This is a genomic window from Parabacteroides sp. AF18-52, from assembly GCF_003479145.1.
Lineage (GTDB): Bacteria > Bacteroidota > Bacteroidia > Bacteroidales > Tannerellaceae > Parabacteroides > Parabacteroides faecis.
Map to the genome: position 1 here is coordinate 1 of NZ_QUGR01000007.1, position 57,671 is coordinate 57,671.

Sequence of the window (57,671 nt, forward strand, 5' to 3'; positions counted from 1 at the left end):
CCCCGACCGATGAGCTTGAAAGAAAAACAGCGCATGACACAGTTTATTTTACGCCCCCCGTTTGGAGTGGTAATTATTCTGTAGATGAAGTAAAGACATCGAAAGGAAAGTCTTTTCATTTAATTAAGGTAACTATATACCACTTTACATTAAATACTCTAAAATAAAACCCTCAATACAGTAATATTCTGAATTGAGGGTTACTTTTTAAACTTTGGATCTCTAGGATCTTTAGATGGGTCATACATTAGAGCCTTTTTTATTTTCTTTTGAAAATCGGCCATAAGTTCTCTATCCTCTTCTAAGACTTCTATCTTTTTACGAGGCTCTTTATTTTTGTCTGTCATAAATTTATCAGTTTCTAATTAGCTCTTGATATGTCAATCTATTTTCCATATGCTGCAAAAATAGAGCAAATCTTTCACTTTCGGAAATCTTTCTTGTGTTATATCTAAATACAAATTCATCAACATATCTTTGTAGATGTTTATTTGATACGTTATGATAGATACCTAGAATACCTCGTTTGAGTAATCCCCAAAAGCCTTCCATTGTGTTTGTATGTGCTCTATTACTTACATATTGTCCTTCCCCATGATAAACAACTTCGTGTTTGTAGTTTATATTCAATTGTAAATAGGCTTGCCATTCATCTGTATAAATGAATGAATCCTTTTTTACCCAGTTGTTCACATTAGGCATTAGGGTTGATGCTTTTGTGTCAGCTACAACCTTTGCTACTAATACACCGCTTCTTTGAACCATACCAAAGACGGGGGTCTTATCTTTAACACTTCGTCCTTGCGAGTTTTTCACCTTTTTATTTTGGTGTCGGTTCTTATTCTTACCTCCGATATATGTTTCATCTGCTTCTACTTCATTTTCTAAACATTCAATACATTCTATATTAAAACAGTTTCTAATACGTTGGAGCATAAACCATGCTGTCTTTTGAGTAATACCCAAATCTCTTGATAACTGTAAAGAAGAAATACCCTTCTTATGTGCTGTTGCCATATAAATGGCATAAAACCAATTTCTTAATGAAACTTTTGAATTTTCAAAAAGAGAACCAGTCTTTACATTAAAATACTTTCCAGTATTCGCACACCTATAACGACCATGACTACATCTGTATACCTTTGAGGACTCGTCAAATGGAGATATAACATCCCCACCCCAGCGCATTTCTTCTAGGTAATCTATACAGGTTTGCTCATCTGGAAAGTATTTCATTAACTCAAATACTGATCTAAAATTCCAAATATCCATGCTTAACTTTCTTTATTGGATAATAAAGATACAAAAATTTCTACACATAACCAACTGAAGATCAATTAATTTAGTTGAATATCGGATTCTACAGGATTTTTCTGTTGTTGTATTTCTGAATTGTTATACTGTTATTGCCTAAATAGAACAAAAGTCTCATCACTTCTTTTGTTAATGAGTATCAGTTTGTTTTCTGATAACTTCACAGTGAAAACTCTATATCCTATAAAAATTTCTTCATGTCCTACATACTCATAGTCAGCTATGTCAGTAGTCATTTCCATCTTGTCTCTATCAAAACTGTATGTGAAAGAACTTGTGTGACTACTTTCTTGTTCTAGGAAATAGATAGCTGTATTATCATCAAAAAAAGTAAAAACAAATGTTTCATATTTATCAGGTTTCTCACTCCAAGTACCAATTAACAGATCATTATCGTTTTCGCTGTCATCTTTGTTGCAACTTGCGAATAAAGAAATGACTGTTACAATCAATAGTATATTAATAAGCTGCCTCATAATAGTTTCTATTTTTTTCTTACACATCTTACAGTAATGTCATCACTCGCCTTACCTTCATTTTCATAGTTCTTCACCATTGCTTCAACGTACGTTTTTTCACCACATATGGGTATTATATCAGGGGTAGCCCAATTTTTGTACGTTATAGTACATTCATAACACATATTACTATCGTCATCATCTTTACTACAAGATAGACACACAACGCATATACATGCAACGATAAACACTTTTGTTATTAGTTTCATAATACTAATGTTTGCCCTTGCTGTCTCCTTAGCTTGGAGTTTGTAAAAAAAAAGAAGCGTGGAGACTATTGGATACTACTGCATTGAGGTCTTGGACTACCCTTCGCACAATAGTAAACAATAGCCCCACGCCTTATGTCAGTGTACTATTATCCCTCTTGTATATTCAGAATGGGTATACAACAACATAGGCGCAGAAACTGTATGTCTATTATCCTGTGCGAATGAAAGTGTCCAAGTTTCAATGCAAGATAATATCTTAACGCTTCTACGTCTTTATTCTAATACGTGAGGGCAAAGATAGAAATATGTAAAATTAAAAACAATTTAATTTGTATTAATTTGTTTCAAAATGACAAATCTCGGTTTGATTATTGTATAGCTTTTTGAAGTTTGTCATAGAGATGGCAATAGTAATGTGGCTTGCAATAGCTACAAAAAAAAGAGGAGGCTTTGTATATGAGCTGTTACTCAGAAAAGATTCTGGACCTTATCTTTAGCAAAGGTTCTATAGTTAGAGGTATGAACTCTAAGCTATATCGAAAAGATTGTTTTGGCAATCTTATGTATCGATATTCTTATGGAAAATACTCTCCTATGGGATGGAATGTTGATCATTCCAAACCTATCGCTAAAGGTGGAACAAATAGCATACGCAATTTACACCCCATGAATTGCTTTGCTAATTGTTCTAAAGGAGCCAGATATTAAGCTTTCGGCAGTATGTCCATTCTGACATACTGCCACCTCCTCTCTTTATTTTTTTTATAACAATCCAGTATCTAATGAAGTTGGTGGATCAAGTGAATTGATTCGAAAAGGTGGGGGTGGTGTAAAGTGGTATATAGTTACCTTAATTAATATTCCTTTTTATTATGTGGGTTCACTGGAGATCATATTATCTAAACATATAAAATCTTCAGCAAACTAGTATACAAAGAAAAAAGTTGTACTTTTGTGTGCTACATTAATTATGAATAAGAATAATGGCTAATGATGAATTGAAACAAGCCTGGAAAATACCTGAGCCAACGCTTCGGAGACTACCTTGGTATCTTGCTTTTCTGAAACTGATGAAAGGCAAGGGAGAGACGTTTGTATCATCTACCCAGATTGCTAAAGAAATTAATGTAGATCCCAGCCAGGTGGCGAAGGATCTTTCGTTTGTCAATATTTCGGGGAAGACCAGGGTCGGCTATGATATCTGTGCCCTTGTAGATGTGTTGGAAGATTTTTTGGGTTTTACTGCGCAGCATAAAGCTTTTTTATTCGGTGTCGGTAGCCTGGGCGCTGCCTTGTTGCAGGATACCGGGTTAAATCAGTATGGACTGGAGATTGTTGCCGGGTTTGATGTCCGCAAAGAACTGGCCGGTACGGTCGTGAATGGTATACCTGTTTTTCATCTGGACGATTTTCCAGCCAAGCAGAAAGAGTTCGGAGCGACGATCGGTGTTATCACGGTACCCGTAGATAAGGCACAGGAGGTAACGGAGCAGATCATTGCCGGAGGTATCAAGGCCTTGTGGAACTTTACCCCGTTCCGTATCCGTGTTCCTGAACATATTGTGGTACAGAACACTTCCATGTATGCCCATCTGGCTGTCATGTTTAATCGTTTGAACTCAATTAATCACTGAAATGAAGATTATAGCAGTAGGAATGAATTATGCAGAACACAATAAAGAGCTGCATCATTCGTTAGAGTTATCGGAGCCTACTATCTTTATGAAATCCGATTCCTCCCTGTTGAAAGATGGGAAACCGTTTTTTATTCCCGATTTTTCTTCGGAGATACATTACGAAACGGAGATCGTTGTAAAGATAGATCGGCTGGGTAAGAACATCGCCGAACGTTTTGCACATCGTTACTATAATGAAGTAACTGTCGGTATTGATTTTACGGCCCGTGATCTGCAAAGAGAACTGCGTGCGAAAGGATTACCCTGGGAGATCAGTAAAGCTTTTGATAATTCGGCTGTTATCGGGACGTTTGTGTCTTTGGACAGAGTAGGGGATATCAACCGTATTCCGTTCCATCTGGATATAAACGGTCGGAAGGTGCAGGAGGGAAATACCTCGGATATGCTTTTCCCGGTCGACAAGATTATCGCTTATGTGAGCCGTTTTTTTACTCTGAAGATAGGAGATTTGATTTTTACAGGAACACCGGTCGGTGTAGGGCCTGTTAAGATCGATAATCATCTGCAGGGATATATCGGTGAGCAGAAGTTACTTGATTTCCACGTTAAATAGTTGACAGTTGACAAGTGACAGTTGATAGTTATTTGTCCTTGATTTTATCTGTCAACTGTCACTTATCAACTATCAACTGAAAAAAGATATGTTACGATTATTATATACATTCATAATAAGTATCTGCTTTTTCTCTTTCGCCTGGGCGGATGGTAGCAAGTATGCAACCAGCTCTGCATTGGCATCCGGGAAATGGGTAAAGATACAGATTGAAGACAGAGGAATTTATAAACTGACATATGCCGACCTGCAGGGGATGGGATTTTCTGACCCGGCGAAGGTTTCCGTACATGGTTACGGCGGTTGTATGCTGGACGAAGATTTCTCAAATCCTTATATAGACGATATACCTGCCGTTCCGGTCTGGCGCGGCGACGACTACCTTTTATTTTATGGCTGCGGAGTTATCAACTGGACGTATGACAAGAGTACGGAAAGTTTTGTCCATACCAATAATCCTTACTCCAATTACGGTTATTATTTCCTGACGGATGCTACTGGCACGAAAGAGATGGAATCGGTGGCTTCTGCTGCCGGTGCTTCTTTGAAAGTGACGACCTTTGATGATTATCGTTTGCATGAGAAGGATCTTGTATCCGTGAATAATTCGGGACGGGAGCTTTTTGGCGAAGCGATGGATATGACCCTTTCAAGAGATTTCTCATTTACCGGAATAACCGGCATTACCAATGATGACGGTAAAATTGCGTTACGCTTTATCGCCAAACCGACTACCGGTAACGGAAGCGTGAGTATGAGTGTGGATGGCGAGAAGTTATTGGAAAAAACGATTGCTCAAAGTGGTTCGAGTGGTAGTGAAACGTATACTATGGCGCGTTTGGTCTATGAGGTCGTGGACTGGAAAGGGGATAAAGGTACGAATGTAAAAGTAAATGTAAGATACGGACAGTTGGGACATAAGAATGTCCATCTGGATTATATCCGTTTGCAGATGAAGCGGGAGCTACAACCGTATGGCGTCTGTACGTTTTTCCGTAGTTTGGCCTCTGTTGGAAATGCCTCCCGGTTTGTCATCCAGAATGCCAATACGAACACAATGGTTTTTGATGTGACGGATAAGTTAAATCCGAAACAGATGGAAACGGAACTGAGCGGAAATGAATTGTCTTTCTCTATCCCGGCAGGGACGTTGAGAGAGTTTGCATTAGTGCAAAGAAATCAAGCGTTCCCTTCTCCGGAAGTCGTAGGTGATGTAACGAACCAGGATTTACATGCTTTGCCGCAGACCGATATGATCATTATAGCCCAACCCGGGCTGACTGCACAGGCAGAACGACTGGCCGAGGCACATCGTACCCGTGACGGCCTGACGGTTCAGGTGGTCACTCCGGATGCTATTTATAACGAGTTTTCGAGCGGTACTCCGGATGCTACGGCTTACCGTCGTTTTATGAAGATGTTTTACGATCGTCAGACTTCGGAAGAGGATGCTCCCAAGTATCTGCTTCTTTTTGGTGACGGAGCGTTTGATAACCGTTTTATTACGTCCGGCTGGCAGAATGTGACGACAAGTAATATGCTGTTGACCTACCAGACGGAAGAATCATTGAATGAACGATCGTTTGTTATAGACGATTATTTCGGTTTTCTGGATGATAGCAATAATGGAAAAGAACTGATGTCTGCCAGAGTCGATATCGGAATAGGCCGTTTCCCAGTCAGAACACTGGCTGAGGCAACCAATATGGTGAATAAGGTCATCGGTTATATGGATAATAAAGATACCGGATCATGGAAAAACAATGTCTGTTTTGTGGCGGATGACGGGAGCAGTGCGGACGGCTATATGATAAATCATGCAGACCAGGCTGACCGGTTGGGTGAATATATCAATACAAGCCATCCCGAATTTTTGGTGAATAAGATTTATTTTGATGCTTATAAGAAAGATGTTTCAGGAGGTCTGGCTACTTATCCTGATGTAAAAACGAATATTCAGAAGCAACTCAAAAACGGATTGTTGCTGATAAATTATACCGGACATGGGAGCACTACAGCCTGGAGTGATGAAAGGGTGTTGACTGAAAGTGATATAACTCAATCGACTTATACACGTTTGCCTATCTGGATTACGGCAACTTGTGATTTTTGCCGTTTCGATGCTTCGGTCACTTCCGCCGGCGAGCAGGTTTTCCTTAATAAGGTGAGTGGCGGTATTGGTTTGTTCACGACGACCCGCGTGGCCTATTCCACTCCGAACTTCGAAATCAATGACAATCTGATCCGTAATCTGTTCGAGAAAAAGAACGGACGTCGTCTGACATTGGGGGAAGTTATGAAAGCAACGAAGAGGGCATTAGGTTCGAGCCGGTATAAACTGGGATTTGCCCTGATCGGTGACCCGGCATTGAAGTTGGCTTATCCGGAATATCGTATGCAGGTAACGGCCGTAAACGGGAACCCGGTGACGGATGAGCCGGTAGATTTCAAAGCGTTGCAAAAAATAACAGTAGAAGGGGAAGTGTTGAATGCAGATGGGAATGTAGCAACGGACTTTTCCGGTTTGTTGAACCCGACTGTCTTGGATAGCCGTGTCTCTTATGAAACGCTGGATAATAACAAGACCGGCAATACATTTAAGTATACTGATTATTCGAATATACTTTTTATTGGTAACGATTCGGTCCGTGCCGGAAAATTCAGTTTTACCTTTACCGTACCGAAAGATATATCCTATTCAAACGAATTCGGAAAGATGAATCTATACGCTTCGGATGAAACGAATAATCTGGAAGCACAGGGTGCTTACCTGAATTATCGTGTCGGAGGAACGGATGATAATGCGGAAGACGATCATGACGGTCCGGAGATTCGTGTCCTGTATATGAACGATTCTACATTTGTCAATGGTGGTCAGGTCAATATGACACCGTTCTTTGTGGCACGTCTTTGGGATAAGAGTGGTGTGAATATCACCGGTAGCAGTATCGGGCATGATATGATGCTAATCATTGATGGCGATCCGTCACTCAGTTTCAACCTGAACAGTTATTATGAATTGATCCCGGGAAAAGATGGGGAAGGTATTGTGAAGTATTTACTTCCGGCGTTGACTCCGGGAATCCATACCGCTGAGTTTAAAGTTTGGGATATACAGAATAATTCGACTACGTATGAATTTGAGTTTGAAGTGGTGGAAGGGTTGAAGCCTTATCTGCTGGAACTGACCGCAACACCTAGTCCGGCACGCGAGCAGGTAGAATTCCACTTGTTCCACAACCGTCCGGAAAGCCAGTTGACGGTTGGTATTATGGTATATGATATGATGGGGCGCCTGCAATGGAAACATCAGGAAACCGGAGCATCCGAGCTATTCAAATCGTATACGGTAACCTGGGATCTGACGAATAACAGAGGCGGACGTCTCCGTCCCGGCATATATATATATCGTGCGGCAATCAGTTCCGGAGGCTCTAAGGAGGCTACGGATGCAAAGAAATTAATAATCCTCGCACAATAAAGTAAAGTAAAATCAGTTTATATGTTCGTAAGGTAAATTTTTATTTACCACGTTTTTAACAGATATAGTATGATAAAAGAATTAAGAATCAGTACACTTATAGTTGCAATCAGCCTTTTGGCTACTTTCACGGCGTTGCACGCCGAGGGTGATAAGGCTAAATTTGCTCCGGTTAATACGGCGGTACCTTCACTGTCTATTGCTCCTGATGCCCGTGGCGGTGCAATGGGTGACAACGGAGCTTCAACTACTCCCGATATAAACTCTCAATATTGGAATCCGGCAAAGTATGCGTTTATGTATAGTAAAGCGGGTGTTTCTTTGTCATATACTCCCTGGTTGCGTAAATTGGTAAATGATGTGGCTTTGGCGAATTTGGCTGGTTATTACAAGATCGGTGATAGTGATTTACAGGCGGTCGGTGCTTCCCTGCGTTATTTTTCGTTAGGAGATGTGCCTTATAATCCTATTAACGGGGAATCGACCGGTGGTTACTCGGTGAGCCCCTATGAAATGGCTTTCGATGTAAGTTACAGCCGTAAATTGTCTGAGTCTTATTCGATGGCTGTTGCTATGCGTTATATCCGTTCGGATATGGGAACGGATCCTTCCGATGAAAGCCGTGTACCCGGTAATGCATTTGCTGCGGATATTGCGGGTTATCTGGAAAAATATGTGATCCTGGGTAACAGTGAATGTTTGTGGAGTTTTGGTTTCAATGTCTCCAATATCGGTACGAAAATATCTTATGACGGCGGGGAACATAATGAGTTCATTCCGACGACTCTTCGTCTGGGAACCGGTTTGCTCTATCCGATCGACGACTATAACCGGATCGGTCTGTATCTTGACTTGAGTAAATATCTGGTGCCGAGTTTGCCTTATCTGCGTGAAGGTTATACCCAGGAAGAGAAGGATGAATACGATAAGAAAAAAGAAGAATATAATGATGTATCCGGTATTTCCGGTATTTTCAAGTCTTTTGGCGATTCACCCGACGGTTTTAAAGGCGAATTGCAGGAAGTGATGGTTTCTATTGGTGCAGAATATAGTTATAACGACCAGTTTTTCCTTCGCGGAGGTTATTTCTATGAAAATGCAAATAAAGGTAACCGTCAGTATTTCTCTGTCGGAGCAGGTTTCCGTATGAGTGTATTCCAGTTGGATGCAGCTTATCTGGTAAGTACGGTTCAGAGTAACCCGTTGGACCAGACGCTTCGTTTTTCTCTGTCATTCGATATGGACGGTATCAAGAACCTGTTCAGATAATCAGTTGAAGGTATGAAGATACGTGTAGGTTTTGGTTATGATGTGCATGCCCTGGTCCCTGACCGGGAGTTATGGATGGGCGGTATCCGGATAGAGCATACATTAGGACTGCTGGGACACAGTGATGCCGATGTGTTGATCCATGGCATTTGCGATGCTTTGCTCGGAGCAGCGAATATGCGCGATATCGGCTATCATTTTCCCGATACGGCAGGTGAATACAAGAATATAGACAGCAAGATATTATTACGCGACACAATGAAATTGTTGCGTGAGGCCGGTTATGAGTTGGGTAATATCGATGCAACCGTTGCTGCTGAACGTCCGAAGCTGAATCCGCATATTCCTGCGATGAAGCAGACTCTGGCAGAAGTGATGCAGGTAGACGAAGATGATATTTCCATCAAGGCGACAACAACTGAAAAGCTGGGTTTTACCGGACGCCAGGAAGGTATTGCAGCTTATGCTACTGTGCTGATCCAGAAATAACTATATTTTCGTGATGAACTTCGCAGGGGATTGTGAACCAGAATGTACTTCCTTTCCCCTCTTTTGATTCTACGCCGATCTCTCCGTTCAGACGCTTTACGATGGTCTGGCAAATAGATAATCCCAATCCTGTTCCCTGTATAAAGTTGTCGAATTTGGCAAACCGTTCAAAAACATGCGGTACGTTTTCTTTGGTAATGCCTTTGCCGGTATCGGAAACATAGAAGCGCAATCCGTTCCCTGTTTCTTCATATCCCATTTTTATACAGCCTTCGAAAGTGAACTTGCAGGCATTTGTCAGGAAGTTGGTTATGACTTGTGTCAGGCGCGTCTTCTCCGAATAGATATAACAAGGTCGTTCCGGAATTGAATATTCCAGTGTCACTCCCTCTTTGGGTCGGCTTTTGAAAGTTTGTGCTAATGTGATGAACAAGGCGGACACATCGATATTGGAGAACGTGAATTCCAGTTGATCGGCTTCAATCTTTGACAGGTCCAGGATATCGTTGACCAATTGTAACAGGAGTTCATTATTGGTTTCTATGATATTGCAGAATTCGATCGTGTCTTCCGGGCTTTCCGAATGGGCTATCAGGTTAGAAAAGCCTACGATTGCGTTTAATGGTGTCCGTATTTCGTGGCTCATATTTGCCAGGAAGGCACTTTTTAAGCGGTTAGCTTCTTCTGCTTTTTCTTTTTCACGCCGTTCTTCCTCTTGTTTGAGCTTTTGGAAATAAAGACGGAAACGTAGCACTGCTATTGTTGCCAGCAGGCAGATGATCGCAAATGCACTAAATATGTGTATCTTATATTTCTGGAAAAAGGTCGGAGGCTGCTGATAATAAATGGCATTCAACGGAAAACGGGATGGTTCGATGCCGTGGTTGAACAGATGTTGGTAGTTAAGGTGTGTATGTGGTTCTCCTCCGATATGAGTTGAGATATCCCGTGCCTCTGTTCCTCCCAGTATCAACCGGATAGTGGAGATTACGGATTTGCTGAAATCGTTTTCTGAAATGTAATGTCCTCCTGCAAAGTTGCCGGTTTCGATGTTCAGGTCTGCCAAAAGATATACCGGGGGTTGCGAAAAGCTGTTTGTCATTTTTTGTACATTGTCTATCAGATAATGATTTTCTTGAGTTTGTTTGAATACAAACCAGGAATAATAGATGATTCCGGTTTCTTTGCCGTAAAGACTTAAACTATCCAGCAGATTTTCGGTAGAAAGGTCCGGAGTCGATAAGACCTTCAGTTTTAATTCGGGAAAGTCAGCCTGCATTGTTTTCGACAGTTCTTGCTCGGTATATAAGCTGATATACCGGTTATCGCGGATAAAGACTATCTTATTCAGGTCAGGTTGTAATTTCTTTATTGTTTCGATGGTTTCTTTTACAAAAAGAGGCTGGATTAATCTGGTTACATTGTATCCTTTTACCTGATCTTCTGTGAGAGCCATGTGTTGAATGGTTTGCAAGTCCCTGCCCAGCAGATACTCTATTTTGGTAGGGATCAACTCCTGGGAATGGCAGATGATAGTAGGAACACCTTTCCATTCCTTTTCGAAAAGAGGTCGGCAGACCAGCCAGGAGGGGTCTCCTATATAAACAATCACTTTTGGAGGAACTGTATATTTTTTTCGTAATATCCCGACTTTCTCATTTACATCTGTCGTATCTTTCATGGCAGGTATTGAGAGTTCTTCTCCGACTACAGACATATTTTCTTTGGCGAAAGTGTTGTTGATCGCTTCGTAAATACCTTGTGTCCATACTTCGCTGAAGTTTATGGAATGCACAACTAATATGTAATCGTCTTTATCGTGTGGGAGGGCTAAAGAACGACAGGTTAGTAGTATAAAGGATAATATGAAAAAAAGTCTTTTCATACGCACAATTATGAATTTTACGACGCTATGAAATTCAGTCTATTTCGAGCAAAGATATGTATTGTTCTTTGTAATTTTGCTTATCCCGTCGTTAATTTGTAGTTTTGAACCGAATAAAATTGAATGAGTTATGAAGAGTAATGACTGGAAAGACCGTTTGGGAGTAATGTACTCCACTAATCCGGATTTTCAATATAATACAGGGGGAGAGGAAGAAGAAGATACACTTCCTAAAGAAAAGCAGCTATTGCGTATTTCACTGGACAAACGTAACCGGGGAGGTAAAGCCGTTACATTGGTTACCGGATTCCGTGGAACAACGGACGATCTGGAGGCATTAGGCAAGTTCCTGAAGGTAAAATGCGGTGTGGGTGGTTCTGCCAAAGACGGTGAGATCATCGTGCAGGGAGATTTGCGCCAGAAGGTGCTCGAGATATTGCAAAAGGAAGGCTATACAAAAAGTCGGGTCATATAAGGTCTAATTAATTGAGATAATATGCTAACTGTTTACAGAGCTTCGGCCGGAGCGGGTAAGACTCATAAGCTGACCGGTGAATACCTGACCTTATTGTTTGCCGGGGCGGGGGCTTATCGCCGTATCCTGGCGGTAACGTTTACCAACAAGGCTACCGATGAGATGAAGGGCCGTATTGTTGAGGAGCTTTACAATCTCTCATCTGGTCGTAAATCCGATTATGTGGAGTCGTTGTGCTCGACTTACTCTCTGACTGAAGAACAAGTCCGTAAACAGGCTACTAAGATATTGATCGATATCCTTCACGATTATTCGGCATTCAATATAAGCACAATCGACCGCTTTTTCCAGCAAACCATGAGGGCCTTTACCCGTGAGATCGGTTTACAGGGTGGTTATGGTATTGAAATGGATCAGGAACTGGTACTGACTACAGCTGTCGATAATCTGCTGGCTGATCTGGAAAAACCGGAAAGTAAGGAATTATTAGGCTGGCTGCTCCGTTTTGCAGAAGATAAAATCGAAAATGGAGGAGAATGGAATCTCCGTAAAGATATCATGTCCCTGAGCCGTGAAGTTTTTAAGGAAAGCTATAAGGCTTCCAGTGAAGAAGTCGCTAAGGATATCCAGAACAAGGAAGCACTTGAAAACTATAAGAATGAATTATTCGGCATTATCCGTTCGGTAGAGGCGGAAGCGAAACGGTTAGGAGAGAGCGGACTGGCATTGCTTAATAAATATGCTATCCGTACGACTGATTTTAAAGGAGGAAGCCGTTCGCCGCTCACTTTGCTGGATCGTCTGGCTAAAGGAGAAATGAAAGAGCCGACCGCTACTTTTATCGGTTTGGCTGATAACCTGGAGGGTTGCTTTACGAAAACAACCCCTCTCGGAACGCGTCAGATTATCGGTTGCATATTTGAGGAAGGACTGAATGACTGCATCAAGAAGATCATAGCCCTGTTCTCAAATCTGACTGCTTATAATACGGCCCGTGAGATTGTCCGTTATTACTATACTTTGGGGATTCTGACAGATGTTTCCCGGCAGATCGCTTCTTACCGCGAAGATAAGAATGTCATGCTGATCGCTGATACAACGGAGCTGCTGAATAAGGTGATCGGCGGAAGCGATGCCCCGTTCATCTACGAGAAAACAGGAACGCATGTGGATCATTATATGATCGACGAGTTTCAGGATACCAGTGGTATGCAATGGAATAATTTCCGTCCGCTGATAGAAGAAAGTCTGGCTCACGATCGTGCCAACCTGATCGTAGGAGATGTGAAACAAAGTATCTATCGTTTCCGCAACTCCGACTGGAAATTACTGGACGAACAGGTACAGGCCGATTTTTCGTCCGGGGAGGTAAAAGAAGAAACATTAAAAGAGAATTGGCGTAGTTGCCGGAATATCGTAGAATTCAATAACACCTTTTTTACTGCTCTTCCGGGTGTTTTGCAAACCGTCTATAACGAAACTTTGCTGACTTCTTCGTTAAGTGAAGAGCAGCGTGCTGCTTATCTGACAAAGATCATGTCGGCTTATACTAAAAGTTATCAGCTGGTACCTCCGCCTTTTCAACAGAAAGACGGTCATGTGAAGATCGAATTCCTGACCGGTGATGAAGAGAAAGACTGGAAAGAGGAGGCGCTGGATCGTTTGCCCGGTGTGGTCGAACAGTTACAGGATAACGGTTATGACTTGAAAGATATTGCTGTTCTGGTCCGAACCAATATGGAAGGGGCGATGGTGGCGGATAAGTTGCTTTCCTATAAAGAATCGAACCCGTCCGATCGTTATCATTACGATATAATCTCTGATGATGCTCTGTTCGTTAGCGGGTCGCCGGCAGTCCGTTTTATGATCGCCCTATTGCGTTATCTGAGAAATCCGGAAGATAAGATCAACGAACAGACCGCATTGTATTCCTACCGGATCCTGCAGGGAGCGATAGAAGATGAAGACCATTCGAATCTCTATTCTGTGGTTACTTCCGCTAATATCTTTCCGCCGGAGATAGCCGCAGAGTTACAAACCCTCTCCCGTCAGTCGTTGTATGAAATATCGGAAGGGCTTTTCCGTCTCTTCTCCGGAGATTTTCAGGAGAATGAACAAGTCTTTGTCCAGGCATTCCTGGATATGGTATCGGAATATACTCAGAAAGAAAGTGCTGACCTGAGTCGTTTCCTTAAATGGTGGGATGAAACAGGATATCGTAAAACGATCGCAACTCCGGATGCACAGAATGCGATCCGTATCCTGACCGTTCATAAGTCAAAGGGGTTAGGTTTCAAAGTTGTTATTATTCCTTTTGGAGACTGGGAAATAGATCATAAACCTAGTAAGCCGGTTATCCTGTGGTGTAAGCCTGAAACGAAGCCTTTCAACCGGTTGCATCTGGTGCCTGTGCGTTACAGCCAGTCCTTGGGCAATACCATTTTTGCGGAAGATTATTTCCGTGAACGGCTACATGCCTTTATCGATAACCTGAATACGCTGTATGTCGCTTTCACCCGTTCCAAAGACGAATTGATCGTGTTTGCTCCTCGTCCGAAGAAGATTAAGGAGGAAACGGGAGAAGTTGAAAAAATATCTTCCATAGCCGATGCTTTGTGGGCAGCCTTATATGTGGAGGTACACGATACCCGTGAAGGAGATACACTGGTCTCTTTGCCATCTTCTTTTGATACGAAAGCCGGTATTTTTGAGTTGGGCAATTGGTGGCATCCTTCGGCTGCAAAGTCGGATGAACACAGTCCGGAGGAGATAACGATGGCCCGTATCAGTTCGATCTCTCCCGACGATCGTTTGCAACTACGTTTGCATGGAAAAGGCTTTTTCTTTGATAATGCCCGCCGTAAGCACGGAGCTTTGATGCATGAGGTACTGAGCCAGGTACGTACCCGTAAAGATATTCCTTCTGCTGTTGAAAGCTATCGTCTGTCGGGTGTCATAAACAAGGAAGAAGCAGAGTTGCTGATCGTTCGTTTGGAAGAGTTGTTGGATACACCGGAGGTTCTTCCCTGGTACGACGGAACGGCACGTGTGCTGAATGAGGTCGATATCCTTTTTGGAAAAGGATTATCGAAACGTCCTGACCGGGTAATGATTTCGGATGAAAAAGTGACCGTGATAGACTATAAATTCGGTGAAATACAGGACAAACGACATCATAATCAGGTAAAGAATTATATGAAACTGATCAACCAGATGGGATACGAGAGGGTAGAAGGTTGTCTCTGGTACGTGGAGTTGGGGAATATAGTATCAGTTGACAGTTGATAGTTGACAGTTAAGTACTCAAACAAACAACTGTCATCTGTCAATTGTCAACTGAATTGTTTTGTTATTCCGTAAAAATGAATACTTTTGCAAATTGAAATAAAAACGCAGCTTTAAAGGAAGAATGAAAGTACATAAAGAAGGGACTGGCCTGTTACTTACGTTATTTACGGTTTTATTTGTCGTAAATGTCGCATTATACCATACCGTGGGTAAGGGGATACTGTTCTATACCGTTGCTACTATTTCAACGATTCTTTTTTTGCTGATACTGAATTTCTTTCGTAGTCCGTTCCGCCGTTTCCCCTACGATTCGGAAGGATTGGTGATCGCACCTGCCGACGGTACGATTGTGGCGATCGAAGAAGTGATGGAGAACGAGATCCTTCATAGGCAATGTTTGCAGATATCTATCTTTATGTCCGTATTCAATGTGCATGCCAACTGGTTCCCGGTAAACGGAACAGTGAAACATGTTTCCCATAATAACGGACGATTCATGGCGGCATATTTACCGAAAAGCAGCACCGAAAACGAACGTTCGGCTGTTGTCATTACTACCAAGAACGGAGTGGATGTGCTGGCACGTCAGATAGCCGGCGCACTTGCCCGGCGTATTGTCACCTATGCCAAGGTTGGAGAAAAATGTCATGTTGACGAACAGATGGGTTTTATCAAGTTCGGGTCGCGTGTAGATGTTTATTTGCCGGTAGGGACAGAAGTGCTGATCGAAATGGATCAGAAGGTAACCGGTAACCAGACGCCGATCGCGCGGTTAAGTAAATGCCCGTGTGAATAGAATCCGGAAAATATACAAAAGATGAATATTAGAAAGCATATACCCAATACAATCACTTGCATGAGTCTTGTATCAGGTTGCATCGCTACTGTAGTCGCTTTGCAGGGTAATTTGTTGTGGGCAGCCATATGGATCATTATTGCTGCTGTTTTTGATTTCATGGATGGGTTTGCCGCCCGTGTGCTGAAAGCCTATTCCCCGATGGGGAAGGAATTGGATTCATTGTCGGATATGGTTAGTTTCGGAGTAGCACCCGGTATGATTGTATTCTGGATGCTCAGCCAGGCAAGTCTTTCGTTGGGAGAGATCGGCCGTTATATTCCTTATCTGGCTTTCGTGATCCCAGCTTTTTCCGGTTTGCGTCTTGCCAAGTTCAATATCGATGAACGGCAGACAACATCGTTTATCGGTATGCCGGTTCCGGCAAATGCCCTGTTCTGGGCTTCTGCCGGATACTCTCTGGCTCCGTTGGCACAGGCAAATCCTGTGTTGTTCATTGTGGTTACGCTGGCGGTGGCCTTGGCTACCTCTTTATTACTTGTATCAGAAATTCCGATGTTCTCGTTGAAGATCAAATCGGTTGCATGGAAAGGTAATGAAAGACGCTATATATTAGTAGGTTGTGCAGTCTTGTTCGTTGCCCTGTTCGGTATGCTGGGTATAGCCGGGACCATTCTTCTCTATCTCCTCTTGTCTATTTTTAACAAAAGACAATAAACAAGAGGTCTGTTCTATATGTTTCTCTTATAAACCAACTAAGTAACGAAGTATTATGTTTAAGTTTTTGTTTGTAATGTTTTTCTTCTTCATCCTGTTAGTGTTCCTGATGGGATTCTCTATCCTGCGTACATTTAAGAATATGTTATTCGGTAGTGGAAGCAGCAATACAAAGAAGGGAGAACAGCGTCGTCAGACAAGCAGTTACTCTAGCGGGCAACATCAGTCGCATACTACCGAGGACGATTATGCCTCGGCTAACCGTAAGAAGATCTTTGCTAAAGATGAAGGCGAATATGTTGACTTCGAGGAAGTGAAGTAATTACAGTAACGATCATCCCGTGCTTGACGCGGGATTTCTCATTCTCTTATCTTCTCTGCCGGAAGAATTTCTGCATCTCTTCTGCGCATTCTTTCTCCATCACACCTTTTTTTACGATAGCTTTCGGATGAAATGCTTTCGGCGCATATTCCTGATACCCTCTTTTCTCATCGCTCGCACCGTACACGATCGTACTTAATTGTGCCCAGCCGATGGCACCTGCACACATAATGCAGGGTTCTACCGTTACATAAAGGCTGCATCCGGTTAGATATTTAGCCCCTAATACGCTGACAGCTGCCGTAATTGCCAGCATTTCCGCATGGGCGGTCGGATCGTTCAGGCGTTCTGTCTGATTGTGGGCACGGGCAATGATCTGGTTATTACATACAACCACGGCACCTACGGGTACTTCTCCCTCGGCAGCTGCAGCACGCGCTTCCACCAGTGCCTGTTTCATAAAATATTCGTCGTTAAATGGATTCATCGTCTCATTTCCGTTTCTTTGAAGAGGGTAGGATAATCCTCTTCCAGCGTTTTGAGTATATGTGAAAGGATTGTTTCCCGATACCAACGGGATTTATTTTCGATATTATATCTGGCAAGATAGCGGTCGACGGCCTTTTGCTCTTCTTCGTTGAGCATAAAAGTAACCTTATGCACCCTCGGGCGATTCGGCTGTGCTTGCGAGTATTTCCGATTTGTTGCCATATTGTGCAAATGTACAAGTGAAAGGCCAAATAAAAAAGAAAAACAGTATATTTGTGCAAATTAATGAGATGGCTGAACAAAACGATTTAGGCAGGGATGGTGAAGCGAAAGCACGTGACTATTTGATCCGGCAGGGCTACACGATTTTGCATACCAACTGGAGGTGGCATCATTATGAACTGGATATTGTTGCGACGAAAGATGAGGAACTGATTGTCGTTGAGGTGAAAAACCGTTCGGAAGATTATCTCTTGTCGCCGGAGGAAGCTGTCGATAATAAAAAGATCAGGCGTATCGTGGCTGCTGCGGATGCCTATGTCCGTTATTTCAATCTGGAACTGCCGGTCCGTTTCGATATCATCACCCTGATTAAAGGAAAAGAAGGATTTCAGATCGAACATATCGATGGTGCTTTTTACGCCCCTTGCCGATAAATAAAAACAAAGAAAACGTATGAATATAGAAGAAGCCCGTGAATATTGTCTGTCGTTGAAGAATGTAACAGAATGCTTTCCGTTCGACGATGTCTCCCTGGTCTTTAAGGTGGAAAATAAGATGTTTGCCCTTTTGCCGCTGGATGTTGAAGAACCTACGATCTCGGTGAAATGTAATCCGGATTATACGGAAGAATTACGCGACCGTTATAAAGCTGTCGAGCCGGCTTACCATTTCAATAAAAAATACTGGAACGGTATTTTTCTGGAACGTGATATGCCTGATGATGAGATCCGTTATTGGATTCAGCATTCTTACCGTGAAGTGATAGCCAAGCTACCGAAAAAAATAAGGGAGATATACAATGAGTGACGGAAATGAAATACCACGGATCATCCGTTTAGAAGAGACGACCTCCACCAATAGTTATCTACGGGGATTGGTCGGGAAAGAGCCGTTGCCGGAGGGTAGTGTCGTCGTTACCGAATACCAGACGGCAGGGCGTGGACAGGTTGGTAATACCTGGGAATCGGAAATAGGAAAGAATCTGATGTTTAGTGTGATCCTTTATCCTGACTTTCTTCCTGCCAATCGTCAGTTCCTGATTTCCCAGATAGCTGCATTGAGCGTAAAAGAAACGCTCGACGAATATGTAGACGCTGTAAAGGTGAAATGGCCGAACGATATCTATTGGCGTGACCGGAAGATATGCGGCATGTTGATCGAGAATGACCTGTCGGGGCGTGAACTGTATTGTTCCGTACTTGGTATCGGTATCAATATAAACCAACAGGAATTCCTGAGTGATGCACCGAATCCGGTTTCACTGGCTCAGATAACGGGACAGGAATACGACCGGGCAGAAGTTTTGAATAAATTCCAGAAACATCTTTACGAACGTTACATCGACCTGATCAGAGAGAAGGAGGACGATATCCGGAATGATTATATGGCAGCATTGTACCGGGGGAATAGCTTTTATCCGTACCGGGATGAAAAAGGACTGTTTCAAGCCTGTATTAAAGGGATAGAGCTGACGGGACATCTTATCCTCGAATTGCCTGACGGGGAGTTGAGACGTTATGCATTCAAGGAAGTATCTATGGTACAGAGCGGAATGCATTGAACCATTTTGAATAATTATACTATTGAACCTAATAAAAGAACACCATGAAACTAGTATCAATCGGCAAAGTAATTCTATTTTTATTTATTTTATTTGTTTGTTCCGGTATAACGGCACAGTCTTATGAACGTGACTGGCGTACGGATCGTCAGAAGATCAAGATCATCTCTTATAATATCATGGATGGTTTCAGTAATGGTGCGGACAAAGACCGTATCGCACGCTTTACCACCTGGGTTAAAGAGCAGTCGCCCGATGTCCTGGCTTTGAACGAACTTTGTGGTTTCACCGAGGCGAAACTGAAAGAATTGGCTGCCGGTTACGGCCATCCTTATGTCGCTATTGTAAAGGAGAACGGTTATCCGGTTGGTCTCACTTCCAGAACTCCGCTCAAAGTGATCGATAGAAAGATAGATGGCTACGGTCACGGGCTGTTACACTGTAAAGTGTTGGATATGGATTTCCTGGTGACACATCTGAATCCTTCCGACCGTCTGAAGCGTAAGAAAGAAGCTGATAATATCGTCGACTATATAAATAGTAACCAATTAACCAACTGTCTGTTGATGGGAGATATGAATGCCCATTCTCCTTTTGATGCCTCCTGGACAGACGAACATCTGGAAGATTATGCTGTTATCTCCACATTTATGGCTGCATCTTTACATGATATCTGTTATATGTTCACCCCTGACAGCCAGCGTTATTCTTTTCCTTCCCGGATATTGGCAGGTTCACCGAAGGGGGATGCTTTACGCCGTCAGCAGGAACGGATCGATTTTATCTTTGTAACCGACAGTCTGCGTCCGGATTGTGTAGATGCACAAATTTATAATGGTCCGGAAAATGATTATCTGTCTGACCATTATCCGGTCGGGATCAGTATGTTCATACCTAAAAAGTAACAAAATAAAGTTTCTCTTTCGCTATCCCGGCGGATAGAGAAACCGGATACAAAATACCCTCGGCGGAAATTCCGTCGAGGGTTATTCATCTGTTGGCTCCGAGATTATTTAATCTCAATGTTTCTATGCAATTTAGCTGCTTCTACAGGTGCTTTTTTAGGAACATCTACTGTTAATACACCATGTTCCACTTTTGCACTGACCTGATCTTTATCAACATTATCCGGCAATATCATTGTCTGCTGGAATCTTGAATATGAGAATTCGCGGCGCAGATAACGTCCGTTGTGCTTTTCGTCTTTATTCTCACTTTTCTTTTCCATCGAAATAACCAGGCAATTGTCGTCGTCGATACGAACGTTGAAATCGTCCTTTGTCATTCCGGGAGCAGCCAATTCTATTCTATAATCTTTTTCGCTTTCAATCACATTGATGGCAGGGGCTGTAGAATTAGCTTTTTCCATCCAGTCGTTATCGAAGAAATCATTGAAGATACTCGGTAACCAATTTTGATTTTTTCTGATCGGCATCATAATTAAATCTCCTATATTTAAGTTACACATTCAATAATTTATTGAACTCCGGGCTTTTTCCGAACCCTTCGTTCATCTATCAATATACAAACTGTGTGCCAGAGTGCATAGAAGAATTACAGTGTCTTTTTGTCATGTATTTAAGTCTATATTACTTATTTCTGTGACAAAATGTTTCTATACTCTTCTATTTACTTCTAATATGATTAATTCTTTTTGGCCTTTTCCGTAACGTGCTCTACACGGTCGGCGATGTATTCTGCCTGATTGACACCTTTGTCGACAACATCTTTGAATTTCTTTTTTGTTCTGTCTGCCAACTCACTCATGTCGTCGTGGATACATTTGAATTTACCATCGTCTTCCATTTTACGGAGTACATAACCAATTGCGATACCGGCTGCAATGCCAATTAATACATTTTTCATAACTATTTTATTTTAAATGATTCTGTCTGGTTTATTTATATATGAAACAGAACCCCGGGTCATATTGTTCCCGGCTTAAAGAGAAAAAATATGAAATATAAAAACAACGTTTCCCCATCTCTTTCCGCTGAAAGTAGTGGGGAAACATAAAGTTAGGAAGAAGGTTTGGTTGTTTTCTTAGTGTCTTCAAAATAAGGAATAAAGTGTGTTTCATTTCGATAACAAAAGTAGAGTGGCGGTATTACAAACCTGTTACATGCACTATACAGTTTTATTAAATAATACCGGAATAATTACCTTCTGATATTGTTTGCTGATTGAAATACTGTATTTTTGCCTTAAAGCAGAGATAAGCTGCGCCTCAGTATAAAAAATGAACGAGTTCATTTTATTCTGCTCCCGACTTGCATTATCTTTGCAGAAGAACATTTAGAAATTAAAATAGATAGAGATGGCACAGTACAAACGAATTCTCCTGAAACTCAGTGGTGAATCGCTGATGGGAGGAAAACAATATGGTATCGACGAAGTTCGTCTGAACGAATACGCAGCACAGATCAAAGAAATTGCCGAAATGGGCGTACAGATCGGGATCGTGATCGGCGGAGGAAATATTTTCCGTGGCCTGAGCGGGGCTTCCAAAGGTTTCGACCGGGTGAAAGGCGATCAGATGGGGATGCTGGCAACGGTGATCAATAGTCTGGCATTAAGTTCTGCCCTTGTCGCACAAGGTGTAAAGGCAAAGGTTCTGACGGCTATCCGCATGGAGCCGATCGGTGAATTTTATAATAAATGGCGTGCCATCGAATTGTTGGAACAGGGGAATGTCGTGATCATGTCAGGCGGTACGGGTAACCCGTTTTTCACAACCGATACCGGTTCATCCTTGAGAGGAATCGAGATCGAAGCTGATGTGATGCTGAAAGGAACTCGTGTGGACGGTATCTATACGGCTGATCCAGAAAAAGATCCGACGGCAACCAAATTCTCGGATATCACTTATGACGAAATCTATACACGTGGCCTGAAAGTAATGGACCTGACGGCAACCACGATGTGTAAGGAGAATAACCTGCCTATCATTGTCTTCGATATGGATACGAACGGTAATCTGAAGAAGGTAATGAGCGGAGAGAATATCGGGACATTGGTACACAACTAGACAAAAGACCCTGTCTCTTCTATTTTTCATAGTAGTGACAGGGTAGTGCCACAGTTATGGCACAAGACTGCCACAGTTATGGCACAAGACTGCCACAGTTATGGCACAGCATTCAGGTAAGGATAAAACAGATTCCGTTATAGGGTCAAAATATGATAAAAACCATAATTGTAAGCCATGAGGCATATCTTATCGATACTACTTCTTTTAAATCTTCTTGTCGGTTGCAACCATACCGATAAGGAGAAGAAGTATGTGATAGGAATTTCCCAATGTATGTTGGATGATGCCTGGCGGCAGGAGATGATCCGGGAAGTGGAGATCGAAGCATCCAATTATGATAATATCCAATTGGTGATAAAAGACGCCGACAGCAACAACGATCGTCAGATTAAACAGATTCGTGAGCTGATCGCTCAAAAAGTGGATATACTGATCATCTCTCCTTTCCAGTCCGACCCGATTACGGGAGTGGCGGAAGAGGCCTACCGGGCAGGTATTCCGACTATTATTACCGACCGGAAAGTCAATACGGACCAATATACCACTTTTGTCGGTGCCGATAATTATGAACTTGGTTTTACTGCGGGCAGGTATGCTGCCAGATATTTGCCGCCACATGCTACTATACTTGAAATATGGGGTATGATGGCTTCTTCTCCGGCTCAGGAACGTCATAAAGGTTTTCAGGCTGCATTGAAAGACCGGACAGACCTGGCTTTTCGTCCGATAGAAGGAGACTGGCGGTATGATGTGGCGGTAAAATGTCTGAAAGATATCGATTTTTCCCAGCCGGTAGATTTTGTGTATTCCCATAACGACATGATGGCGATTGCCGCACGTGAACGTTTCCTGGCTTTGGACTCCGTTCGCGGCCGGGAGTTGCATATCATCGGGATGGATGCCGTTGCACATGCCGGGCTGGAGGCTGTGGCAGACGGGCGGATCAATGCTTCTTTCCTTTACCCGACCGGAGGGGAACAGGTTATACGGACCGCCATGCAGTTGATAAGAGGGGAACAGGTGGATAAATATATCCCTTTGCTTAGCGGCCAGGTAGATCAGGCGGCTGCTCAAACCCTTCTGCTCCAATCCGAGCGGCTGAGCAATTATCAGCAGCGCATAGAGACGCAAAGGAATCGTATGCTCGAACTCCTGAACCGCTTTTATTTCTTGCAGGATTCGCTGGGGATTATCATGCTTTTGATGATCGGGCTTATTTCTTTATCTGTCTATGTCTTCTTTATCAACCGGAAGGTGCGTATTAAGAACCATGAATTGCATGAGATCAATAAAAAAGAAGAGGAGCAACGGCGTAAACTGATTTCGCTGAATGCAGAGATAGAACAGGTGACAGCTTCTAAATTGCAGTTCTTTACGAATATCTCCCATGAAGTACGTACTCCGTTAACTCTGATACTCGGCCCACTGGACAAGCTGCTTAATTTGTTGCATGATTCGCCCTATATATCCGATCTGGAACTGATCCATAAGAATGCAGGCCGTTTGCTCAGGGTGATCAATCAGATCCTGGATTTCCGGAAAGTGGAGAATAAACAGGAGACACTAAAGATCCGCGAAGTCGAGATCGTCTCTTTTGTCAGCGAGCTGAAGTCTTATTTCAACAGTATGGCGAAGGTACGTTCCATCGATTATACATTCTTCCCGGAGATGAAAGAGTGTACTGTCTGGATGGATGCCGACCTGATGGAGAAAGTTTTGGTTAATCTGCTGTCCAATGCTTTCAAATTCACTCCCGAAGGAGGAAAGATCCGTGTGTCCCTTTACGATAAAGGAGAATGGGTGGAGATTGGTGTCGAAGATAGCGGCTGTGGTATAAAAGAGGAAAATATACCTTATTTATTCAACCGCTTTTATTCGGAGAATGGCCGGGTTGGTACCGGTATCGGCCTTCATTTGGTGGATGAATATGTCCGGATGCACAATGGAAAGGTGTCTGTCGATAGTACATTGGGTAAAGGGTCCTTATTTACCGTCAGTCTCAGAAAAGATAAAAAAGAACTGAAAGGGGATTACATAACGGAAACGCCTGTCTCGCTGCTGGCTTATGATGCCTCCCAGTTGGATGATTCGGAAGAAAAAGCGTTGGTAAGCAAGGAGTATCCTTATACGATTCTTATTGTGGAGGACGACGATGAGGTGCGGAGTTTCCTGGAAAAAGAGCTGTCCGCTAACTTCCGTGTTCTGACAGCTACCAATGGAAAAGTCGCTTTGGCAATTTTGCAGGATGAGGAAGTCTCGTTGGTGTTAAGCGATGTAATGATGCCGGAAATGAATGGTTTTGAGTTATGCCGGTCGATAAAGACGGATTTGCTGACAAGCCATATACCGGTGATTCTCCTGACGGCTTTGTCTGACGAACGTCAGCGGATGTACGGTATCTCAGGCGGTGCGGACGGTTATATCCAGAAACCGTTCCGGATCAACTATGTGAAGATCCGCATTGTCCGTATCCTGGAAGAACGCAGACGCTTGCGGGAACAGCTGTTGCATAAATTGCAGGATAGCAACCTGCTGATGTCAGAGCCGGAGAAAGTGGAAAATATGGATGACCTTTTCCTTCGTAAATTTGTGACACGTATAGAAGAAATTTATACGGACCCGGAATTTAACGTCGAAAAACTAAGTGACACCCTGGGCCTGTCACGCGGGCATTTACACCGTAAGATAAAAGAACTGACCGGAACGACTCCTGTCGACTTTCTTCGTAATTACCGCCTGGGAAAAGCGGCACAGTTACTTAAACAAAAACAATATTCAGTCAGCGAGATAGCCTATCAGACAGGTTTCTCTTCTCCCGCTTATTTCTCGAAATGTTTTAAAGCGGTGTATAATATGACTCCTTCCGAATTCCAGTAAGATTGAAAATATAACAAATGTCATCTGATTATGACAAATGTCGCATGCTGTAGGCTTTTTCTTACAGATGTTACATTTATTATCGACTTGAGCAGGATTGTGATCGTCGGCTGTTCAGGCGGGTGGTATTTTTGTCGAAAATAATTGTTCAACAAATAAATTTAAACACATGAAAACATCACTCACTAAATGGTGCCTCAGTGTCTGCCTGTTATTTTTTATACAGACAGTTTACGCACAACAGGTGTCTGTAAAAGGTGTTATCACAGCCAAATCAGACGGATATCCTGTTATCGGTGCCTCTATTGTGCAGACAGGAACCACAAATGGGATCGTATCCGACCTGGATGGTAAATTTACACTGGATGTGCCGGCCGGCTCATCATTGACCATATCTTATATAGGTTATAAGACAATCACGTTGAAGGCTGCTCCGGAGATGGAGATCGTTATGGAAGACGATTCGCAGGCATTGGAAGAAGTGGTCGTAACAGGTTATACCACCCAGCGGAAAGCTGATCTGACCGGTGCCATATCGGTGGTCAGCATGGACGATATTGCAAAGCAAAATGAAAACAACCCTATGAAAGCATTGCAAGGACGTGTCCCGGGTATGAATATTACAGCCGACGGTAATCCGAGCGGAAACACCACGATCCGTATTCGCGGTATCGGGACGTTAAATAACAACGATCCTCTTTATATTATCGACGGAGTACCGACGAAAGCCGGCATGCATGAGCTGAATGGGAATGATATCGAATCCATTCAGGTTCTGAAAGATGCCGCTTCCGCTTCCATCTACGGTTCGAGAGCCGCAAACGGGGTAATCATCATTACGACTAAAAAGGGGAAGGAAGGACAGTTGAAGATCAACTTCGACGCATCGGTTGCTGCTTCTATGTACACGAATAAAATGGAGGTGCTGAATACCGAACAGTATGGCCGTGCCATGTGGCAGGCTTATGTCAATGAAGGACAGGATCCCAATACCAATGCCTTGGGTTACAAATATAATTGGGGATATGATCCGAACGGTTACCCGTTGCTAAACGGTATCAGCATGTCTAAATATCTGGATGCGGCCAATACGGTTCCGGCAGCGGATACCGACTGGTTTGACGAAACGACCCGTACCGGTATTATACAACAATATAATGTATCGGTAAGCAACGGCTCTGAAAAAGGAAGTTCTTTCTTCTCTTTGGGTTACTATAAAAACCTGGGTATTATTAAAGAGTCTGATTTCGAGCGTATCTCAGCCCGTATGAACTCTGATTATAATCTGATAGGGAAAGTCCTGACGATCGGTGAACATTTTACCTTGAATCGTACTTCTGAAGTACAGGCTCCGGGTGGCTTCCTGCAGAATGTATTGCAATTCAATCCCTCTTTGCCTGTATATACTATTAACGGAGAATATGCCGGCCCGGTAGGAGGATATCCCGATCGTGAAAATCCGGTAGCAAGACTCGAACGTAATTCGGATAACCGTTATACCTACTGGCGTATGTTCGGTGATGCTTATATAAACCTGAATCCGTTCAAAGGCTTTAATCTCCGCTCCACTTTCGGATTGGATTATGCCCAGAAAGCACAGCGTATTTTTACTTATCCGATTACCGAAGGAAATGTGGCAAACGATAAAAATGCTGTCGAGGCAAAACAGGAACACTGGACGAAATGGATGTGGAATGCGATCGCAACCTATAATCTGGAAGTGGGTAAACATCGTGGCGACGCTATGGTCGGTATGGAGCTTAACCGGGAAGATGATATGAGTTTCTCCGGTTATAAAGAAGATTTCTCTATTCTTACCCCTGATTATATGTGGCCGAATGCCGGTTCGGGAACGGCTCAGGCTTACGGTATAGCCGAAGGATATTCGTTGGTTTCCTATTTCGGGAAATTCAATTATGCTTATGACGATAAATACTTGGTCTCTTTAACCGTACGTCATGACGGTTCTTCCCGCTTCGGAAAGAACAACCGGTACGCCACTTTTCCTTCTTTCTCTGTGGGATGGCGTTTGAAACGTGAAAAGTTTATGGAAAGCATTACCTGGCTCGACGATCTGAAAGTTCGTGCTTCATGGGGGCAGACGGGTAATCAGGAAATCTCCAATATAGCCCGGCATACGATCTATGTTCCTAATTACGGCGTTACGGAGTCGGGAGGTCAAAGCTACGGGACTTCTTATGATATTGCCGGAACCAATGGCGGAAGTATCCTTCAGTCCGGATTTAAACGGAATCAGATCGGTAATGATGATATCAAATGGGAAACGACTGCACAGACTAATCTGGGGGTTGACTTTTCTCTTCTCGATCAGACATTGTACGGTTCGCTCGACTGGTTCCATAAAAAGACAACAGATATTCTGGTTGAAATGGCCGGTATTGCCGCTATGGGTGAAGGCAGTACTCAGTGGATCAATGCCGGAGAAATGAAAAACGTCGGTTTTGAATTTAATCTGGGTTACCGTAATACGACCTCTTTCGGTTTGAAATATGATCTGAGTGCGAATATCTCTACTTACAGGAATGAAGTTACCGCATTACCGGCCACGGTTGCGGCAAACGGTACTTTTGGAGGTAACGGTGTGCAGAGCGTGATAGGACATGCCAACGGTTCGCAGGTGGGTTATGTCGCTGACGGCATTTTCAGATCGCAGGAAGAAATTGATAACCACGCAACGCAGGAGGGGGCCGGTCTAGGACGTATCCGCTGGCGCGATCTGGATAATAACGGTGTGATCAATGAAAAAGATCAGCAATGGATTTACGACCCTACTCCCGCATTCAGCTATGGCTTGAATATCTATCTGGAGTATAAGAATTTCGATCTTACCATGTTCTGGCAAGGCGTTCAGGGAGTAGATGTCATCAGCGACCTGAAAAAAGAAACGGATTTGTGGAGTGGGTTGAATATCGGTTTCCTGAATAAAGGCAGGCGGGTACTGGATGCCTGGACGCCAACTAATTCCGGTTCGGATATTCCAGCATTATCACGCAGCGATTTGAATAATGAAAAACGGGTTTCCACCTATTTCGTGGAAAACGGTTCTTTCCTGAAACTGCGTAATATCCAGTTAGGCTATAATCTGCCGCAGTCTTTAACCAGAAAAATAAAGATGGAACGATTACGCTTTTATTTAAGTGCTCAGAATGCACTGACGATCAAGAGCAAGAGTTTTACGGGAGTGGATCCGGAAAATGCAAACTATGGTTATCCTATTCCGATGAATTTGACATTTGGCATTAACGTAGGTTTTTAATACAATAAATCGGTTTATCATGAAAAGAATAATATATACAACAATTTTAGGGCTAACCTTGATGTGCAGTAGTTGCTCCGACTTTCTGGAAGATCAGGTGCCTCAGGGTACGATCAGTGACGAACAGCTGAAAGATCCTGCTTATGTAGACAATCTGGTTATATCGGCTTATGCGGTATGGATCACGGCCGAAGATATCAATTCCTCTTTCTCTATGTGGAACTACGACGTACGTTCGGATGACGCTTATAAAGGAGGAAACGGTACGGAAGACGGAGATGTGTTTCATGCTTTGGACGTTTCACAGGGTATCATGACCACTGCCTGGAATATCAGCGACATGTGGCAACGCCTGTATAACTGTATTTCGCGTGTCAACACTGCATTGCAGTTGCTCGAACAGGTAGATGGAACCAATTATTCGTTGAAGCAGGAACGTATTGCAGAAATGCGCTTTCTGCGCGGACATGGTCATTTCTTACTGAAACGCCTGTACAAACAGATTGTATTTGCCAACGATGCAAACTTATCGCCCGAAGAATACAATTATTTGTCGAATACGACCTATACAAACGATGAAGGCTGGCAACAAATCGCCGATGATTTTCTGTTTGCTTATGAGAATCTGCCTGTAAAACAAGCGGAAAAAGGACGTCCGGCAAAAGCAGCAGCGGCAGCATACCTGGCAAAGACTTATCTCTACAAGGCGTATCATCAGGATAACGCAGGATCTCATGAAGTTACGGGGATCAGTTCTGAAGATTTGCTTCAGGTGGTGAAATATACGGAGAATGCGATTATGTCGGCTGGAGGTTGTGCGCTGGAGCCGGATTTCCATTCAAACTTCCGTCCGGAACCTCAGTATGAGAATGGACCGGAATCTTTATGGGCAATGCAGTATTCCATGAATGACGGGACAAATAACGGTAACTGTAACTGGTCTTACGGGTTGATCGTGCCGAATATACCCGGAGTGACTGACGGAGGTTGCGATTTCTATAAACCGAGCCAGAACCTGGTGAACGCATTCAGGACAGATGCGGCCGGACATCCGGTATTCGATTCTTTTAACAGCAAAGATTATGACTCGCAGTCGGATTATGCAGACCCTCGTTTGTTCCTGACTGTCGGAATGCCCGGATTCCCTTATGCTTTCAATAAGAAATACATGATGGACGAATCTACAACCTGGAGCCGTAGTAACGGACTTTATGGTTATTACGTGACTTTGAAACAGAATGTAGATCCTGATGGAGGTTATCTGATAAAAGGATCCTGGTGGGGATCTCCGATGAACCGGATCGTATTGCGTTATGCGGATGTATTGTTGATGCGCGCCGAAGCATTGATCCAGTTGAACGACGGCCGTATCAATGAGGCTATAGACCTGATCAACCAGGTACGTAACCGCGCCAGGCAGAGCACGTCTTCGATCTCGGATTATGAACTGGAATATGGCGTACGTTTTAATGTGCAACCTTACGCCGGAACTTACCCGCAGCAGGATGCCCTCAAATTATTGAAGTTCGAACGTCGTGTAGAGATGGCGATGGAATCGGAGCGTTTCTTCGACCTGGTCAGATGGGGAGAGGCTGCTGAGGTATTGAATAAGTTCTATGCAGAGGAAGCCAATGATTGTACAATCTATTCGAACGCTTTATTCACAAAGAATAAGAATGAGTATTTACCGATTCCGTTTGCCCAGATGAGTGCCAGCAATGGCAACTATACACAGAACTGTGGAGGCTGGTAATAATAATCTTTTTAAAGCATAAACATATGAAATCAATGATAAATAAAATCAGTTTGCTTCTTCTGGGATTTACGATACTGTTTGTTCTTCCGGGATGTAGTGATGACAATAAATCCGATCTTCAGTTGGATGGGGATACCTGGCTGACGGTTCTTGAACTGGATGATAATTACCAGGGAATCATAGACCGGACGACAAAAACGGTAACAGTGGCGGTTCCCGAAATATATCAAACGGACGCCATGAAGGTTACGGCTATTGAGGCTTCTGAGGGTGCTGTCACTTCCATACAGCCGGGCGATATGGTAAATTTCTCTTTCCCTCAGGTAATTAAGGTTTCAAATGGAGATGTTTTTCTGGATTTTACAGTTCAGATAAAACATGATGAGGCTAAGATAATCTCTTTCAAGTTGAATGATACGTATGCCGGGGTAATCGACCAGACTAACCATACTATTACCGTGCGTGTTCCGGGAACTGTGGATGTGAGGAATCTGGTGCCGGTGATAACGACGTCGGAAGATGCCCTTGTAACTCCGGCTTCCGGTCAGGCTGTCGATTTTACCGATCCTGTCGATTTCAAAGTAACATATAACACGGCTTCGGCGGTTTATAAAGTAACGGTTATTCCTACGGATGCCCCAAGTGCCATATATGTCGGTTTGGCTGCATCCATGGACCAGTTGAATGCAGAAGAGAAAGAAGCGGCAACCTGGATGCTGAATAATATTGCAAATTCACAATACATCTCTTTTGAAGATGTTCAGGCAGGAAGAATCGATTTAAGTGAATGTAAACTGATGTGGTGGCATCTGCATATCGACGGAGGCATCGATACGATGGACAAATTCGATAAAGCGGCTCCGCAGGCTGTTAATGCTTTAGTCAGGATGAAAGAGTTGTACAATGACGGTATGAATTTGTTGTTGACCCGTTATGCGACCTATTATGCGGCTAAACTGGGAGCGACTAAAGACGGGAACAATCCGAATAACTGTTGGGGACAGTCGGAAGAATCGGGTGAAATAGCCGGAGGTCCGTGGAACTTCTTTATCGCAGGACACGAATCTCATCCTATCTATCAGAACCTGATCATGAATAGCGGTGAAAATGATAAGGTTTACACCTGTGATGCCGGATACAGGATAACCAACAGTACGGCACAATGGCATATCGGCTCTGACTGGGGCGGCTATGATAATAATGATGTATGGAGAGAAAAGACCGGCGGAGTCGATCTGGGTTATGGCGGTGACGGTGCTATTGTGGTTTGGGAATACCTGCCGGAAGAAACCAAAGGCGGAATTGTCTGTATCGGTTCCGGTTGCTACGATTGGTATGCCTTCGGGGTAGATGCTTCGGGTGACAAATATCACGGGAATGTTGGCCGGATGACAGAGAATGCAATCAACTATTTAATGAGTAAATAAAAAATTAAATTATGAGAACAATGATATATTCATTTGCCCTGACTGCCTTACTGACATCATTTGTCGGTTGCAGTGACGACAACGATCCGGTCCTGACACAGAAAGACTGGGATGGAACCACGACTTATTTCGCTCCGACCGATGCTATGAGTTTTGATACTTATTATAAACCTTATGCCGGTTATGTAGGCGACCCGATGCCTTTTTACGACCCGGTTGCAGGAGACTTTAAAATAATGTACTTACAGGAATTCCGGCCGAATCAGGCCGGAACTTACCATCCTGTCTGGGCGTTAAGCACTGAAGATGCGGCTTCATATACGGCGTTGGGAGAACTGATCTCTTGCGGAGGTTTGGCGGAGCAGGATGCTGCTATCGGTACGGGCAGTACGATTTATAATCCGGCCGATAAATTGTATTACACATTCTATACAGGCAATAAATATCGTCCTACGTCTGCCGATAACGGTCAGGTTGTGATGGTGGCGACTTCTCCTGACTTTAAAACCTGGACAAAGAACCGCTCTTTTTATCTGAAGGGAGATATCAATGGTTATAGCAAAAATGATTTTCGTGACCCGTATGTTTTTGAAGGAGAAGACGGAAAATATCATATGCTTGTTTCTACGACCAAAGATGGGAAAGGAGTATTGGCTGAATATACGTCTGCCGATATGAATAACTGGGAACATGCAGGTATATTTATGTCAATGCACTGGGATCGCTTCTATGAATGTCCCGACGTTTTCAAGATGGGAGACTGGTGGTATCTGGTTTATTCGGATATGTCGAAATACTCCCGTAAGGTACAGTATTTTAAAGGCCGTACGTTGGATGAGTTGAAAAATACAACCGATCCTCTTGCCTTTCCGGATAATAAAGAAGGTGTTCTGGATTCACGTGCTTTTTATGCCGGAAAAACGGCTTCGGATGGAACAAATCGTTATATTTGGGGATGGTGTCCGACACGTCCGGGCAATGATAATACGGATGTCGGTGCGAATAATGAACCGGAGTGGGCAGGAAACCTTGTCGCCCATAAAATTATTCAGCATGCAGACGGTACATTATCTTTTGGGTTAATAGACGGCATTGGTAATAAGTTTACAACGGAATCGACCGTAAAGGTGATGGAGAAAAGTAACAGTGTATCTGAAAATGGTGGTAGTTACACGTTGACAGGTAGTTCGTATGTTCTTTTCAATCGTTTGAATGTACATAACAAGATATCGTTTACGGTGAAAACTGCCGGTAATGCGGATAAATTCGGTTTCTCCTTTGTTCGTGGCACCGATTCAGAAAAGTATTATTCGGTAGTTCTGAATCCGGAAGACAACGGTAATAAACGGAAAATAAATTTTGAAGAGGAAGGTGAGAACGGTAAAGGTTTTATCGCCGGAATAGATGGTTATCTGTTCGAGACTCCTACGGATCATGTATATAACGTGACCGTTTGTACGGATAATTCGGTTTGTGTGATTTATATAAATGATAACGTGGCTTATACAAACCGTATTTATGGTGTACAGCAAAATACATGGTCTGTCAATTGTTATTCGGGAACTGTGGAAGTGAGTAATCTGAAGATTAGCTATTATTAAGTAAGTAGAACATCAAAAGAATAAACGTACCATGAAAACACACGATCAGTATATCTATAAACTAAAAACGGCATGTATGGGATTCTTATTGGGAATAGCATCCATAGTCAATGCGGCAGATACTTCACTGACCATCCGGCATCTTGCCAATGAGCAGAATATCCTGTCGGTTAAGTCGGCGACAAGGTTTGTACTGCTTCCTGTTCAGGATAGTGCTCCGGAAGGAAAAGTGTATGTCGTAGTCGATAATCAGGCTGTGAAAGGAATGAATGTTCGTATGGCGAGAGAAAAGGTCGATTATTATGTGCCGCTGGACCTGACCGGGTTTGAAGGAAAGGACCTTGCGATCGACGTGCAGAATGTTCCCCAATCCTCTCTTTGTTGGAAAGAAATTAAATTATCCGATACGTTCGATCTGACAAATCGTGAGTCTTATCGTCCTGTCTATCACCATACACCGCCTTACGGGTGGATGAACGATCCGAACGGAATGTTTTATAAGGATGGCGTGTATCATTTGTATTATCAGTTCAATCCTTATGGTTCGACCTGGGGAAACATGCACTGGGGGCATTCCACCAGCACAGACCTGGTAAGCTGGAAACATGAAGATATAGCGCTGTCTCCTGACGCCTGGGGTTCTATATTCAGTGGTTCTTGCGTGGTAGACCATGATAATACGGCGGGTTTCGGAGCCGGTGCTGTTATTGCCATTTATACTTCCGCAAAGCCGACTCCCTGGGGAGATTGCCAGACACAGAGTCTTGCATACAGTCTGGATAACGGATATACATTTACCAAATATGCACATAATCCGGTATTGACATCCACGGAGCGCGATTTTCGAGACCCGAAAGTGTTCTGGTATGCACCGGATAAACATTGGGTGATGTTGTTGGCTGTAGGTCAGGAGATGGAAATTCATACCTCTGCCGATTTGAAAGAATGGAAGAAAGAAAGTACTTTCGGTGCAAAACAGGGGGCACATGGCGGAGTCTGGGAATGTCCGGATCTGGTGGAGCTTCCCGTTGAGGGGACCGGTCGGAAGAGATGGGTATTGATCTGCAACCTGAATCCTGGCGGCCCTTTCGGGGGAAGTGCCGCCCAATATTTTGTCGGTTCTTTCGATGGTAAAACATTTGTAAACGAATCGCCGGCAGTGACGAAATGGCTGGACTGGGGAAAAGATAATTACGCGACTGTAACGTGGAGCGATGCTCCCCTGGAACGTTGCATAGCATTGGGGTGGATGAGTAACTGGCAGTATCAGGCTATACTTCCAACCAAACAGTATCGGGGAGAGAATACGATAGCACGTGATCTGACTTTGTACGATCAGGGAGGAGAGCTTTATTTGAAGTCGTCTCCGTCTCCTGAAATAAAGAAGATCCGTAAGGAAAAAGTATCGATGCATTCTTTTAACGTAAGCGACACTTATGATATCGCGGAATTACTTAAGGATAATTCCGGTACGTACGAACTGGAAATGACAATAAAGAATATAAGTGCCGGGAAAGTCAAATTCTGCCTCTCAAATGAAAAAGGGAACAAGGTAGACATGTATTACGATATGAAACGTAAACTGTTTGTGATGGACCGTAGTCTGAGTGGCAAAGTAGATTTCAGTAAAGAATTCCCGGCTGTAACTGTTGCACCGATTGCTGAAACGAAGGAGATACAGATACGTTTGTTTGTAGATAAGTCCAGTATAGAGACCTTCGGTGAAGAGGGTAAGTTCGTTATGACTAATCTGGTATTTCCGGATGCTCCTTACAATCGTATCAGTTTCCAGTCTGAAGACGGTTCTTATAAAGTTTCCTCATTGAAGCTATATAAATTAACTCTTTAGAAGAAATAGTGCCTTGTTTTCAGTGTAAAGCGACGTTTGTAATAGTTTATGTGTGATTTGTTATCGTCTATTTTATAAGTATATCATACTTTTGCCATACACTTTGAGTATAATTTAATAACATGAAAACAGTATGAATTACGGTAAATTGTTAACTTTATTAGTTATGGCGTTTACTCTTTCGGGAAGTATGAACGCAGAAGATCTTACACTGAAAATTACGAAGAAATATCTGAATCTTCCGGTTTCTCATCAGAAAGAGCGGGCTGTGATGACTTTGGCTGTAGATGGAAAGCCTGTCCGTTCTTTTGATATCCGACTGGCATCGGGAGAGCCGGATTACTGGGTGTTTTGTGATGTATCTTCTTTCAAGGGGAAGCAGATAAAAATATCTTACCGCGGAGATGCCGCCGGTATGGATAAGATCTATCAGGCAGATGAAATAGCCGGGCAGGATAGTCTTTATAAAGAGACGAATCGTCCGCAAATACATTATACTCAACGCCGGGGATGGAATAACGACCCGAACGGATTGATTTATTATGAAGGCGAGTATCATCTGTTTTATCAACATAATCCTTATGAGCGCGACTGGGGAAATATGCATTGGGGGCATGCTGTAAGCAAAGACCTGATCCATTGGGAAGAGTTACCCATCGCTTTATTCCCGGACGAACATGGAACCATGTTTTCAGGATCGGCTGTGATCGATTATAAGAATACGGCTGGTTTCAATAAAGGCAATATTCCGGCGATGGTTGCTGTTTATACTGCCGATAGTCCGGAAAAACAGGTGCAATGTATTGCATATAGCCTGGATAAAGGGAGGACCTGGACAAAATATGACGGAAATCCGGTTGTCGATTCCAAAGCAAAGTGGAATAGTCATGATACCCGGGATCCGAAAGTCTTTTGGTATGAACCGACCGGTAAATGGGTGATGGTACTGAATGAACGGGACGGACATTCCATTTATAATTCGGACGATCTGAAGCATTGGACTTTTGAGAGCCATATCACCGGTTTTTGGGAATGTCCCGAATTATTCGAGTTACCGGTCGATGGAGTTACCGGTAATAAGAAATGGGTGATGTACGGAGCTTCCGGCACTTATATGATCGGCTCATTTGATGGCAGGACTTTCGTGCCGGAATCGGGTAAACATTATTATTCAACCGGAACGATCTATGCTGCCCAGACATTTACCAATATTCCTTCCGGCGACGGACGCAGGATACAGATTGGCTGGGGACGGATTTCTCATCCGGGAATGCCGTTTAACGGAACCATGTTGTTGCCTACGGTTTTATCTCTGCGGACGACAAAGGATGGCATTCGTTTATTCAGTGAGCCGATAAAGGAATTGGAGACCCTTCAAATAGCGAAAGGACAGTGGAAAGATCTGTCGGCAGAAAAAGCCGGAGAGTTATTGCAACTTTACAATCATACCGGCAGTCTTCGTATTCGTACGACTTTGTCTTTGTCACATGCCACCAATGCCGGATTGAGCCTGTATGGACAGAATCTGTTGGATTATGATATGAATTTTAATAAAGTGAACGGAGTCTTTTATTCTCCGGAAGATATGACCAGCATGGAGATTTCCGTTGATATTATTCTGGACAGGACTTCCGTAGAGGTGTTTGTGGACGGAGGTGCCTATTCCTATTCGATGGAAAGAAGGGCTGATCCGAGTAATAAAGACGGTTTCCGTTTCTGGGGGAATAATATACAGGTGAAGAACCTGGAAGTTTATGAACTTCAGTCTATTTGGAATAAATAAAATATAAAATCATGGAAAAGAATAAACCAGTAGTAGTCGGTATCGGTGAATTGCTTTGGGATGTTTTGCCCACCGGAAAAAGAGCCGGAGGAGCCCCGATCAACTTTGTCTATCATGCCACGCAGATGGGAGCGGAGGGATATGCGATCAGTGCTGTCGGGAATGATCTGTCCGGTACGGAAATTGTTCAGGAGTTGGAAAAGAACCATATCTCCAACAGCCTGGGAATCGTGGAATATCCGACCGGAAGTGTGATGGTCGAATTGAAAGAAGGTATTCCGACCTATACGATCATTGAAGGTGTAGCCTGGGATCATATTCCTCTGACTCAGGAATCGATCGATCTGGTAAAGAAAGCAGATGCCATTTGTTTCGGTACATTGGCTTTGCGTTCACAGGTATCCAAAGACACTATTTTGTCTTTGTTGACGTATGCCCGTGAAGAAGCCCTGCGCTTTTTCGATATCAATATCCGTCAGTCGTACTATTCAAAAGAACTGATAGAAACATTGCTCCACAAAGCGAATGTATTTAAAGTAAATGATGAAGAACTGATTTTACTTCGTGGCATGTGTGATTTGGAGGGCTCGGATGAAGAGGTCTGCCGCAAGATGCTGCGGAAATATAATCTGAAATATGTCATTCTGACGGCAGGCAGTGCATTCAGTTCTATCTATTCGCCGGATGAGCAGTCTACTATCCCGACACCTAAAGTTGAGGTGGTCGATACGGTCGGTGCCGGTGACTCCTTCTCCGGTGCGTTTGTTTACTCCCTGTTAACCGGGAAATCCTTGCGTGAAGCTCATCAGATCGCTGTAGAAACGGCCGCATTTGTTTGTACCCGGGAAGGCGCATGGCCTCCTTATCCTAATAAAGATTGATCATGAAAGAAAAAGGACTCTATATAAAGTTGATCCCGATCATGCTGGCGTTCTTCGCTATGGGATTTGTGGACTTGGTGGGTATTGCCTCTAATTATGTAAAGGCAGACCTCGGGTTGACCGATTCGGAAGCTAATATCTTCCCTTCTCTGGTTTTCTTCTGGTTTCTTATTTTCTCCGTTCCGACAGGAATGCTGATGAACCGTATCGGGCGGAAAAAGACTGTATTATTAAGCCTGGTTGTCACTTTTTTTTCTTTACTTCTGCCCATTTTTGGCGATGGTTATACGCTGATGCTTATTTCCTTTTCGCTGCTGGGTATCGGTAATGCATTGATGCAGACGTCACTTAACCCATTGCTTTCGAATGTGATACGAGGAGATAAACTGGCCAGTAGCCTTACTTTCGGTCAGTTTGTAAAGGCAATCGCCTCTTTCCTTGCACCGTATATCGCTATGTGGGGAGCAACGGCAGCAGTTCCTTCGTTCGGTCTTGGATGGCGTGTGTTATTCCCGGTCTATATGGTCATTGCGGTCATCGCTATTCTGTTGCTGGGAGCAACGCAGATAGAAGAAGAGAAACCGGAAGGGAAACCTTCTACATTCAGCGAATGTTTTGCCTTGTTGGGTAAGCCCTTCATCTTATTATGCTTTATCGGGATCATGTGTCATGTCGGTATCGATGTCGGTACGAACACGACAGCACCGAAGATATTGATGGAACGTCTCGGAATGGGACTTCATGATGCTTCGTTCGCAACCAGTCTTTATTTTATCTTCCGTACGGCAGGTTGTTTCCTCGGAGCAATTATCCTGAGTCGTATGTCGGCAAAGCTGTTTTTCGGGATCAGTGTGATGATGATGGCTGCGGCTATGGTCGGACTATCCATTTTCCAGAGTAAAGATATCATATATATATGTATTGGATTGATCGGATTAGGGAACTCCAATGTATTCTCGATCATCTTCTCTCAGGCTATCCAATCGATGCCGCAACGGAAGAATGAAATATCCGGCCTGATGATTATGGGATTGTTCGGAGGAACAATTTTTCCTCTGTTTATGGGGCTCCTTTCGGATGCGATGGCTTCCCAACTAGGTGCTGTGATCGTGTTGAGTATAGGCGTATTGTATTTGATATTCCTTTGCCCAAAATTGAAATCGGCCTGATGGACCTGTAAGATTCATACAAATAGAATCAGTGCCGGATCATACGACTGCATGGTCCGGCACTGAACTCAAAACTACTTTGCTATATTATTCCCAGCTAATATCCAGGGCGTTATATCCTTTGGTCTCATCACTGTTAAAGTTGTAATGATACAAGCGTCCTTTCTTTGTCTTTAGATTCAGGTAAGTATAACTTGCTCCTAAATACAGGTAGAACGAGTTGATGGAAATCTCAGATCCGGTAGGGTAACATGGGATAGGGATTTTTTCTGTATCATTATTATAGAAATACCAGGCTGTTGCACTCGATTGATAGCCACCTGCCGGTGTGATAACATTCGTGGTGGCATCTAATGTAAATATAAAATCAGTACCGGAATTCAGATAGTTGGTGATCTTATATTTGTTCGTACCTTCCATTTGCAGGATATCTTGTTTGAATGCCGGGAAGATGGAACCGAATTTGAACGTTGCCTCTTTGATGGCAACTTCCCAACTGGCAACTAATACCGAACCTGTGAATTTACTGGCTCCGTCGAGTATTGAATAGGGATCTGCATATTCGCTGCCGTCTATCTCGAGGCGGTAAGAATAGGGAGTTGCCGTTGCAGCATTCGGAAAACTGATCTTGATAGTTGAAATGCTTTGACCGGCAGTAAATTCTACTTTTGTCGGAATGGAGAGCACTTCGTCCTGGCTAAGTATTTTAATGGGTACGGATGCGGCAGATGCGGTTTGTTCGCGCCCTATTTTCAACGTGATGGCATATTCTTCCGAGGCATCGATTACTTTAGATGCTTCGTTCGTACTCAGGAAATAAACCTGCATGCAGTTCGGAGATGTTTGCGGACCGGGTTCGTAAGAATCATCGTCGTTGCATCCTGTGAAACCGAATCCAATCAGACCGGTCAACAGATATATAATGTTTTTAATTGTTTTCATAAGATTATTCATTTACTGATTTGAGAATAGACGGATTATTCAGACCAGAGTTTGATCGCCATGGTTGGGTCCGGATTATTGATGACACTGTCGTTGATCCTGTTTTCCGTTTCTGTGATATAGATATTAAGCCATGGGGCAACATATCCCAGAATGGAATTGAAACGTTGTGAAGCGACATGATTAGTTCCTTTGTATCCGCGGACTATTTGCATTTCCAGGCGTTTGTAATCAAAATAGATAATACCTTCTCCCCAGAATTCGATGCGTTTCTGTACTATTAACTTATCCATAAACTCTTCTATTCCGGCTAATTGCCCGCATTCATACGAACCGTCTGTGTAGCGATATTGGTTCATAAAACTTTCCAGTGCGGATACCCCGGCTTCCATACCTTGTGTAAATGCCAGTGCTTCTGCTTCGATGAAATACATTTCTTCAATTCGCATGACCGGAATGTCTGTTGCTGCCCCGATTTTGTAGGTATCCATTTCGCCTGAACCCGGACGGAATTTGAAACCTGTGTATGCTGGTGTTTTTGCCCAGTTCTCATCGCTTAATAATGTGTGATATTTGGCCGAAGGAGCTTTTCCGGCATCTTCAGGGGCAATCCAGGTTACTTTTCGCCAGTCACCGTCGGGTATCTGGTCGAAAAGGCTTTTACTGATCATCCTGTATGTGTTGTACTTATAGTTAGCCACACCGAATGTTGTTTCCGGCGATATGTTACCGATAAAATTCTTGTAATTTGAGTTTATGGAGTTGGTACCGATAATGATGCCCAACATCCACGACATTTGCGAATCACTTTTATTAAAACCTGAAGTCGTGTTATGCCATTGATCTTCCGTCAATGGCGAATAGGCTCCGGAGTTGATCGCTTTTCGTGCGTATTCCAGTGCTTTGGCATAGCATCCTTCAGCAGATGTTACTCCCAGAGGGACCAGATCCTGGAGCTCGGCATCGCTTTCATGAGACATTTGCGTCGATAGGTCATCCGGATAAAGCCGGAAACGTGTTGCAATCTCCAGCCAGGTACGTGCTTTCAACCCGTAGACAACTGTCAGGTCCGGAGTGTTCCTGGCTTTGCGTGTAAAACCGGCCAGATATTCTTCAGCTTTGTCGAGGTCATTCAGAATAAAACGGTACATCTTGTAGAAAGGAGCACGCGGGTTGTTTTTGGCCTCTTCTTCAGATATATTTTCCGTTATGATAGGAACTGTAAGGCCGTAAATCTTATCGGCTGCGGCTTTACTATCCAGGCTTGATACTCCTGTGTGCTTATATTCGAACATACAGGATAACTCCAGATATGCCAGCGCCCGGTAAGCCAGAGAGCTGCCCAGATATTGTTTGGCCGCTTCAGTCGCTTCTTCCGGGTCGACTGTACGGATGGTACTGTGGGCATTGTTGATCAATCGGTAATAAAAATACCAGATAATCTGTTGATATGAATAATTTCCCAGATAATTCGTACTGCCCCACGGGTTATTAAAATAATCGTATCCTGTTTTGCTGACCGGGAAGTCGTTACACATAACATCCCGCGAGGTCATAATGGCAGGATAGCCGTAATCTGTAGCTCCGGCACTGGTGCTGTTCAGAATATTATATGCATTCATATGGGCTGCTGTCGCGTTTGCCAGGGCTTCCAGTGCCGTGGTCGACTTTGCTACTTGTTCCGTTGAAGCGACATCTGTCGGGAATGTCTCTTCAATACAGCTGCTTAATAAAGTGGCTGCTGTACAAAAAGCGATTGTTTTTATAGATATTTTTTTCATCTTTACTTCGTTTTCAAATTAGAACTGGACATTTATGCCTCCTGAAATACTCCGGACAGGCGAGTAGGATAATCCGGACGGGTTACCTTCGAAATTGCTACGCGGGTCGAAACCTTTTCGTTTTGACCAGTAGAAGAGGTTGTCGCCGGCTACATAGACACGTACCTTGTTAAGGTATAAAGTTTTAACCAGTTTAGTGGGGAACGTATATCCCAGATTGACATTTTGTAAAGTTAACCAACTGGCATCTGTTAACCAACGGTCGGAGGAACTCGTCGTATTGGTGTCTGCATATTGCCAACGTGGAATATTGGATGTCTGGTTGTCTTCCGACCAGGCGTTCAGGATATCTTTGTGAATATTAGATCCTGTTGAACCGGCAATAGGCGACCCCATCAGGGATGCATAGTCCTTGTCATAGAATTTCCCTCCGATAGAGTAAGAGAAGGATACGCCCAGGTCGATTCCTTTAAATGACAGATTGGTCCCGAAACCTCCGTACAGGTCGGGGAGGGCCGTTCCGCATAAATGGTAGTCAGCATCACTGTACACTGTTGTTTTTTGCTCGTTTCCCTCTTTGTCGGTATAATACCACATCTGTTGCCCTTCTTCGGATACTCCGGCATATCTTTTTAGACGCCAGCTATACATAGGAAGGCCTTCTCCATAAAATTGGTTACTGCTGGGATAACCTTTATATCCGTCTAATTCGGTCCCTTTTCTGTCTTCAGCCAGATAGGTGATCTTGTTTTTATAATGGGTCAGGTTCAGATTGACCGACCAATTCAGATCTTTCGTCCGTATGGGTGTGACAGTCAGGTCCAGTTCGAGCCCTTTATTGGTCATATCGCCGATATTGTCGTAATATCCGCTGTATCCCATCGAGAGGGGAGTACCTAGCCAGCATAACATATCAGTCGTTTTGCGGTAAAAATAATCGATACTTCCGTTCAGTCGTCCCTGGAATAATTCGAATTCGAGGCCTGTATTGAAGTTCCCGTTTGTTTCCCAGGTTATCTCTTTATTCCCTTTTGTTTTGAATACGAGTGAGATCGATCCGTCTGAGTCCTGGATATCATAGGTATCCGTATATCTGTTATAACCTATGTCGTCATTTCCTTGTGAGCCGTATGATACTTTATATTTCAGCATGTCGATCCAGTTTTGTTTGAACCAATCTTCTTTGCTGATAATCCATGCACCGCCGACCGACCAGAAGTTTCCCCAGCGGTGATCCGGATGGAAACGTGAGGAAGCATCCCGGCGATAAGAGCCGGAGATAAAATATTTTTCCTTGAAGTCGTATTGTCCGCGTAAGAAATAACCTTCTGTATTGTAATCTTCCGATTTAGAATTAGTATCGTTCAGAGTAATAGCTCCGGCCAGTTCCTGGTTGTCAAAATAAGAATACATATTTGTTTTACTTCCCCATACATATGCATAATTGTATTTGAAGTTTTCATGTCCGATCAAAGCAGAAATGCTATGATCGCCAATTTTCTTATTATAATTTAATAATTGCTGGAAGTTGACTGTCGTAGTGCGATAATGGTACGTATAGACATATCCGCCCTGTCCGGCATAATAGCCATAGAAGGGTTGTGTAGTCGATGTTTTTCGTCGTTCATAATCAGAAACACCCAGATTAAGAGTGAATTTGAAATCGTTCAGGAATGAGATATCCATGAAACCGCTTGCATTAATGGAATTCCCGTTTGTTTTATTTGTGTTTAACCGGTCTGTCTGTAACGGGTTGGTGTTGGGGAGCACGGAACGTTCCAAACCTGCATTATTGCCTTTTCCGTAATCATATACATTGCCGTTTTCATCCTGCAGGATATTCCCCTGGCCATCACGGACGTAGAGAGGGTAGATCGGAGCGATTGTAGTGACGTGGCCGAATAAATTCGTAGAACTCAAGTCGCTGGGGTCTACACCGGAAATACCGTTTGTTATACTGTGTGTGTAACTGACATTTCCACCGGCTTTTAACCATTTCTTTGCCTGGTAGGCGGCTTTTAAACGACCGGAATAACGTTCGTAGTCGGCGTTGCAGACAACGCCTTCATTCTTAAGATAACCTAACGACAGGTAGAACTGGAGTTTCTCCGTGCCTCCGTTTATGTTTAGATTATATTCCTGGCGCAGGGAGGAGCGGTAGGCTTCTTTCTGCCAGTCGTCGGGCGTTAATAAGTAATCTTGTCCGTTATAGTTAACGATGTTGCCTAAAGTTGCGTTAGGGTTCAGACGTCCGTTTTCTCCGATCAGGTATTGTCCGTCCGGTACATTATATATCATATATCCCAATCCGCCGTTGGCAGAAGATTGCGGAATCATTTCGTTTGCGTGTTTATGTGCATCATAAACGCTTTGGCCTTGTCCACGTTGATAATAATTGTAAAGGGCCAGATAATGTTGTTCGTAATATTGTCCGGGATCGGTAATATAATCATACAGTTTGGCGGCATGTGTATTAACCCCCCATTTGGCATCCAATGTGACAACCGCGTCGCCGGCTTTTGCTTTTTTTGTCGTGATCATGATCACACCATTAGCTCCACGGGCACCGTACAGGGCATTTGATGCGGCATCTTTCAGGACGGTCAGTGATTCTACGTCTGACGGGTTGATATTGTTCCAACCGCCATCATAGGGTATTCCGTCCAGGATAATTAGCGGGTCTTTGCCTGCGTTGATCGAGCTAAGACCACGAATACGGATTTCGGGAGTTGCATCAGGGGCTCCTGACGCATTTATCATTTGTACACCAGCCACTTTTCCGTTCAATGCGTCTACAACATTCGTCACCTGCCGGGTACTTATGTTTTCTGCTTTTACAACACCGGCAGAACCGGTAAAAGCAGCTTTCTTTTGTTCTCCGAAGGCAACGACAAGCACTTCACCCATTTGTTGGACATCTGTCTTTAATACTATTTTTAAATTCGGTTTAATCGCTGTCTCTTCGGGTTGCATACCTAAAAATGAGACGACCAGAGTCTGTGCAGAACTTGGTACATTTGATAAAATGAATTTTCCGTCTGCATCGGTGATTGTTCCTATATTCGTTCCTTTTATCAATACGGTTGCTCCCTGGATGGGCTCGCTGTCTTCTTCCGAGAATACAGTACCGTTTACTGTGATTTTTTGCGCAAGAGCCAGAGTGATACTAGCTAAAAGGCTTCCTAACAATAATATAAGCTTCTTTTTCATAATGGATAATTATAGTTTAATATACTGTTTCCTGATTTGTTTTTCAAGGAATTACTAGTGTGACCTCTTTATATATGCAAATATAATAAATTTTATCAAAAAACAAATTTAAATTTACAAAATGATGTTTTATGGTGTGTTTTACTTACCATCTCTTATTTTCTACCCTGTTGGTATAGCTCTATTTTTTGATGCTATAAAAACAAGTTATATATGAGATATAATCAGGGTATTGAATTTAAATGTACCAAGTTCTGCACAGACTAATTCAAATAGTTTTTAAATAAAAACTCTATATTTTAATGTTGTTTTTCTCAAATATATATGCTTCCTTTGGGATAACTTACCATCTGTATCCTATTCTGACATAAGTTTACTGTGGTGTTTTGTCAACTTATTTCAGGACAGGACATCCTTTACTTTTTAGCGGCTGATAATTGTGAGCCATACGGTTGATGATTGTCAGCCAAGCGGTCGATAATTATCAGCCAAGCGGCTGACGGTTATCAACCGCTGATTAGTCGCCGTAGTAATTGGAATTAGTATGCATAGTAATTCAAAAAAACATGGTAGGAAACCTGAAAAGATACCGAATCATTTTGTTCTTGTTTGTCAGGTTCAAAAACTTTACTACTTTTGTTTATCGAAAAAACAGAAAACAAAATATCAATCAGTTATGGCAGATATCAAGCAGTATGTAAAGTCAGCAGAAGAGAAAATGTCGTTCGCAATCGATTATCTTGACGAACAGTTAGCTCATATCCGTGCCGGAAAGGCTAATCCGAAGATTCTTGACGGAGTGAAGGTCCCTTATTATGGAGGTCTTGTTCCTCTGACAAATGTGGCTTCGGTTACTACTCCGGATGCAAAAACGATTATTATCACTCCCTGGGAAAAGCCGCTTATCAAAGAGATTGAGAAAGCGATCATGAATTCTGAAATAGGTATCACTCCAGAAAATAACGGTGAAGTGATCCGTTTGGGTATTCCTCCGTTGACGGAAGAACGTCGTCGTAATTTGGCAAAACAATCCAAACAGGAAGCTGAAACGGCAAAGATCAGTATCCGTAATGCACGTCGCGATGCTATCGAATCGATAAAGAAAAGTGTGAAAGCCGACGGAACTCCTGAAGACGTGGCAAAAGATACGGAAGCGGAAGTTCAGAAGATACATGATAAGTTTGTTAAAAAGGTAGATGACCTCTACGCTGCTAAAGAAAAAGAAATAATGACAGTTTAACTTGTAGGGGCGAAACATTTTTCGCCCTTCTTTTTTTATAAGATAATAAATAGAAAATGAAAGGACTGGTAATAAAGAATACAGGTAGCTGGTATACCGTACGTACCGATGACGGACGTGATGTGGAAAGTAAAGTAAAAGGAAATTTCCGTTTGAAAGAGATCCGCAGCACGAATCCCGTCTCTGTCGGTGACCGGGTTGATATCAATATCAATAATGAAGGAACTGCCTTTATTACCGAGATCGAAGACCGGAAGAATTATATTATCCGCCGGGCCTCCAATCTATCCAAACAGTCGCATATTATTGCTGCCAACCTGGATCAGGCTATGCTGATCGTGACTGTTAATTATCCTGTCACTACCACGGTTTTTATCGACCGTTTTCTGGCTACGGCAGAGGCTTACCGCGTGCCGGTCAAATTGGTTTTCAATAAGATCGATCGTTACAAAGGCGAAGATAAAGAATATCTGGATGCTTTGATCAATTTATATACGACGATCGGTTATCCTTGTTCCACTCTCTGTGCCAAGACGGAAGAAGGACTCGATGCGCTCAGAGATGATTTGAGAGATAAGATAACGCTTTTATCAGGACATTCGGGAGTCGGAAAATCGACTATAATCAATAAACTGGTTCCGGGTGTGAATCTTCGGACTGGTGATATTTCCGAATATCATAATAAAGGAATGCATACCACCACCTTTTCTGAAATGATCCCGTTGCCGGAAGGCGGCTACCTGATCGACACTCCGGGGATCAAAGGATTTGGAACGATCGAAATGGAAACGGCAGAGATTTCCCACTATTTCCCCGAAATATTTAAGTTTTCCGAAGATTGCAGATTCAGTAATTGCTCCCATCGGCACGAACCGGGTTGTGCAGTGTTGCAGGCACTTGAAGAACATTATATCAGCGAATCCCGTTATAAGAGTTACCTCAGTATCCTGGAGGATAAAGAGGAAAGTAAATATCGGGAAGACTATTAAACAGCCGGCAGGCTCATGCCTGTGATCTTACGGTAAAGGTCGAGTGCATATACATCGGTCATACCTGAAATATAATCGAGTACACATTGTATTTTCCCATAAGTTGTTGGTGCGTTTGTGTCGTATTGCTCCGGAATACGTTGCAGTAATAGCTTACTGTATGCATGACTTTGGTTCATCACCGCTTCTGTCAGGCTGTCGATCAGATGACTGAAAATATGGTACCCCGCCAGTTCTATGTCCAGAACTTCTTTTGCACGGTAAATCTTTTTGTAAGCCGTTTTAGAACAAGCCGCATACGCTTCTTTAGCCTGCTCGCCGATCTGCTCTATTAGCGGGGCGTTATAAGTTCCGTCAAGTATACCTTGTTCATTTTCCAGGAAAACGCGTGAACATTCATCTACCAGAAGTCCGATAATGCAAGAGCGGAGATAAGCGATCTGTTCGTTTGTATCGTCCACCATTTTCATGACACGGGTGATATGATCCAACCGTTCTCCTTCAAAGAAGTTTAGTAGCAGTTGGATAGCCTCTTCGGTTGTCAGGATATGAAGCTTGCATGCATCTTCTATATCCATGATCTGGTAACAGATATCGTCGGCGGCTTCAACCAGATAAACCAATGGGTAACGGACGAATTTGTTATCATCTTCCGGATTGCGGTTTATGCCGAGTTCTGTGGCGATACGCATATAGGTCTCTTCTTCAGACTGGAAAAAGCCGAATTTTCCTTTTTTGCCTGAATAAACTGATGCATAAGGATATTTGACGATAGAAGCTAATGTGCTGTATGTTAAAGCAAATCCACCTTTTCGTCTTCCGATGAATTGATGGGTAAGCAAGCGTATCGCATTGGCGTTTCCTTCAAAATGAAGAAAATCTTCCCAGCGTCCTCCGGCTGATCGGATCTCACTTTCCAGATAACTGCCGTTCCCTTCCAGGAAATAAGCGGAGATAGCCCTTTCTCCGGAATGCCCGAAGGGGGGATTTCCCATATCGTGTGCCAGGCAGGCAGCAGAAACAATAGAACCTATTTCCGGAAAATTGATACTTCCGTCGGGATACTTCTGCATCAATCCTTTGGATACATTATTACCTAATGAACGGCCTACACAGGATACTTCAAGGCTGTGTGTCAAACGGTTGTGTACGAAAATGCTTCCCGGTAAGGGGAACACCTGCGTTTTGTTCTGTAATCTGCGGAAAGGGGAGGAGAAAATTAAACGGTCATAATCCCGCTGGAAGTCGGTACGTTCGTGTTTACGTTCGTGATACTCTTCCATTCCAAAGCGTTTACCTGATAATAATTGGGTCCAGTCCATAGTTCAAATTAATAATGTAGTTCTACAAAGGTAATTAAAATGTGGATACGGTTTTAGTATTTGGGCTAGACTTTATTTGTAAAGGGGGTAAGTCCTACAAGAACTATTGTACTTTGAATACAAATGTATTTAATAATTTTATTAATAAGTGATATTTAAGGCTGAATGTTCAATACAAAAGTGAAATTTAGATATATTTAACCATTAAAATATTAATATTTGCTGTTTGTTTCTCGATTATATCAAAGCGAACCACTCTATGTAACGTAGTTCTTGTAGAACTCTGTGTAACCTGAAGTTAATTGGATACAACCGTTAATAAATTAACCGGATTTAAAAAAGTGTATTATGAAAAATTATTTATTGTCAAACCTAAACAATCTGTCTGTATGAGAAAGAGCTTTGTTATGTTAGTACTATTCTGCATCGGGATATGTACGAATGTGCTTTGGGCACAAGGAAAAGTAAGCGGTGTTGTAATGGACAAAGATTTGAATGAACCTCTCGCTGGCGTTAATGTGTTACAAAAAGGTACTACTATCGGTACTGTAACTGATTTGGATGGAAAATACTCCCTGGATGTAGGCAGTAATGCAATTTTAGTCTTTTCTTATTTAAGTATGAAAACAATAGAGGAACCGGTTAACGGACGTACCGTTATCAATGTCTCTATGGTTTCTGATTCTGAACAATTAGGTGAAGTTGTTGTAACTGCGTTGGGTATCAAACGTGAGTCTAAGACTTTGACTTATGCTGCCCAAACAGTTGGAGGCAAGGACTTAAACGAGATCAAGAATGTAAACATGATTAACTCTTTGCAAGGAAAGAGTGCCGGTTTGCAGATCACTCCGAACTCGACCGGTGCAGGTGGTGCATCCAAGATTTTGTTCCGTGGTAATAAATCTATAAGTGGTAGCAACCAGCCGTTGGTAGTAGTGGATGGTGTACCTTTGATGATGAATGTATCAACCTCCCAGGTGGATATGGTATATGGTAGCCAACGTGACGGCGGTGATGCCATGTCGACAATCAACCCGGACGATATTGCTCAGATCACTTTATTGAAAGGAGCTTCTGCTGCTGCATTGTATGGTGCTGTTGCTGCCAATGGTGCCATTATGATTACAACTAAATCTTCTCAGGCAGGTAAAGTGGCTATCAACGTATCAAGTAATACAACCGTTGAGACAGCGATGACTCTCCCTAAGTTTCAGAGTTCATACGGTATGAGTGATGAAGGTACTTATAGCTGGGGTAACAAATTATCTTCTAAAGCACCTAATTATGCAAAGGAATTTTACAGACCGGGTTTCACCACCAATAACTCCATCTCTTTGGCTGGTGGTAACGATAATATCTCGTCTTATTTTTCTTATGCAAATGTGGCTTCCAATGGTATTATGCCGAAGAATGATTATATGAGTCACAACTTGTTGGCTAAGGTCGGTTTCCATTTATGGCAGAAAGTACATGTCGATGTAAGTGCTCGTTATAATAACCAACATATCGAGAACCAAGCTATGGCTGGTTTCCTGGGTAACCCGATTACCGGTGCTTATCTGTTCCCGAGAGGTGAAGATTGGAATGGTTACAAGAATAACTTTGAAGTGTATGATCCATCATTGAATACGAATATTCAGAACTGGACGAACCTGGGCCAGGAACAGTTCTCTAACCCGTATTGGATGCTGAACAGACAAACTCCTGTTTCTGATCGTAACCGTTACGAATTTGGTGGTAGCGTGAAATATGATATTATGACCGGACTTTCTGTTACAGGACGTTTGCGTTATGAACGTGGTGAAGATAAATTCATCCAGAATGAATATGCTTCCAGTACCGGTGGCCGTAACGCAATGGGACAGATAAAAGATAACCGTGTGTTCAGTGAACAGATGTATGGTGACGTATTGGTAAGTTATAATAAAATATGGGATGAAGATTATTCTTTGTCAGTAACGGCTGGTAGCAGTTTCACAAAGACAAACTCTTCCAGTATAGAAATTATTGGTGATGGTGCTAAGTTCTCTGTTGTTGATGGTAAACCTACAGGTAATACGTATTATCCGAATATTTTCTCTCCGGCCAACTATTACAAGACCAGAACTACGGAAACATTATCGGAAAAACGTTTGAATTCTGTTTTTGCAACCGCTCAGTTCGGTTACAAAGAAGGTCTGTTTCTGGATGTAACGGCTCGTAATGACTGGTCTTCTGCTCTGGCATTCACTGACGGTGTTTCATTCTTCTACCCGTCTGTCGGTGCAAGTGCCTTGTTGGATAAGTTTATCGATTTTGGTAAAAATGTGGATATGTTCAAACTCCGTGCTTCTTATTCAATGGTGGGTAATGATGTTCCGGTCTTTATGACTAACCTGCGTTATACTTTGAAAGACCAGGGTTCTATTACTCCTCCTGAAAAAGCTCCATTCAAGACATTGAAACCTGAAAAAACAAACTCTCTGGAAGTTGGTTTTGATGGAACATTCTTCCGTAACCGTTTGAATGTAAACCTGACTTATTATAAAACAAACACAAAGAACCAGTTCTTTGCAATCGATGCTCCTTGGGAAACTGGTCTGAGACAACGTTATGTAAATGCAGGAAACGTGGAAAACTCAGGTTTTGAAGTTGTTTTAGGTTGGTATAACCAGTTTACAGATAATTTCAGCTGGACAACGAACTTCAATTTTGCTTATAATACCAATAAGATTAAAGAGTTGGTTAAGGAATTGCCGGACGGTTTGTCATTGGCCAATTATGGCGGTGCTAAAGTGATCTTGAAAGAGGGTGGACATTACGGTGACTTGTATGTTCGTCAAGTGAAAAGAGATGATAACGGTAAACCGGTTATTGAAAATGGTGCTCCTCAATTAGGCGGTGACGGTATTGCCGATCTGGAATATGCAGGCGATATGAATGCGAAAGTAAACATGGGCTGGACAAACACGTTCCATTATAAAGACTTTACATTGTCATTCCTGATTGATGCAAAAGTCGGTGGTAAAGTAATGTCGATGACAGAAGCTACATTGGATGGTTGGGGCGTTTCAGAACGTTCTGCTGCTGCTCGTGATGCAGGGGCAGTCATGTTTGACGGAGTATCCTTCGATCCTCAGAAGTTCTATTCAACAACTGGTGCAACAAACTTTAATTCACAGTATGCAAATGGACTGTATATTTACGATGCAACAAATGTTCGTTTGCGTGAATTGTCGTTCGGTTATACATTCCGTAACCTGTTTGGAGCAGGTAAGAACCTGAATGCTTCTCTGATTGGACGTAATTTATTCTTCTTCTATAAAGATGCTCCGATGGATCCGGATGTTTCTGCTTCTACAAACAACGGATGGCAGGGATTCGATATGTTCTCATTACCTACATCTCGTAGCTTTGGTCTTAATTTAAAACTTAATTTCTAAATCTTAGTCCCTATGAAAATGAATAAATTTTTGACATATGCTATCGCTTCAGCTCTTACGTTGACTGCTGGTTCTATGATGACTGGCTGTACCGATAGTTTTGAAGATCTGAACACGAATAAATATGAGGTGGATCCGGATAATTTACCGTTTGAATCCCAGTTTGTTGAGCCGATCACTTATGTGTATGCTCCTCAGCAAAATATGTTCCAGTACTGGACTAACCTGAGTACGGACTTGTTCGGTGGTTATTTCATGACTCCGCATAATTTTGGTGGTAACGGTAATGTCGATTATAAGCTGAACCGTGGTTTTTGCGGAGGTATGTATGAAAACTTCAATCTGCATATATTCAACAATACACGTCGTTTGATCAAGACTTGCGACGAGAAAGGTCTTGTCGATTATGCAGCTATTATGCGTGTGGTTCAGGTGTATGCATTATCTACCATGACGGACTCTTACGGACCGGTTGCTTATCAGTCTGTACTGGATGGGAACGATGTCTCTTTCTATTATGATCCGCAGGAAAGCATTTATAAAGCCATGTTTACTTTACTCGACGAAGCGATTACCGGCTTTAAGACCGGAACATCGGAGGTGTCAAATATGCAGCAGTTCGATTATTGGTGTCAGGGAAATCGTGAATTGTGGGTGAAGGTAGCCAATCAGTTCAAGCTGCGTCTGGCAATGCGTATCGTAAAGGCAGACCCGACTCTGGCTAAACAGAAAGCGGAAGAAGCTGTTGCCGGCGGTGTGTTGACTGCTGCTGATAAAGATATCCTGATCGATCAGGGTTTGAGCAACGAATTGACTCGTATGTTCGAATGGGGTGACTGCGGTGTTAATGCAAACCTGGTTACTATTTTGGAAGGTTATAATGATCCGCGTATTGCTCTGTATATTACAAAGAATACAAATGATATCAAAAACGGAGATAAAGTAGTTGTAGCTAAAGACTCCAAGTACTTGGGTATCCGTGGTGGCTGTAATCTGCCGAATAAACCGAACCAGTGGGGTAATTTCTCCAATCTGGTATGTACTTATTCGACTCCGATGCCGGTCATGAAGGCTGCAGAATCTTATTTCCTGCGTGCTGAAGGAGCTTTGCGCGGTTGGAATATGGGTGGTAATGCTAAGGAATTGTATGAAGAAGGTATCCGTCTTTCTATTAAGAATGAATTGAAGTACAAAGGTGTTTATGCGGGTGTGACTTCCATTTCTGACGAAGAAATCGATGCTTATATTAATGGAACGACTCTTCAGGCTGACTTTGTTGATCCTGTTGATGCGCAGAATAGTATTAAAGCAATGAACACAGTTCCGGTTAAATGGGATGAAAGTGCCAGCAAGGAAGATAAACTGCAACGTATCATTACACAGAAATGGATTGCAAACTTCCCGTTATCAACAGAAGCCTGGGCTGAATATCGTCGTACAGGTTATCCTAAATTGTTCCCTAACCGTGTGAACAGCAGTAACGGAACAATTGATACAGATGAACAAATCCGTCGTTTGATCTATTCGGAAGTAGAAATCAATACGAATAATGACGAGTTGCAGAAGGGTATTCAGATCTTGAACCAGGAAAACTCCAGCTCTAACTTTTCCGGTGATATCGGCGGTACTCGCGTTTGGTGGGATAAGGCAAATGTAGGAAACTTCTAATTTACATATATCATATTGAATTGGATAAAATAAGAAAGGCTTCCGGCTCTATCAGGGCTGGAAGCCTTTCTCTTTTATAATAGGAATTATCTTATCGGGTAGAGTTTGGTATATCGGAGGCCCAGATGGCTTTGATCGTTTCCTCCTGATTGTAACCTGCCGGGCAAACCTTGCTACGTGTATTGGCCCTGTAGGTGTTTTGCGTCTCATTCGGACAACAGATGCCTCTTAGGCCAGGCATTTCGATATGTCCGTTCGGATCGGTCTGTTTGATCCACTGCCAGGCATATCTAAGCCAGTCATTCCGGTAGGATTCCGGTTGTTTGGCATACCAGGATATCTCGTCCCAACCCCATGGAAAATAAGAAGTCGTATCGGCAGTATTGACCGGCTCTTCATGGCCGTAGTTGTCTATCTCCACCAGATACGGAAGCGATTCGCATTCCCAACCGCTGGGTGTTTTGCATCCCTGGCTTTTCCCGTAAATGCCGTCCAGATGGTTGATGCGTAATTCCGCTCGTTGTGCCTCACCCTCTTTTATATTTTCAGGAATGGCACAGATGCGCATGGGAAATGAATTGAAGTCGATCAGGCTTTTACCGTCTTTCAACATGCCTCCTTTAGGTGTATGGGCATCGAGAAGAACCCAATGGCGGCGGGCGTGGCTGGCGGCATAATCGCGGATATGGCCGATTACGTCTGTCCAGTGTTCCCGTTGAGGGTCATGCATGCCTATCAGTTCGATCTGTCCCAGGTGGAAGGCTTCACAGCCGATGTTGATGAATGAACAGGCCAGGTATTGAAACCATAACTGTGTTTCGGTACGGCTGATATCCGGTACGCTTCCTCCTTTGTGCCAGTGATCTACATATTTACCTTCCTGGCTCAACATGTCTTTATAAGAGAAGTTGCGCTTTTCCGGTTGTAGACCGTATGATTGGAATACCCAGTCGGGAATAGGTATTGTGTTGACATCTTCGGAAATGGCTTCGAACAGGCAAGCCTGAAAGATGATATCCGGGTCGTAAGCATGTAATTCCTGTATGATCGATTGGGCTTTCGTCCAAAAGCCCGGATCGTTGAGAATATGTTCGTTTTCCCAACGGAAGATGGCACGGCCGATGAACTTGGCTCCGGTGTTTTTGATCATGCGGATATCATCCGTATAAAGATCCGGATTGTTTTTACCCGGTACCAATACACAGGAGAGCGTGATGGAACGGTCCAGATAGTTTTCCAGTACTTCCCGGTCTATTCCGTTCCGGTCAAAATGATAAGCCTTATGCTGGGCATTTATGCAAAGAGGGAATAAGGCTAACAAAAAGAAAAGTTTGCAGATCTGTTTCATATGTTTCCTGATTATTTTCAAATATAAAGAATAATCAGGAAATGCAGAAAACTATTCTAATATTCCTTTACCCTGACGTATAATTTCGAAATCGTCTGTCGTGCAGTCTACTACTGTCGAGGCCTCAAAACCACCGTAACCACCGTCGATCACGATATCTACCGTATTCTCATACTTTTCGTAGATCAGTTCGGGATCGGTGGAATACTCGATCATATCGTCATCGTCATGTACGGACATGGTCAGTATCGGGTTTCCCAACTCTTTGACCAACGTACGGATGATATTATTGTCCGGTACACGGATGCCAACTTCTTTCCTGTTCTTATATATTTTCGGTAATTCGCTACTTGTCGGAAGAATAAAAGTGAAAGGACCGGGCAAGTGTTTTTTCATCAGCTTGAAAGCTGAATTGCTTACTTTGGCATATTCACTCAGATTGGAAAGATCATAACAGATGATGGAAAGGTTACTCTTTTGCGGGTTGATCCCTTTCATTTGGCATATCTTTTCAACGGCACGGACATTCAGTGCGTCACAGCCGATCGCATATACCGTATCGGTCGGATAAATGACCAGACCTCCGTCACGGAGAACACCGATCACTTTGTCTATTTCCCTGGAATTGGGATTTTCAGGGTAAATCTTTATTAGCATAGTTTTTTCAGTTGATAGTTGACAAGTGACAGTTGACAGTTAAAACAAGAAAATTAATCGGCTGAAAGCCACATATCTGTCAACTGTCATCTGTCAACTGTCAACTTTTACGGCTTAGCCGTAAATTATGTTGCCGTTCTCGTCGGTAAATTCTTCTAATCCTTTGCTATACTGGTTCATGGCTCGAAGGCTCATGCCCATGCTTGAGAAGCCACCGTCGTGGTATAGGTTCTGCATCGTTACCTTACGGGTAAGGTCGGAGAACATCATTACGCAATAATCTGCGCATTCTTCTGCCGTTGCATTTCCCAGCGGACTCATCTTGTCGGAGAAGTCCAACAGGTGTTCCATGCCTTTTACTCCGCTACCGGCGGTTGTCATGGTCGGTGACTGGGAGATGGTGTTGATACGCACTCCCTTTTCGCGTCCATAAATATAGCCGAAGCTGCGTGCAATCGATTCCAGCAAGCTCTTGGCATCCGCCATGTCGTTATAACCGAAGAAAGTACGCTGTGCTGCCACATACGATAAAGCAAGTACGGAACCGCCCTGGGCGATAGCATCCTGCTTTTTAGCTACCTGAAGCATCTTATGGAAAGAGACAGCGGAGATATCCAGTGTCTTATCCAACATATCGTAATCCAGGTCATCATATGTACGTTTCTTGCGCACGTTCGGGCTCATGCCGATTGAGTGCAATACGAAATCTATTTTTCCTCCCAGTATTTCTACTGATCTGGAGAATACCGTTTCCAAATCTTTTACGTTTGTAGCGTCTGCCGGCAGAACTTCAGCATTCAGCTTCTTAGCCAGGGCATCGACTTCGCCCATACGTACTGCAACCGGTGTATTACTCAATGTAATGGTTGCGCCTTCTTCTACAGCCTTTTCTGCCACTTTCCAGGCAATAGACATTTCATTCAGCGCGCCGAAGATAATGCCTCTTTTACCTTTCAATAAATTATGACTCATACCTTTATTTAATTTATTTACGGCACAAAAGTACACAATTTGTGCAAGATAAACAATTTATGTCCGGCTTTGCTGTATAACTAATGCGTGAAATGGTTATAAAACGATAAACCCGGATACAAAATCTGTATCCGGGTTTATCGTTTATGTTCAGAACGTTATTCTCTGTAATATACCCTTTTTACCCGTGGAGACACTGACGTCAGAATCTCGTAAGGTATTGTTTTTAACTTGTCGGAAAGTTCACTGACCGGTAACTCTTCTCCGAAGACAATCACCGGATCGCCTTCCTGGGCATTTGTATCGGTGACGTCGATCATGCAGGCATCCATACAGATGTTTCCGACGATCGGGCAACGTTTCCCATTGATGAACACCTCGCCTCCCCGGTTACTGAAATGGCGGTCCAGCCCATCGGCATAACCGATCGGGATGATGGCAATGCGCGAATTGCGATCAACGTAGGTCCGGCGACTGTAACCGATAGAATCGCCTGCCGGTACTTGTTGTATCTGAAGGATAGTGGTGCGCAGGGTACTGACGTTGCGTAACCCTTTCATGCCTGAAGCACTGACTCCGTATAAGCCGATTCCCAGGCGGACCATATCCATCTGATAGTCCGTAAAACGTTCGATCCCGGCTGAGTTCAGGATATGTTTGATAACCTTATATTCCAAGCCGTTCTCCAGTTCGGCGGCAGCCAGGGTAAATGTATCCAGTTGTTTCTTTGTGAAGTCATCGAAGACAGACGAATCGCTGCCCACCAGATGGGAGAAGACAGAACGTGCCGTAACGCCGCTTTGTTCTCTCAACCGTTCGCAGATGGCAGGGACGTCGCCCGGCTGGAATCCCAAACGGTGCATTCCCGTATCTATCTTGATGTGGATCGGGTAGGAGGTAATCCCCCGGCGTTCCGTTTCCTTGATCATGGCATCCAACAGGCGGAAACTGTATATCTCCGGCTCCAGATTGTTTTCAAATAATACATTGAAACTGCTGAACTCCGGATTCATAACGATGATGGGGATCGAAATACCTTCTTTCCGAAGCTCCGCCCCTTCATCGGCTACCGCAACGGCAAGGTAATCGCAACGATGCTCCTGTAATGTCTTGGCCAATTCGTATGAACCGGCACCGTATCCGAATGCTTTTACCATGCAGACCATTTTGGTCTCCGGTCT

Annotated in this window: 44 protein-coding genes (1 of these 44 running past the window's edge); 28 read left to right on the top strand and 16 right to left on the bottom strand. The window is 43.1% G+C overall.

What is annotated here, in order from left to right:
* Positions 1 to 200 precede the first annotated feature (200 nt).
* The 3 genes from DWX23_RS24885 to DWX23_RS12900 all read right to left on the bottom strand — a co-directional run bounded on the left by DWX23_RS24885 (position 201) and on the right by DWX23_RS12900 (position 1,790).
* Positions 201 to 347: a hypothetical protein gene (locus DWX23_RS24885; protein WP_158607077.1), complete on the bottom strand. Its 147-nt coding sequence runs from the start codon at positions 345 to 347 to the stop codon at positions 201 to 203.
* A gap of 7 nt (positions 348 to 354) precedes the next feature.
* On the bottom strand, positions 355 to 1,272 hold the full coding sequence (locus DWX23_RS12895; protein ID WP_122374782.1) for an IS1595 family transposase: 918 nt from the start codon (positions 1,270 to 1,272) through the stop codon (positions 355 to 357).
* A 131-nt stretch (positions 1,273 to 1,403) separates the two neighbouring features.
* Complete coding sequence (locus DWX23_RS12900; protein WP_122374783.1) at positions 1,404 to 1,790, bottom strand: hypothetical protein; 387 nt, start codon at positions 1,788 to 1,790, stop codon at positions 1,404 to 1,406.
* A gap of 1,237 nt (positions 1,791 to 3,027) precedes the next feature.
* Here DWX23_RS12900 and DWX23_RS12915 point away from each other — a divergent pair.
* From DWX23_RS12915 to ispF, 5 genes are all read left to right on the top strand, one after another.
* Entirely contained in the window at positions 3,028 to 3,678 is a 651-nt protein-coding gene (locus DWX23_RS12915; RefSeq protein WP_122361251.1) for a redox-sensing transcriptional repressor Rex, read from the top strand.
* Position 3,679: 1 nt separating this feature from the next.
* Positions 3,680 to 4,294, top strand: coding sequence for a fumarylacetoacetate hydrolase family protein (locus tag DWX23_RS12920; RefSeq protein ID WP_122374786.1), 615 nt, complete (start codon positions 3,680 to 3,682; stop codon positions 4,292 to 4,294).
* 88 nt (positions 4,295 to 4,382) lie between these two features.
* Entirely contained in the window at positions 4,383 to 7,775 is a 3,393-nt protein-coding gene (gene porU, locus DWX23_RS12925) for a type IX secretion system sortase PorU (RefSeq protein WP_122374787.1), read from the top strand.
* 69 nt (positions 7,776 to 7,844) lie between these two features.
* Positions 7,845 to 9,044: a type IX secretion system outer membrane channel protein PorV gene (gene porV, locus DWX23_RS12930; RefSeq protein ID WP_122374788.1), complete on the top strand. Its 1,200-nt coding sequence runs from the start codon at positions 7,845 to 7,847 to the stop codon at positions 9,042 to 9,044.
* A gap of 12 nt (positions 9,045 to 9,056) precedes the next feature.
* Positions 9,057 to 9,533, top strand: a complete 477-nt coding sequence (ispF, locus tag DWX23_RS12935; protein WP_122374789.1) for a 2-C-methyl-D-erythritol 2,4-cyclodiphosphate synthase — start codon at positions 9,057 to 9,059, stop codon at positions 9,531 to 9,533.
* On the opposite strand, the gene DWX23_RS12940 is transcribed toward ispF, so the two are convergent.
* Positions 9,511 to 11,418, bottom strand: a complete 1,908-nt coding sequence (locus DWX23_RS12940; protein WP_122374790.1) for a HAMP domain-containing sensor histidine kinase — start codon at positions 11,416 to 11,418, stop codon at positions 9,511 to 9,513. The two genes, ispF and DWX23_RS12940, sit on opposite strands and share 23 nt — an antisense overlap.
* A gap of 130 nt (positions 11,419 to 11,548) precedes the next feature.
* Between DWX23_RS12940 and DWX23_RS12945 the strand changes: the two genes are divergently transcribed.
* From DWX23_RS12945 to DWX23_RS12965, 5 genes are all read left to right on the top strand, one after another.
* Entirely contained in the window at positions 11,549 to 11,893 is a 345-nt protein-coding gene (locus DWX23_RS12945; protein WP_122374791.1) for a translation initiation factor, read from the top strand.
* A gap of 21 nt (positions 11,894 to 11,914) precedes the next feature.
* On the top strand, positions 11,915 to 15,178 hold the full coding sequence (locus DWX23_RS12950; protein WP_122374792.1) for an exodeoxyribonuclease V subunit beta: 3,264 nt from the start codon (positions 11,915 to 11,917) through the stop codon (positions 15,176 to 15,178).
* A 124-nt stretch (positions 15,179 to 15,302) separates the two neighbouring features.
* Complete coding sequence (locus DWX23_RS12955) at positions 15,303 to 15,977, top strand: phosphatidylserine decarboxylase family protein (protein WP_122361244.1); 675 nt, start codon at positions 15,303 to 15,305, stop codon at positions 15,975 to 15,977.
* A 21-nt stretch (positions 15,978 to 15,998) separates the two neighbouring features.
* Positions 15,999 to 16,694, top strand: coding sequence for a CDP-diacylglycerol--serine O-phosphatidyltransferase (gene pssA / locus DWX23_RS12960; RefSeq protein ID WP_122374793.1), 696 nt, complete (start codon positions 15,999 to 16,001; stop codon positions 16,692 to 16,694).
* Between the two features lie 55 nt (positions 16,695 to 16,749).
* Entirely contained in the window at positions 16,750 to 17,016 is a 267-nt protein-coding gene (locus tag DWX23_RS12965; protein WP_122351900.1) for a DUF4834 family protein, read from the top strand.
* 46 nt (positions 17,017 to 17,062) lie between these two features.
* On the opposite strand, the gene DWX23_RS12970 is transcribed toward DWX23_RS12965, so the two are convergent.
* Both DWX23_RS12970 and DWX23_RS12975 read right to left on the bottom strand, forming a co-directional pair.
* Positions 17,063 to 17,503, bottom strand: a complete 441-nt coding sequence (locus tag DWX23_RS12970) for a nucleoside deaminase (RefSeq protein ID WP_122351899.1) — start codon at positions 17,501 to 17,503, stop codon at positions 17,063 to 17,065.
* Complete coding sequence (locus DWX23_RS12975; RefSeq protein WP_122351898.1) at positions 17,500 to 17,727, bottom strand: hypothetical protein; 228 nt, start codon at positions 17,725 to 17,727, stop codon at positions 17,500 to 17,502. Before DWX23_RS12975 ends, DWX23_RS12970 begins: the two co-directional genes overlap by 4 nt.
* Before the next feature lie 68 nt (positions 17,728 to 17,795).
* On the opposite strand from DWX23_RS12975, the gene DWX23_RS12980 reads away from it, so the two are divergent.
* The 4 genes from DWX23_RS12980 to DWX23_RS12995 are packed head-to-tail and all read left to right on the top strand — an operon-like array spanning position 17,796 to position 20,193.
* Positions 17,796 to 18,161 carry a YraN family protein gene (locus tag DWX23_RS12980; protein ID WP_122374794.1) on the top strand — a complete coding sequence of 122 codons (366 nt, stop codon included), beginning with the start codon at positions 17,796 to 17,798 and terminating at the stop codon, positions 18,159 to 18,161.
* Between the two features lie 19 nt (positions 18,162 to 18,180).
* Complete coding sequence (locus DWX23_RS12985) at positions 18,181 to 18,534, top strand: MmcQ/YjbR family DNA-binding protein (protein ID WP_122374795.1); 354 nt, start codon at positions 18,181 to 18,183, stop codon at positions 18,532 to 18,534.
* Complete coding sequence (locus DWX23_RS12990; protein ID WP_122374796.1) at positions 18,527 to 19,288, top strand: biotin--[acetyl-CoA-carboxylase] ligase; 762 nt, start codon at positions 18,527 to 18,529, stop codon at positions 19,286 to 19,288. The genes DWX23_RS12985 and DWX23_RS12990 overlap by 8 nt, the downstream gene beginning before the upstream one ends.
* A 44-nt stretch (positions 19,289 to 19,332) precedes the next feature.
* Complete coding sequence (locus tag DWX23_RS12995) at positions 19,333 to 20,193, top strand: endonuclease/exonuclease/phosphatase family protein (protein ID WP_122374797.1); 861 nt, start codon at positions 19,333 to 19,335, stop codon at positions 20,191 to 20,193.
* A 104-nt stretch (positions 20,194 to 20,297) separates the two neighbouring features.
* Here the strand turns inward: DWX23_RS12995 and DWX23_RS13000 are convergent, their stop codons facing one another.
* Both DWX23_RS13000 and DWX23_RS13005 read right to left on the bottom strand, forming a co-directional pair.
* Positions 20,298 to 20,726 (bottom strand): Hsp20/alpha crystallin family protein, encoded by a 429-nt coding sequence (locus DWX23_RS13000; RefSeq protein WP_122374943.1) that lies wholly within the window; start codon positions 20,724 to 20,726, stop codon positions 20,298 to 20,300.
* Between the two features lie 206 nt (positions 20,727 to 20,932).
* Entirely contained in the window at positions 20,933 to 21,154 is a 222-nt protein-coding gene (locus DWX23_RS13005) for a hypothetical protein (protein ID WP_122351892.1), read from the bottom strand.
* Positions 21,155 to 21,605: 451 nt separating this feature from the next.
* Between DWX23_RS13005 and pyrH the strand changes: the two genes are divergently transcribed.
* The 10 genes from pyrH (at position 21,606) to DWX23_RS13055 (ending at position 38,939) form a co-directional block, all read left to right on the top strand.
* A complete protein-coding gene (pyrH, locus tag DWX23_RS13010) occupies positions 21,606 to 22,316 on the top strand; it encodes a UMP kinase (RefSeq protein WP_005867363.1) in 711 nt (236 codons plus the stop codon).
* A gap of 177 nt (positions 22,317 to 22,493) precedes the next feature.
* Positions 22,494 to 25,196: a substrate-binding domain-containing protein gene (locus DWX23_RS13015; protein ID WP_122374798.1), complete on the top strand. Its 2,703-nt coding sequence runs from the start codon at positions 22,494 to 22,496 to the stop codon at positions 25,194 to 25,196.
* 169 nt (positions 25,197 to 25,365) lie between these two features.
* The gene (locus tag DWX23_RS13020; protein WP_122374799.1) at positions 25,366 to 28,473 is read left to right on the top strand and encodes a TonB-dependent receptor; all 3,108 of its coding nucleotides are present in this window, start codon (positions 25,366 to 25,368) and stop codon (positions 28,471 to 28,473) included.
* 19 nt (positions 28,474 to 28,492) lie between these two features.
* Positions 28,493 to 30,226, top strand: a complete 1,734-nt coding sequence (locus DWX23_RS13025; RefSeq protein ID WP_122351889.1) for a RagB/SusD family nutrient uptake outer membrane protein — start codon at positions 28,493 to 28,495, stop codon at positions 30,224 to 30,226.
* A gap of 26 nt (positions 30,227 to 30,252) precedes the next feature.
* A complete protein-coding gene (locus DWX23_RS13030) occupies positions 30,253 to 31,656 on the top strand; it encodes a DUF4960 domain-containing protein (protein ID WP_122374800.1) in 1,404 nt (467 codons plus the stop codon).
* An 11-nt stretch (positions 31,657 to 31,667) separates the two neighbouring features.
* On the top strand, positions 31,668 to 33,257 hold the full coding sequence (locus DWX23_RS13035; RefSeq protein ID WP_122374801.1) for a glycoside hydrolase family 32 protein: 1,590 nt from the start codon (positions 31,668 to 31,670) through the stop codon (positions 33,255 to 33,257).
* A gap of 31 nt (positions 33,258 to 33,288) precedes the next feature.
* Complete coding sequence (locus tag DWX23_RS13040) at positions 33,289 to 35,106, top strand: DUF4980 domain-containing protein (RefSeq protein ID WP_122374802.1); 1,818 nt, start codon at positions 33,289 to 33,291, stop codon at positions 35,104 to 35,106.
* 166 nt (positions 35,107 to 35,272) lie between these two features.
* Positions 35,273 to 36,889 (top strand): DUF4980 domain-containing protein, encoded by a 1,617-nt coding sequence (locus DWX23_RS13045; protein ID WP_370449237.1) that lies wholly within the window; start codon positions 35,273 to 35,275, stop codon positions 36,887 to 36,889.
* Positions 36,890 to 36,900: 11 nt separating this feature from the next.
* Complete coding sequence (locus DWX23_RS13050) at positions 36,901 to 37,770, top strand: carbohydrate kinase (protein ID WP_122374803.1); 870 nt, start codon at positions 36,901 to 36,903, stop codon at positions 37,768 to 37,770.
* A gap of 2 nt (positions 37,771 to 37,772) precedes the next feature.
* Positions 37,773 to 38,939: an MFS transporter gene (locus tag DWX23_RS13055; protein WP_122374804.1), complete on the top strand. Its 1,167-nt coding sequence runs from the start codon at positions 37,773 to 37,775 to the stop codon at positions 38,937 to 38,939.
* Positions 38,940 to 39,026: 87 nt separating this feature from the next.
* Here DWX23_RS13055 and DWX23_RS13060 read toward each other — a convergent pair whose 3' ends face one another.
* Genes DWX23_RS13060 through DWX23_RS13070 form a run of 3 tightly spaced genes read right to left on the bottom strand, consistent with a single transcriptional unit; the run spans position 39,027 to position 44,872 of the window.
* Positions 39,027 to 39,881: a hypothetical protein gene (locus DWX23_RS13060; protein WP_147382538.1), complete on the bottom strand. Its 855-nt coding sequence runs from the start codon at positions 39,879 to 39,881 to the stop codon at positions 39,027 to 39,029.
* Positions 39,882 to 39,916: 35 nt separating this feature from the next.
* Positions 39,917 to 41,662, bottom strand: a complete 1,746-nt coding sequence (locus DWX23_RS13065) for a RagB/SusD family nutrient uptake outer membrane protein (protein WP_122374806.1) — start codon at positions 41,660 to 41,662, stop codon at positions 39,917 to 39,919.
* An 18-nt stretch (positions 41,663 to 41,680) separates the two neighbouring features.
* A complete protein-coding gene (locus tag DWX23_RS13070) occupies positions 41,681 to 44,872 on the bottom strand; it encodes a TonB-dependent receptor (protein ID WP_122374807.1) in 3,192 nt (1,063 codons plus the stop codon).
* 676 nt (positions 44,873 to 45,548) lie between these two features.
* On the opposite strand from DWX23_RS13070, the gene frr reads away from it, so the two are divergent.
* Together frr and rsgA are read left to right on the top strand one after the other, a co-directional pair.
* Complete coding sequence (frr, locus tag DWX23_RS13075; protein WP_122374808.1) at positions 45,549 to 46,112, top strand: ribosome recycling factor; 564 nt, start codon at positions 45,549 to 45,551, stop codon at positions 46,110 to 46,112.
* A 56-nt stretch (positions 46,113 to 46,168) separates the two neighbouring features.
* Complete coding sequence (gene rsgA / locus DWX23_RS13080; protein ID WP_122374809.1) at positions 46,169 to 47,101, top strand: ribosome small subunit-dependent GTPase A; 933 nt, start codon at positions 46,169 to 46,171, stop codon at positions 47,099 to 47,101.
* Here the strand turns inward: rsgA and dgt are convergent.
* Complete coding sequence (dgt, locus tag DWX23_RS13085) at positions 47,098 to 48,423, bottom strand: dGTP triphosphohydrolase (protein ID WP_122351876.1); 1,326 nt, start codon at positions 48,421 to 48,423, stop codon at positions 47,098 to 47,100. The two genes, rsgA and dgt, sit on opposite strands and share 4 nt — an antisense overlap.
* Before the next feature lie 389 nt (positions 48,424 to 48,812).
* Between dgt and DWX23_RS13090 the strand changes: the two genes are divergently transcribed.
* Together DWX23_RS13090 and DWX23_RS13095 are read left to right on the top strand one after the other, a co-directional pair.
* The gene (locus DWX23_RS13090) at positions 48,813 to 51,845 is read left to right on the top strand and encodes a SusC/RagA family TonB-linked outer membrane protein (protein WP_122374810.1); all 3,033 of its coding nucleotides are present in this window, start codon (positions 48,813 to 48,815) and stop codon (positions 51,843 to 51,845) included.
* A gap of 12 nt (positions 51,846 to 51,857) precedes the next feature.
* The gene (locus DWX23_RS13095) at positions 51,858 to 53,513 is read left to right on the top strand and encodes a SusD/RagB family nutrient-binding outer membrane lipoprotein (protein ID WP_122374811.1); all 1,656 of its coding nucleotides are present in this window, start codon (positions 51,858 to 51,860) and stop codon (positions 53,511 to 53,513) included.
* 91 nt (positions 53,514 to 53,604) lie between these two features.
* Here DWX23_RS13095 and DWX23_RS13100 read toward each other — a convergent pair whose 3' ends face one another.
* From DWX23_RS13100 to DWX23_RS13115, 4 genes are all read right to left on the bottom strand, one after another.
* Positions 53,605 to 54,861: a hypothetical protein gene (locus tag DWX23_RS13100; RefSeq protein WP_122374812.1), complete on the bottom strand. Its 1,257-nt coding sequence runs from the start codon at positions 54,859 to 54,861 to the stop codon at positions 53,605 to 53,607.
* Positions 54,862 to 54,912: 51 nt separating this feature from the next.
* Positions 54,913 to 55,518 carry an L-threonylcarbamoyladenylate synthase gene (locus tag DWX23_RS13105; protein WP_122374813.1) on the bottom strand — a complete coding sequence of 202 codons (606 nt, stop codon included), beginning with the start codon at positions 55,516 to 55,518 and terminating at the stop codon, positions 54,913 to 54,915.
* A 114-nt stretch (positions 55,519 to 55,632) separates the two neighbouring features.
* Complete coding sequence (locus tag DWX23_RS13110) at positions 55,633 to 56,490, bottom strand: enoyl-ACP reductase (protein WP_122374814.1); 858 nt, start codon at positions 56,488 to 56,490, stop codon at positions 55,633 to 55,635.
* 158 nt (positions 56,491 to 56,648) lie between these two features.
* Positions 56,649 to 57,671 carry the final stretch of a bifunctional UDP-N-acetylmuramoyl-tripeptide:D-alanyl-D-alanine ligase/alanine racemase gene (locus DWX23_RS13115; protein WP_122374815.1) on the bottom strand. It continues 1,443 nt past the right edge of the window, so the window shows 1,023 of its 2,466 coding nt (coding positions 1,444-2,466); its start codon lies beyond the right edge, outside the window; its stop codon occupies positions 56,649 to 56,651.

Coding starts and splice junctions, on each gene's coding strand:
- DWX23_RS24885 (WP_158607077.1), bottom strand. CDS start 347: ATGACAGACAAAAATAAAGAGCCTCGTAAAAAGATAGAAGTCTTAGAA.
- DWX23_RS12895 (WP_122374782.1), bottom strand. CDS start 1,272: ATGGATATTTGGAATTTTAGATCAGTATTTGAGTTAATGAAATACTTT.
- DWX23_RS12900 (WP_122374783.1), bottom strand. CDS start 1,790: ATGAGGCAGCTTATTAATATACTATTGATTGTAACAGTCATTTCTTTA.
- DWX23_RS12915 (WP_122361251.1), top strand. CDS start 3,028: ATGGCTAATGATGAATTGAAACAAGCCTGGAAAATACCTGAGCCAACG.
- DWX23_RS12920 (WP_122374786.1), top strand. CDS start 3,680: ATGAAGATTATAGCAGTAGGAATGAATTATGCAGAACACAATAAAGAG.
- porU (WP_122374787.1), top strand. CDS start 4,383: ATGTTACGATTATTATATACATTCATAATAAGTATCTGCTTTTTCTCT.
- porV (WP_122374788.1), top strand. CDS start 7,845: ATGATAAAAGAATTAAGAATCAGTACACTTATAGTTGCAATCAGCCTT.
- ispF (WP_122374789.1), top strand. CDS start 9,057: ATGAAGATACGTGTAGGTTTTGGTTATGATGTGCATGCCCTGGTCCCT.
- DWX23_RS12940 (WP_122374790.1), bottom strand. CDS start 11,418: ATGAAAAGACTTTTTTTCATATTATCCTTTATACTACTAACCTGTCGT.
- DWX23_RS12945 (WP_122374791.1), top strand. CDS start 11,549: ATGAAGAGTAATGACTGGAAAGACCGTTTGGGAGTAATGTACTCCACT.
- DWX23_RS12950 (WP_122374792.1), top strand. CDS start 11,915: ATGCTAACTGTTTACAGAGCTTCGGCCGGAGCGGGTAAGACTCATAAG.
- DWX23_RS12955 (WP_122361244.1), top strand. CDS start 15,303: ATGAAAGTACATAAAGAAGGGACTGGCCTGTTACTTACGTTATTTACG.
- pssA (WP_122374793.1), top strand. CDS start 15,999: ATGAATATTAGAAAGCATATACCCAATACAATCACTTGCATGAGTCTT.
- DWX23_RS12965 (WP_122351900.1), top strand. CDS start 16,750: ATGTTTAAGTTTTTGTTTGTAATGTTTTTCTTCTTCATCCTGTTAGTG.
- DWX23_RS12970 (WP_122351899.1), bottom strand. CDS start 17,503: ATGAATCCATTTAACGACGAATATTTTATGAAACAGGCACTGGTGGAA.
- DWX23_RS12975 (WP_122351898.1), bottom strand. CDS start 17,727: ATGGCAACAAATCGGAAATACTCGCAAGCACAGCCGAATCGCCCGAGG.
- DWX23_RS12980 (WP_122374794.1), top strand. CDS start 17,796: ATGGCTGAACAAAACGATTTAGGCAGGGATGGTGAAGCGAAAGCACGT.
- DWX23_RS12985 (WP_122374795.1), top strand. CDS start 18,181: ATGAATATAGAAGAAGCCCGTGAATATTGTCTGTCGTTGAAGAATGTA.
- DWX23_RS12990 (WP_122374796.1), top strand. CDS start 18,527: ATGAGTGACGGAAATGAAATACCACGGATCATCCGTTTAGAAGAGACG.
- DWX23_RS12995 (WP_122374797.1), top strand. CDS start 19,333: ATGAAACTAGTATCAATCGGCAAAGTAATTCTATTTTTATTTATTTTA.
- DWX23_RS13000 (WP_122374943.1), bottom strand. CDS start 20,726: ATGATGCCGATCAGAAAAAATCAAAATTGGTTACCGAGTATCTTCAAT.
- DWX23_RS13005 (WP_122351892.1), bottom strand. CDS start 21,154: ATGAAAAATGTATTAATTGGCATTGCAGCCGGTATCGCAATTGGTTAT.
- pyrH (WP_005867363.1), top strand. CDS start 21,606: ATGGCACAGTACAAACGAATTCTCCTGAAACTCAGTGGTGAATCGCTG.
- DWX23_RS13015 (WP_122374798.1), top strand. CDS start 22,494: ATGAGGCATATCTTATCGATACTACTTCTTTTAAATCTTCTTGTCGGT.
- DWX23_RS13020 (WP_122374799.1), top strand. CDS start 25,366: ATGAAAACATCACTCACTAAATGGTGCCTCAGTGTCTGCCTGTTATTT.
- DWX23_RS13025 (WP_122351889.1), top strand. CDS start 28,493: ATGAAAAGAATAATATATACAACAATTTTAGGGCTAACCTTGATGTGC.
- DWX23_RS13030 (WP_122374800.1), top strand. CDS start 30,253: ATGAAATCAATGATAAATAAAATCAGTTTGCTTCTTCTGGGATTTACG.
- DWX23_RS13035 (WP_122374801.1), top strand. CDS start 31,668: ATGAGAACAATGATATATTCATTTGCCCTGACTGCCTTACTGACATCA.
- DWX23_RS13040 (WP_122374802.1), top strand. CDS start 33,289: ATGAAAACACACGATCAGTATATCTATAAACTAAAAACGGCATGTATG.
- DWX23_RS13045 (WP_370449237.1), top strand. CDS start 35,273: ATGGCGTTTACTCTTTCGGGAAGTATGAACGCAGAAGATCTTACACTG.
- DWX23_RS13050 (WP_122374803.1), top strand. CDS start 36,901: ATGGAAAAGAATAAACCAGTAGTAGTCGGTATCGGTGAATTGCTTTGG.
- DWX23_RS13055 (WP_122374804.1), top strand. CDS start 37,773: ATGAAAGAAAAAGGACTCTATATAAAGTTGATCCCGATCATGCTGGCG.
- DWX23_RS13060 (WP_147382538.1), bottom strand. CDS start 39,881: ATGAAAACAATTAAAAACATTATATATCTGTTGACCGGTCTGATTGGA.
- DWX23_RS13065 (WP_122374806.1), bottom strand. CDS start 41,662: ATGAAAAAAATATCTATAAAAACAATCGCTTTTTGTACAGCAGCCACT.
- DWX23_RS13070 (WP_122374807.1), bottom strand. CDS start 44,872: ATGAAAAAGAAGCTTATATTATTGTTAGGAAGCCTTTTAGCTAGTATC.
- frr (WP_122374808.1), top strand. CDS start 45,549: ATGGCAGATATCAAGCAGTATGTAAAGTCAGCAGAAGAGAAAATGTCG.
- rsgA (WP_122374809.1), top strand. CDS start 46,169: ATGAAAGGACTGGTAATAAAGAATACAGGTAGCTGGTATACCGTACGT.
- dgt (WP_122351876.1), bottom strand. CDS start 48,423: ATGGACTGGACCCAATTATTATCAGGTAAACGCTTTGGAATGGAAGAG.
- DWX23_RS13090 (WP_122374810.1), top strand. CDS start 48,813: ATGAGAAAGAGCTTTGTTATGTTAGTACTATTCTGCATCGGGATATGT.
- DWX23_RS13095 (WP_122374811.1), top strand. CDS start 51,858: ATGAAAATGAATAAATTTTTGACATATGCTATCGCTTCAGCTCTTACG.
- DWX23_RS13100 (WP_122374812.1), bottom strand. CDS start 54,861: ATGAAACAGATCTGCAAACTTTTCTTTTTGTTAGCCTTATTCCCTCTT.
- DWX23_RS13105 (WP_122374813.1), bottom strand. CDS start 55,518: ATGCTAATAAAGATTTACCCTGAAAATCCCAATTCCAGGGAAATAGAC.
- DWX23_RS13110 (WP_122374814.1), bottom strand. CDS start 56,490: ATGAGTCATAATTTATTGAAAGGTAAAAGAGGCATTATCTTCGGCGCG.